Source organism: Amycolatopsis sp. NPDC003865 (assembly GCF_053605345.1).
Genome location: NZ_JBSGJA010000003.1, coordinates 497,485 through 555,001, shown reverse-complemented (window position 1 = coordinate 555,001; position 57,517 = coordinate 497,485). Strand labels below are relative to the sequence as shown.

Annotated in this window: 51 protein-coding genes and 2 pseudogenes (2 of these 53 running past the window's edge); 21 read left to right on the top strand and 32 right to left on the bottom strand. The window is 72.4% G+C overall.

What is annotated here, in order from left to right:
* From ACWEVP_RS11355 to ACWEVP_RS11340, 4 genes are all read right to left on the bottom strand, one after another.
* Positions 1-3,088, bottom strand: the 5' portion of a protein-coding gene (locus ACWEVP_RS11355) for an error-prone DNA polymerase (RefSeq protein ID WP_452062426.1). The gene continues 218 nt to the left of window position 1, outside the view; the window shows 3,088 of its 3,306 coding nt (coding positions 1-3,088); the start codon lies at positions 3,086-3,088; its stop codon lies beyond the left edge, outside the window.
* Complete coding sequence (locus tag ACWEVP_RS11350) at positions 3,089-3,751, bottom strand: hypothetical protein (protein ID WP_452062425.1); 663 nt, start codon at positions 3,749-3,751, stop codon at positions 3,089-3,091.
* A gap of 2 nt (positions 3,752-3,753) precedes the next feature.
* Positions 3,754-5,316: a DNA polymerase Y family protein gene (locus tag ACWEVP_RS11345; protein ID WP_452062483.1), complete on the bottom strand. Its 1,563-nt coding sequence runs from the start codon at positions 5,314-5,316 to the stop codon at positions 3,754-3,756.
* A gap of 88 nt (positions 5,317-5,404) precedes the next feature.
* A complete protein-coding gene (locus ACWEVP_RS11340) occupies positions 5,405-6,109 on the bottom strand; it encodes a hypothetical protein (RefSeq protein WP_452062424.1) in 705 nt (234 codons plus the stop codon).
* 230 nt (positions 6,110-6,339) lie between these two features.
* On the opposite strand from ACWEVP_RS11340, the gene ACWEVP_RS11335 reads away from it, so the two are divergent.
* Together ACWEVP_RS11335 and ACWEVP_RS11330 are read left to right on the top strand one after the other, a co-directional pair.
* Entirely contained in the window at positions 6,340-6,810 is a 471-nt protein-coding gene (locus ACWEVP_RS11335; RefSeq protein ID WP_452062423.1) for a GNAT family N-acetyltransferase, read from the top strand.
* A 167-nt stretch (positions 6,811-6,977) separates the two neighbouring features.
* Entirely contained in the window at positions 6,978-7,727 is a 750-nt protein-coding gene (locus tag ACWEVP_RS11330) for a hypothetical protein (protein ID WP_452062422.1), read from the top strand.
* Here the strand turns inward: ACWEVP_RS11330 and ACWEVP_RS11325 are convergent.
* From ACWEVP_RS11325 to ACWEVP_RS11285, 9 genes are all read right to left on the bottom strand, one after another.
* Entirely contained in the window at positions 7,724-8,488 is a 765-nt protein-coding gene (locus ACWEVP_RS11325; protein ID WP_452062421.1) for a hypothetical protein, read from the bottom strand. The genes ACWEVP_RS11330 and ACWEVP_RS11325 overlap by 4 nt on opposite strands.
* 28 nt (positions 8,489-8,516) lie before the next feature.
* On the bottom strand, positions 8,517-10,088 hold the full coding sequence (purH, locus tag ACWEVP_RS11320) for a bifunctional phosphoribosylaminoimidazolecarboxamide formyltransferase/IMP cyclohydrolase (RefSeq protein ID WP_452062420.1): 1,572 nt from the start codon (positions 10,086-10,088) through the stop codon (positions 8,517-8,519).
* On the bottom strand, positions 10,078-10,695 hold the full coding sequence (gene purN, locus ACWEVP_RS11315; RefSeq protein ID WP_452062419.1) for a phosphoribosylglycinamide formyltransferase: 618 nt from the start codon (positions 10,693-10,695) through the stop codon (positions 10,078-10,080). Before purN ends, purH begins: the two co-directional genes overlap by 11 nt.
* Before the next feature lie 77 nt (positions 10,696-10,772).
* Entirely contained in the window at positions 10,773-12,221 is a 1,449-nt protein-coding gene (locus ACWEVP_RS11310; protein ID WP_452062418.1) for a cell division protein PerM, read from the bottom strand.
* A 143-nt stretch (positions 12,222-12,364) separates the two neighbouring features.
* Complete coding sequence (locus ACWEVP_RS11305) at positions 12,365-13,147, bottom strand: DUF5336 domain-containing protein (protein ID WP_452062417.1); 783 nt, start codon at positions 13,145-13,147, stop codon at positions 12,365-12,367.
* 207 nt (positions 13,148-13,354) lie between these two features.
* On the bottom strand, positions 13,355-14,245 hold the full coding sequence (gene sucD, locus ACWEVP_RS11300; protein ID WP_400864167.1) for a succinate--CoA ligase subunit alpha: 891 nt from the start codon (positions 14,243-14,245) through the stop codon (positions 13,355-13,357).
* A gap of 1 nt (position 14,246) precedes the next feature.
* The gene (gene sucC, locus ACWEVP_RS11295; RefSeq protein WP_452062416.1) at positions 14,247-15,416 is read right to left on the bottom strand and encodes an ADP-forming succinate--CoA ligase subunit beta; all 1,170 of its coding nucleotides are present in this window, start codon (positions 15,414-15,416) and stop codon (positions 14,247-14,249) included.
* Between the two features lie 117 nt (positions 15,417-15,533).
* Positions 15,534-15,857: a hypothetical protein gene (locus ACWEVP_RS11290; RefSeq protein WP_452062415.1), complete on the bottom strand. Its 324-nt coding sequence runs from the start codon at positions 15,855-15,857 to the stop codon at positions 15,534-15,536.
* Positions 15,847-18,111, bottom strand: a complete 2,265-nt coding sequence (locus ACWEVP_RS11285) for a hypothetical protein (RefSeq protein WP_452062414.1) — start codon at positions 18,109-18,111, stop codon at positions 15,847-15,849. Before ACWEVP_RS11285 ends, ACWEVP_RS11290 begins: the two co-directional genes overlap by 11 nt.
* 1,129 nt (positions 18,112-19,240) lie before the next feature.
* Between ACWEVP_RS11285 and ACWEVP_RS11280 the strand changes: the two genes are divergently transcribed.
* Positions 19,241-19,921, top strand: coding sequence for a M23 family metallopeptidase (locus tag ACWEVP_RS11280; protein WP_452062482.1), 681 nt, complete (start codon positions 19,241-19,243; stop codon positions 19,919-19,921).
* Between the two features lie 812 nt (positions 19,922-20,733).
* On the opposite strand, the gene pcrA is transcribed toward ACWEVP_RS11280, so the two are convergent.
* Complete coding sequence (gene pcrA / locus ACWEVP_RS11275) at positions 20,734-23,151, bottom strand: DNA helicase PcrA (RefSeq protein WP_452062413.1); 2,418 nt, start codon at positions 23,149-23,151, stop codon at positions 20,734-20,736.
* Positions 23,152-23,296: 145 nt separating this feature from the next.
* Here pcrA and ACWEVP_RS11270 point away from each other — a divergent pair, with 145 nt between their 5' ends.
* The 7 genes and pseudogenes from ACWEVP_RS11270 to ACWEVP_RS11240 all read left to right on the top strand — a co-directional run bounded on the left by ACWEVP_RS11270 (position 23,297) and on the right by ACWEVP_RS11240 (position 30,296).
* Complete coding sequence (locus tag ACWEVP_RS11270; protein ID WP_452062412.1) at positions 23,297-23,713, top strand: DUF1707 SHOCT-like domain-containing protein; 417 nt, start codon at positions 23,297-23,299, stop codon at positions 23,711-23,713.
* Between the two features lie 167 nt (positions 23,714-23,880).
* Positions 23,881-24,177, top strand: coding sequence for a chorismate mutase (locus tag ACWEVP_RS11265; protein ID WP_452062411.1), 297 nt, complete (start codon positions 23,881-23,883; stop codon positions 24,175-24,177).
* 64 nt (positions 24,178-24,241) lie between these two features.
* Positions 24,242-24,556 (top strand): annotated as a pseudogene (locus ACWEVP_RS11260) (hypothetical protein).
* Between the two features lie 334 nt (positions 24,557-24,890).
* The gene (locus ACWEVP_RS11255) at positions 24,891-26,225 is read left to right on the top strand and encodes a hypothetical protein (RefSeq protein ID WP_452062410.1); all 1,335 of its coding nucleotides are present in this window, start codon (positions 24,891-24,893) and stop codon (positions 26,223-26,225) included.
* A 546-nt stretch (positions 26,226-26,771) separates the two neighbouring features.
* Positions 26,772-27,347 carry a hypothetical protein gene (locus ACWEVP_RS11250; RefSeq protein WP_452062409.1) on the top strand — a complete coding sequence of 192 codons (576 nt, stop codon included), beginning with the start codon at positions 26,772-26,774 and terminating at the stop codon, positions 27,345-27,347.
* A 215-nt stretch (positions 27,348-27,562) separates the two neighbouring features.
* Positions 27,563-29,188: a serine/threonine-protein kinase gene (locus ACWEVP_RS11245; RefSeq protein WP_452062408.1), complete on the top strand. Its 1,626-nt coding sequence runs from the start codon at positions 27,563-27,565 to the stop codon at positions 29,186-29,188.
* Between the two features lie 16 nt (positions 29,189-29,204).
* Positions 29,205-30,296, top strand: coding sequence for a serine/threonine-protein kinase (locus ACWEVP_RS11240; RefSeq protein ID WP_452062407.1), 1,092 nt, complete (start codon positions 29,205-29,207; stop codon positions 30,294-30,296).
* Positions 30,297-30,330: 34 nt separating this feature from the next.
* Here the strand turns inward: ACWEVP_RS11240 and ACWEVP_RS11235 are convergent, their stop codons facing one another.
* Complete coding sequence (locus ACWEVP_RS11235; RefSeq protein ID WP_452062406.1) at positions 30,331-31,929, bottom strand: prealbumin-like fold domain-containing protein; 1,599 nt, start codon at positions 31,927-31,929, stop codon at positions 30,331-30,333.
* A gap of 201 nt (positions 31,930-32,130) precedes the next feature.
* Complete coding sequence (locus ACWEVP_RS11230; RefSeq protein ID WP_452062405.1) at positions 32,131-33,033, bottom strand: LysR family transcriptional regulator; 903 nt, start codon at positions 33,031-33,033, stop codon at positions 32,131-32,133.
* Between the two features lie 104 nt (positions 33,034-33,137).
* Here ACWEVP_RS11230 and ACWEVP_RS11225 point away from each other — a divergent pair, with 104 nt between their 5' ends.
* Positions 33,138-34,106, top strand: a complete 969-nt coding sequence (locus tag ACWEVP_RS11225; protein ID WP_452062404.1) for a DMT family transporter — start codon at positions 33,138-33,140, stop codon at positions 34,104-34,106.
* A gap of 3 nt (positions 34,107-34,109) precedes the next feature.
* Here ACWEVP_RS11225 and ACWEVP_RS11220 read toward each other — a convergent pair whose 3' ends face one another.
* The gene (locus tag ACWEVP_RS11220) at positions 34,110-34,790 is read right to left on the bottom strand and encodes a response regulator (protein ID WP_086672798.1); all 681 of its coding nucleotides are present in this window, start codon (positions 34,788-34,790) and stop codon (positions 34,110-34,112) included.
* A gap of 7 nt (positions 34,791-34,797) precedes the next feature.
* Positions 34,798-36,093 (bottom strand): ATP-binding protein, encoded by a 1,296-nt coding sequence (locus ACWEVP_RS11215; protein ID WP_452062403.1) that lies wholly within the window; start codon positions 36,091-36,093, stop codon positions 34,798-34,800.
* Positions 36,094-36,218: 125 nt separating this feature from the next.
* Here ACWEVP_RS11215 and ACWEVP_RS11210 point away from each other — a divergent pair, with 125 nt between their 5' ends.
* Together ACWEVP_RS11210 and ACWEVP_RS11205 are read left to right on the top strand one after the other, a co-directional pair.
* The gene (locus tag ACWEVP_RS11210) at positions 36,219-37,508 is read left to right on the top strand and encodes a PspC domain-containing protein (RefSeq protein WP_452062402.1); all 1,290 of its coding nucleotides are present in this window, start codon (positions 36,219-36,221) and stop codon (positions 37,506-37,508) included.
* Positions 37,501-37,737 carry a hypothetical protein gene (locus tag ACWEVP_RS11205; protein ID WP_452062401.1) on the top strand — a complete coding sequence of 79 codons (237 nt, stop codon included), beginning with the start codon at positions 37,501-37,503 and terminating at the stop codon, positions 37,735-37,737. The genes ACWEVP_RS11210 and ACWEVP_RS11205 overlap by 8 nt, the downstream gene beginning before the upstream one ends.
* A gap of 62 nt (positions 37,738-37,799) precedes the next feature.
* Here the strand turns inward: ACWEVP_RS11205 and guaA are convergent, their stop codons facing one another.
* Positions 37,800-39,356 (bottom strand): glutamine-hydrolyzing GMP synthase, encoded by a 1,557-nt coding sequence (guaA, locus tag ACWEVP_RS11200; RefSeq protein ID WP_452062400.1) that lies wholly within the window; start codon positions 39,354-39,356, stop codon positions 37,800-37,802.
* A gap of 109 nt (positions 39,357-39,465) precedes the next feature.
* Here guaA and ACWEVP_RS11195 point away from each other — a divergent pair, with 109 nt between their 5' ends.
* Positions 39,466-40,011 (top strand): DinB family protein, encoded by a 546-nt coding sequence (locus ACWEVP_RS11195; RefSeq protein WP_452062399.1) that lies wholly within the window; start codon positions 39,466-39,468, stop codon positions 40,009-40,011.
* Between the two features lie 70 nt (positions 40,012-40,081).
* A complete protein-coding gene (locus tag ACWEVP_RS11190; RefSeq protein ID WP_452062398.1) occupies positions 40,082-40,501 on the top strand; it encodes a hypothetical protein in 420 nt (139 codons plus the stop codon).
* On the opposite strand, the gene ACWEVP_RS11185 is transcribed toward ACWEVP_RS11190, so the two are convergent.
* Positions 40,489-41,085, bottom strand: a complete 597-nt coding sequence (locus ACWEVP_RS11185) for a rhomboid family intramembrane serine protease (protein ID WP_452062397.1) — start codon at positions 41,083-41,085, stop codon at positions 40,489-40,491. The genes ACWEVP_RS11190 and ACWEVP_RS11185 overlap by 13 nt on opposite strands.
* A 75-nt stretch (positions 41,086-41,160) precedes the next feature.
* Here ACWEVP_RS11185 and ACWEVP_RS11180 point away from each other — a divergent pair.
* From ACWEVP_RS11180 to ACWEVP_RS11170, 3 genes and pseudogenes are all read left to right on the top strand, one after another.
* A pseudogene (locus tag ACWEVP_RS11180) lies at positions 41,161-41,334 on the top strand (IMP dehydrogenase); the annotation flags it as partial.
* Entirely contained in the window at positions 41,265-41,456 is a 192-nt protein-coding gene (locus tag ACWEVP_RS11175) for a hypothetical protein (protein ID WP_452062484.1), read from the top strand. The pseudogene ACWEVP_RS11180 and the gene ACWEVP_RS11175, both read left to right, overlap by 70 nt.
* 55 nt (positions 41,457-41,511) lie before the next feature.
* Positions 41,512-42,957 (top strand): aldehyde dehydrogenase family protein, encoded by a 1,446-nt coding sequence (locus tag ACWEVP_RS11170; protein WP_452062396.1) that lies wholly within the window; start codon positions 41,512-41,514, stop codon positions 42,955-42,957.
* On the opposite strand, the gene ACWEVP_RS11165 is transcribed toward ACWEVP_RS11170, so the two are convergent.
* The 3 genes from ACWEVP_RS11165 to ACWEVP_RS11155 all read right to left on the bottom strand — a co-directional run bounded on the left by ACWEVP_RS11165 (position 42,954) and on the right by ACWEVP_RS11155 (position 46,961).
* The gene (locus ACWEVP_RS11165) at positions 42,954-44,435 is read right to left on the bottom strand and encodes an FAD-binding oxidoreductase (RefSeq protein ID WP_452062395.1); all 1,482 of its coding nucleotides are present in this window, start codon (positions 44,433-44,435) and stop codon (positions 42,954-42,956) included. The genes ACWEVP_RS11170 and ACWEVP_RS11165 overlap by 4 nt on opposite strands.
* 92 nt (positions 44,436-44,527) lie before the next feature.
* Positions 44,528-45,241: a maleylpyruvate isomerase N-terminal domain-containing protein gene (locus ACWEVP_RS11160; protein WP_452062394.1), complete on the bottom strand. Its 714-nt coding sequence runs from the start codon at positions 45,239-45,241 to the stop codon at positions 44,528-44,530.
* A 10-nt stretch (positions 45,242-45,251) separates the two neighbouring features.
* Positions 45,252-46,961, bottom strand: coding sequence for an FAD-dependent oxidoreductase (locus tag ACWEVP_RS11155; protein WP_452062393.1), 1,710 nt, complete (start codon positions 46,959-46,961; stop codon positions 45,252-45,254).
* A 163-nt stretch (positions 46,962-47,124) separates the two neighbouring features.
* Here ACWEVP_RS11155 and ACWEVP_RS11150 point away from each other — a divergent pair, with 163 nt between their 5' ends.
* Positions 47,125-47,319, top strand: coding sequence for a DUF397 domain-containing protein (locus ACWEVP_RS11150; protein WP_452062392.1), 195 nt, complete (start codon positions 47,125-47,127; stop codon positions 47,317-47,319).
* On the opposite strand, the gene ACWEVP_RS11145 is transcribed toward ACWEVP_RS11150, so the two are convergent.
* The 3 genes from ACWEVP_RS11145 to guaB form a co-directional block, all read right to left on the bottom strand.
* Positions 47,303-48,436 carry a GuaB3 family IMP dehydrogenase-related protein gene (locus ACWEVP_RS11145; protein WP_191315648.1) on the bottom strand — a complete coding sequence of 378 codons (1,134 nt, stop codon included), beginning with the start codon at positions 48,434-48,436 and terminating at the stop codon, positions 47,303-47,305. The two genes, ACWEVP_RS11150 and ACWEVP_RS11145, sit on opposite strands and share 17 nt — an antisense overlap.
* 191 nt (positions 48,437-48,627) lie before the next feature.
* On the bottom strand, positions 48,628-49,155 hold the full coding sequence (locus ACWEVP_RS11140) for a hypothetical protein (RefSeq protein ID WP_452062391.1): 528 nt from the start codon (positions 49,153-49,155) through the stop codon (positions 48,628-48,630).
* Between the two features lie 141 nt (positions 49,156-49,296).
* Positions 49,297-50,808, bottom strand: a complete 1,512-nt coding sequence (gene guaB / locus ACWEVP_RS11135; protein WP_452062390.1) for an IMP dehydrogenase — start codon at positions 50,806-50,808, stop codon at positions 49,297-49,299.
* A gap of 147 nt (positions 50,809-50,955) precedes the next feature.
* On the opposite strand from guaB, the gene ACWEVP_RS11130 reads away from it, so the two are divergent.
* Entirely contained in the window at positions 50,956-51,351 is a 396-nt protein-coding gene (locus ACWEVP_RS11130; protein ID WP_003073549.1) for a DUF5319 domain-containing protein, read from the top strand.
* A 58-nt stretch (positions 51,352-51,409) separates the two neighbouring features.
* On the opposite strand, the gene ACWEVP_RS11125 is transcribed toward ACWEVP_RS11130, so the two are convergent.
* From ACWEVP_RS11125 to ACWEVP_RS11105, 5 genes are all read right to left on the bottom strand, one after another.
* Entirely contained in the window at positions 51,410-52,345 is a 936-nt protein-coding gene (locus ACWEVP_RS11125) for an anti-sigma-D factor RsdA (protein WP_452062389.1), read from the bottom strand.
* Positions 52,346-52,918: a sigma-70 family RNA polymerase sigma factor gene (locus tag ACWEVP_RS11120; RefSeq protein ID WP_072474704.1), complete on the bottom strand. Its 573-nt coding sequence runs from the start codon at positions 52,916-52,918 to the stop codon at positions 52,346-52,348.
* 387 nt (positions 52,919-53,305) lie between these two features.
* On the bottom strand, positions 53,306-53,902 hold the full coding sequence (locus ACWEVP_RS11115) for a response regulator transcription factor (RefSeq protein ID WP_003073605.1): 597 nt from the start codon (positions 53,900-53,902) through the stop codon (positions 53,306-53,308).
* A 131-nt stretch (positions 53,903-54,033) separates the two neighbouring features.
* Positions 54,034-54,888: a hypothetical protein gene (locus ACWEVP_RS11110; protein WP_452062388.1), complete on the bottom strand. Its 855-nt coding sequence runs from the start codon at positions 54,886-54,888 to the stop codon at positions 54,034-54,036.
* 285 nt (positions 54,889-55,173) lie between these two features.
* On the bottom strand, positions 55,174-56,079 hold the full coding sequence (locus ACWEVP_RS11105) for a MerR family transcriptional regulator (protein WP_452062481.1): 906 nt from the start codon (positions 56,077-56,079) through the stop codon (positions 55,174-55,176).
* A gap of 248 nt (positions 56,080-56,327) precedes the next feature.
* Between ACWEVP_RS11105 and ACWEVP_RS11100 the strand changes: the two genes are divergently transcribed.
* Positions 56,328-56,630 (top strand): WhiB family transcriptional regulator, encoded by a 303-nt coding sequence (locus ACWEVP_RS11100; RefSeq protein ID WP_043792619.1) that lies wholly within the window; start codon positions 56,328-56,330, stop codon positions 56,628-56,630.
* A gap of 110 nt (positions 56,631-56,740) precedes the next feature.
* Here ACWEVP_RS11100 and groL read toward each other — a convergent pair whose 3' ends face one another.
* Positions 56,741-57,517, bottom strand: partial view of a chaperonin GroEL gene (gene groL, locus ACWEVP_RS11095; RefSeq protein ID WP_452062387.1) — the 3' portion only. Its footprint extends 837 nt past the window's final position; only the last 777 of its 1,614 coding nucleotides appear in the window; its start codon lies off the right edge, out of view; its stop codon occupies positions 56,741-56,743.

The following is a 57,517-nucleotide window of genomic DNA, read 5'->3' as shown; positions in this document are numbered from 1 at the left end:
CCGCGGTCGCCGGGCGCTGGCGGTGGGTGACGGCGCCGCCGATCAGCACGCGCGCGCCGTCGTCGAGGTCGGCCAGGCCGCTCGCCGGGACGACGCCGAGCGCGTCGAGGCGGTCGCGGATGAACTCGGTCGGGTAGCTGTCCGGCGACACCCCGGTCGCCCAGACGTCCGCCGCCGCGAGGTCGAGGCCGTCCATCCCCGGCAGCGTCGGGGCTTGCGCGCCGACCAGGCCCGGCAGCTTCTCCGGGCGTTCCCCGGCGACGGCGCCCGCGGTCCACAGCGCCTGCCGCCGGTCACCACCGAACCCGGCGAACACGCCGGCCGTGGCGAGGGCCTCGATCTGCGGGGTCGTCAGCCGCACGCGGCGGGCGACGTCGGCCAGGTCGGTGTAGTCGCCGTTCGTGAGCCGCTCGGCCACGATCCGCATCGCGACGTCCTCGCCGATCATCCGGACGGTGCTCAGCCCGGTGCGCACGTCGTGGAACTGCCCGGTGCCGGCCTCCAGGGTGGCGTGCGGGAGGCTGCGGTTGATGTCGGGGCCGTGCACGGTGACGCCGTGGCGCCGCGCGTCGGCGACCAGCGACTGCGGCGAGTAGAAGCCCATCGGCTGGGCGCGCAGCAGGCCCGCCAGGAACGCGTCGGGGTGGTAGAGCTTGAAGTAGGCGCTGGAGAACACGAGGTGCGCGAAGCTCAGCGCGTGGCTCTCCGGGAAGCCGAAGTTGGCGAACGCCTTGAGCTTCAGGAAGATCTTCTGCGCCAGCTCGTCTTCGACGCCGTTCGCGGCCGCGCCTTCGAGGAACCGCTGCCGCAGGCGTTCCATCTTCCGGTCCGACCGCTTCGACCCCATCGCGTGCCGTAGCTGGTCGGCCTCCGCCGCGGTGAAGTTCGCGACGTCCAGCGCGATCTGCATCATCTGTTCCTGGAACAGCGGCACGCCCTTGGTCTTGTGCAGCGCCTTTTCCAGCAGGGGGTGGTCGTAGCTCCACTTCTCGCGGCCCTGCTTGCGGCGGATGTACGGGTGCACCGAGCCGCCCTGGATCGGACCCGGCCGGATCAGCGCCACTTCGACGGCCAGGTCGTAGAACTCCCGGGGTTGCAGGCGCGGCAGGGTCGCCAGCTGCGCGCGGCTTTCCACCTGGAACACGCCGATCGCGTCGGCGCGGCAGAGCATGTCGTAGACCTTCTGGTCGGTGAGGTCGAGCTCGGCTAGGTCGACCTTTTCGCCCTTGTGCTCCTCGACGAGGTCGAGCATGTAGTGCAGCGCCGAGAGCATGCCGAGGCCGAGCAGGTCGAACTTGACGAGCCCGGCGGCCGCGCAGTCTTCCTTCTCCCACTGGATGACGCTGCGGTTCTCCATCCGCGCCCACTCGACCGGCACGACCTGGCTCACCGGCTCGTGGCACATGACCATGCCGCCGGAGTGGATGCCGAGGTGGCGCGGGAAGTCCTCGAGGGCGAACGCGAGCTGCACGACCTCGTCCGGGATGTCGTGGTCATGGTCCTTTTCGGTGCTGCGCAGGGAACCCCAGCGGTCGATCTGCTTGCTCCAGGCGTCCTGCTGACCGGGCGAGTAGCCGAGAGCGCGGGCCGCGTCGCGGACCGCGGACCGGGCGCGGTAGGTGATGACGTTCGCGACCTGCGCGGTTCTGAGCCGGCCGTGCTTCTCGAAGACGTATTGGATGGCCTCCTCGCGGCGGTCGGACTCGATGTCGAGGTCGATGTCGGGGTAGCCGTCGCGGTCCGGGGCGAGGAAGCGCTCGAAGAGCAGCTCGTTGGCCACCGAGTCGACCTTGGTGATGCCGAGCGCGTAGCAGACGGCGGAGTTCGCGGCCGAGCCCCGGCCCTGGCAGAGGATGTTGTGGTCGTTGCAGAACCGGACGATGTCCCAGACGATCAGGAAGTACCCGGGGAAGCCGAGTTGTTCGATGATCGCGAGTTCGTGCTCGATCTGGTCTTGCGCTTTCTCCTCGTGGGGCTTGCCTTTGAAGCGTTCCTCCGCGCCTTTCCGGGTGAGTTCTCTGAGGTACGTCGCTTCGGTTTCGCCTTTTGGCACGTCGAAAGGCGGCAGCTTGGGGGCGATCAGCTTGAGCGGGAAGGCGCATTCCATGCCGAGCAGGGCCGAGCGGCGGACGGCGCCGGGGTAGCGCCGGAACAGGACGTCCATTTCGGCGCCGCTGCGCAGGAACGCCGTCCCGGCCGCGGGGAGCCAGCCCTCCAGCTCGTCGATGCCGCGGCGGGCGCGGATCGCGGCGAGGGCGTCGGCGAGCGGGGCGCGTTCCGGGCGGGCGTAGTGCGCGGCCGTGGTGGCGACGGTGGGGAGGCGCAGTTCTTCGGCGAGCTTCGTGAGGACGTCGTTGTGCGTGCTGTCGAGCGGCTGGCGGTGGTCGGTGAGCTCGACGTAGACGTTGTCCCGGCCGAAGCGGTCGACGAGTATTTCGAGTTGTTCGGCGGCGGCGTTCGGGCCGTGCGTGAGGAGGGCGGAGCGCACGGCCCCCTTGCGACAGCCGGTGAGCACGACGCACTGCCCGGCGACCTCTTCGGCCACGGCGCCGAGGTCGTAGACGGGCCGGCCCTTTTCGGCTTTTTCGTGGATCTGGCCGGCGGTGATGGCCCGGCAGAGGGCCCGGTAGCCCTGGTCCCCGCGGGCGAGGAGAAGGAGGTGTTCGCCTTCGGGGTCGGCGACGCCGTTCTGGGGATCGGTGAGGCCGAAGCTGAGCTCGGTGCCGAAGACGGTGTTGACGCCGAGTTCCCGCGCGGCCTCGGCGAAGCGCACGACGCCGTACATGCCGTCGTGGTCGGTGAGGGCGATGGCATCGAGTTCGAGGCGCGCGGCTTCTTCGACGAGCTCTTCGGGATGGCTGGCGCCGTCGAGGAAGCTGAAGTTGGAGTGGCAGTGCAGTTCGGCGTAGGGGACGCGGACGGTCTCGCCGCCGTCGTCGTTGCGCCGGGTGGGGAGGTTTTGCGGTCGCCGGTAGGCCTCCCGGCGGCGGCCCCAGGCGGGGCTGTCGCCGTGGTCACCGGGAGGGACCCCGCCGGCGAGGGTGCGAGCGAGGTCCTTCCAGGGGACGGGTGGGTTGTTCCAGCCCATTCAGCGACTCCCGGGCTGGTCGGAGTCGGGGTGGCGCCCGGCGGCCCGGCGGCGGCGGTGCCAGTTGCTGGGGTGGTTCCAGCGGCTGCGGGCTTCGGCTTCGCTCATGCCGGGCCGGTCGGTGGTGGGGTCGCCGGGGAGACGGCGGAGTTGCGGGCTCGGCTCGGCGGTTTCGCTCGCGCCGAACCGGTCGCCGGGCAGGCGCGGGTTTTGCGGCCGCTCATCGGCCTCGCCCGCCCCGAGCCGATCGCCGGGCAGGCGCGGGTTTTGCGGCCGCTCATCGGCCCCGCTCGTGCCGAGCCGGTCGCCGGACAAGCGCCGGTCTCGCAGCCGCTCATCGGCCTCACTCGCCCCGACCCGATCGCCGGGCAGGCGCCGGTTCCTGGAGCGCCGCTCGTCGGGGGCGCTCATCCTGCAGCCGTTCTCCTCCGAGGCTCGTGGAACCGGGAGCGCGATGACCGGGCACACCCACTCTTCCTCGAGTTCCTCGAGTTCCTCGGCCGGCTCCCGCGGCAGCCGGCCGCGGACCGTCCACCTGTCCGGGTCCTCCTGCGGGGCCGGTACCTCGCGCAGCCACTCGCGCTCTTCCTCCGTGCCGCGTGGGGTTGCCTCCGGCTCCGCCTTCAACCAGGCCCGGAGCTTGCGTGCGTAGTCCTCGTCCATGCTCAGTCGTACACTCCCTCGACCGTCCACAGTGGATTTTCCGTGCCCGTGCCGTGCAGCAGCACCGCCTCGGGCGGGTCGTCCCGCTCGCCCGCGAGCAGCAGCTGCAGCCGCGCCCGCCGCGGGCCCGGTCTTCGGCGGTCGCCTGCCAGGGGCCACGGCCCCGCCCACCCCACGACCTCCCGCGGCGGGCCGCCGGTGATGCTCAGCCCGTGCGGGACCGCCGTCAGCTGGTCGCGGGCCGAGATGCCGACCGGGCCGCCCTCGGCGTCGACCACCTGGGCCGGCACCGGGCGGTCGAGGACCGTCGCCGGGGACGGGGCCGGCAGCCGTCCGGGCCACGTCGCGTCCGGTGGCGTCGCCCGCTCGCGCGGATCGCCCCACGGCACCAGCCGGACGCGGCCCGCCGGGTCGCGGCCGCCGTCGAGCAGCGGCGTCACCACGCCCTCCGGCCCGAGCAGGCCCTGGACGCGCACGAACGCCCGCGCCGCTCGCTCGTCCTCCTCCTCGGAACCGCCGCTGCGCCACAGGTCGAGCTGCAGCGACCGCCCCTCGACGACCTCTTCGGGTTCGAGCCGCAGCCGCACCACGCCGGACGTCGGGCGCTGCCCCGGCGCCGCGCGCAGCCAGCCTTCGAACTGCCAGCGCACGCGGTCGGCGACGCCGGTGGGCGTCAGCGGTTCCGCGCACCGCCACGCGCGGCCGAGGTGTTCGCCCTCTTCGGTGACCGCGTAGATGCCGAGCCGGGTGCAGGCGAGGCCGTGGCCGGCGAGCGCGGCGCAGAACCGCGCCGCGAGGCCCTTGGCGAGGAACGCGGCGACGTCGACCCGCTCGACGACCGGGTCGAACTCCTCGGTCAGCGTCAGCTCGGGTGGCGGGCTCCGCCGCAGTGGCGGGCGTTCGGACCGGCCCCGCGCCAGCCGGTGGGCCAGCACGCCGGCCGCGCCGAACCGGTTGACGACGTCGCGTTCCGGCAGTTCCGCGAACGCGCCGAGGGTGCGCAACCCGAGGCGCCGCAACAGGTCGACGAGGTCCGCGCGGTCGGCACCGGGCTGGTCGAGCTCGGTCACGGGCAGCGGGGCGAGGAACTCGGCGACGCGCCCGGGTTCGACGAACTCCCCGCACCGGGCGGCGAGCGTCGCGGCGAAGAGCCCTTCGGCGACGCCGACCTGGCATTCGACGCCCGCCGCGGCGGACACCTCGTCGACGAGCCGTTCGACGAGGGCGTGCTCGCCGCCGAAGTACCCGGCGGCGCCGTCGACGGGGACGGCGACGAGCCCGGGCCGCACGACTTCGACTCCGACGACGAGGCCTTCGACCGCCCGCGCGACGGGTTCGAAGAGCCGGGCGTCCCTGCCGTCGTCGGCGGCGAAGACGGCCAGCTCCGGGCAGTTCGACTGGGCTTCCCGCCGCCGCATCCCCCGCCGGACGCCGTTGCGCCGGGCGCCGGCGTTGCTCGCGACGACCCGGTTGGCGCTGAAGACGGCGGCGGGCGAGGTGACGGGCACCCCGCCGACGGCCGCGGCGGCGACGACGGGCCAGTCCGGGCACCAGAGGACGAGCATTCGCGTGGCGAGCTCGGCGGACCGCCGTGGCGAGGGGACGGTCACGCGGCCTCCCCCGGCACGCGAGTCCACAGTGGACCGGCGGTCGTCATGCCGTCGCCTCGTCGTGGAGGGGAACGGCGACCGGAGCGACGGCAGGAGCGAGCGACCCGCCAGGACCGGGCAACGCCAGCGACGCCGTCACGGGACGAGCCGCGGCCCCCCGGCCGCGAACCCGCACCGTCACTTCCCGCTCGCGCAGGTGCCCGTAACCGTCCTCCAGCCCCGCCCACGCCGAGAACCGGCACGACAGCTCGACGTCGGCCCCCGGCCACGCGCCGAACGCCAGCAGCACCGCCCCTCGGTGCCTCGCCCTGGCGGACAACCGCCGCGCCACGGCCGCCTGGACCGTCTCCGCGTGGACCGCCACCAGGTCGACCCCGTCGAGCAGCGCCGCGACCACGGCCGGGAGCTCGGCCCCCGGCCGTGGGACCAGCGCCACCCGGCCGAGGTCGACGCCGTACTCGGCCGCCGCCGCCAGCCCCAGCGACGGCATGCCGACCACGGCCCCCCACGACCCGGCGGCGGTGGCTTCGGCGAGCAGCGCGAGCAGCAGGGACGTCCCCCCGTGGACCGCGACCGTGCTCCCGCGCCGGAGCCCGGCAGCGGGCAGCAGCCCGGCCAGCGCCGGGGCGACCGGGAGCACCCTTCCCGTCACCCGCGCGCGCTCGGCCTGGGCCGCGACCCCGCTCGCCGTGCTGACCCCGGGCAAGGCCGCCAGCCGGGCCACCGGCGGCTCCACCACAGCGGTCACCGCACGCACCTCCCCACCACGGACTAGGCCGGCGGTCGGGCCTCTCCCAAAAACACGACCGACGGCACTGGTTCGCCGCGGGGAAGGCGGCGGATCTATGTCGAACACTTGTTCGACGTGAACAAGTCAACCGCGAACGCCCCGAGGTGTCAAGTCACCCACAGGTGGCGTCTCGGTCCGGCGAACAAAGCAGTTGCCCGCGGCGAACCCCGCTCGCTAGACACACTCCCGTGGAGCTCACCGAAGCCCGGCCCGAAGACTGCCCGGAACTGCTCGTCCTGCAACGCTGCTGCTGGGTCCAGGAGGCCGTCCTCAACGACACCCTCGACATCCCCGCGCTGCACGAAACCCTCGAAGACGTCCGCGACTGGACGAAGACCTGGTCGGTGTGGGTGCTGCGCCAGGACCACCGGCTGGTCGGCGCGGTGCGGGCCCGGCTCGAAGGCGACCGCTGGGAGCTGGGCCGGCTGATGGTCGCGCCGGACCTCGCCGGGCGGGGGCTCGGCCGCCGGCTGCTCGAGCACGCCGAAGCGCACGCGCCCGCCGAGGCGCGCCGGTTCGCCCTGTTCACCGGGGCCCGCAGCACCCGCAACATCACGCTCTACCAGCGCGCCGGCTACCGGCTCACCGACGCGCCCGACGCAGGCGGGCACATCAGCGGCGCCGTGTACCTCGAGAAGGACGTCACACAGCGCTACTGAGCCCGTCGTCGCCGAACCGACCTCGGTCACGGCCGAATGGTTTCGTGGCAACGGTTCCGTGTCCCGGGGCGGGCGGCCTGCTCCGGGTCGGATCGGCAACGACCCGGTCCGCCCGCCTGACGCTGCGGCGTCGGCTAGATTGCCGGTGGACTTCTGGGGGGTGGGCGATGACCAAACGGCCGGTTCTGTGGGTCGCCGGAGCGCTGGTCGCGGCGGGTGCGGTGGCGGCCGTCGTGCTGACCGCGGGTGGCGGGGTACCCGGCGCCAAGGCCGCGGCGCCCGGGCCGACGACGATGGGCGCGGAGTGGCGCTCGTTCCGCGCCGACGTCACCGGGATCCGCCCCGGCCAGGACGACGTGAGCCTGTTCGTGCAGGTCGCGTTGCCCGGCAAGGACCCCGGCTGCGTCCGCGAGCCGCGCATCGAGCAGGTCGTGGAGACCAAGACCGACGTCCGCGCCGATGTCGTCTACTCGACGCGGCCCGCGGCGGGCGGCTGCCAGGACAAGGTGCCCGCGGAGCTGCGGCTGACCACGTCGGCGCCGGTCGCGGACCGCACGGTGATCCTCAACGGCGACAACGGCAACGCCTGGCACAAGCTCGGCGCCGGCTGGGGCCACTGCGCGCCCCAGGGCACCTGCGCCGCGCCCGCCGACCACTGCGACCCGGCGTGGATCGGCGCCGCGGTGTCCGCGACGGGTGCCGAGAGCGCGGGCACCACCCGCGCCTGTGACCCGGACTGGCTGGTCCTCGACCTCCTGCTGCGCCAGACCGACCCGCCCGCCCGCGCGGTCTTCCGCTGGGGCGGCACGGGCTGGACGTCGTTCGCGCAGGTCAAGACGCCAGGCTGCGCCGACATCCGCGCGGCGGAGCCGAAGTTCCCGGTCGCGCTCTGCAAGACGCTGCCGGCGCCCGCCTAGCGCCCGAGCTTCTTGACGACCTCCGCGCCGACCGCCTTCACCGCGTCGTCGGTCTCCTGCTGCGGCATCGGCGAGTTCGAGAAGAAGCCCTTGTCCCAGCCGGACACCTCGACGATGACGACCGTCGTGCCCTTCAGGATGTGCAGCTCCGACCCGCTGAACGCGCTCTGCGTCACCAGCCGGACCAGCGTGGCCTTGTCGCCGAGGCCCTTGACCTCCGTCGGCGGGACCGCCGGCGCGATCGGCTGGTACAGCTGGTTCGCCGACTCACGCGCGCCCTCCCCCGAGTACGCCGTGAGCCGGACGCTCAGCGTCGCGTCGCGGACGTTCTCGTCGGGGCCGGGCTTCCAGCTGCAGTTGACCTGCTTCAGGTCGGGCAGGTTCGCGGTGCCCGGGCCGCCCACCGCGAAGCTCGGGAAGCCCGCCTTCTCCAGCGTCTGCGCCGGGACCTGGCACTCGGCGGGCACCGGCGACGACGACGGAGCCGCGCCGGTGCTCTTGAAGTAGTCGCTCGCGAAGATCGCGCCCGGGATGCCCACGCCGAGCAGCACCACCACCACGCCGACGATCCCGAGGATCAGCCCCGTCCGCTTCTTCTTCGGCGGCGGCATCGGCGCGCCGTAGCCGGGGCCGTACCCGGGATAGCCCTGCTGCGGGTACCCGGGCGGCGGGTAGCCGGGCTGCTGGGGATACCCCGGCGGCCCCTGCTGCCCGTAGCCCGGCTGCCCCTGCCCGTACGGCGGTGGTGGTGGTTGCTGCATCGAGCCCTCCCTCTCGAAGCGCGCGGGATCAGTGCGCGAAGTGCCGCGTTCCCGTCAGGTACATCGTGACGCCCGCCTTCTCCGCGGCCGCGATCACCTCGGGGTCGCGGACCGAGCCGCCGGGCTGCACGACCGCGCGGACACCCGCGTCGATCAGCACCTCCAGGCCGTCCGGGAACGGGAAGAACGCGTCCGACGCGCCGACCGAGCCCTTCGCCCGGTCGCCCGCGCGCGAGACCGCCAGCCGCGACGAGTCGACGCGGTTGACCTGGCCCATGCCGACGCCGACGGTCGCGCCGTCCGCGGCGAGCAGGATCGCGTTCGACTTGACCGCGCGCAGCGAGCGCCACGCGAACTCGAGGTCGCGCAGGGTCTGCTCGTCCGCCGCGGTGCCGGTGGCCAGCGTCCAGCTGGCCGGGTCGTCGCCCGGGGCGTCGATCGCGTCGACGGTCTGCACGAGCACGCCGCCGGAGATCTGGCGGAACTCGATCGGGGCCGGGCGCTCGATCACCGGCAGCTTCAGCAGCCGGATGTTCTTCTTGCGCTGCAGGATCTCCAGCGCTTCGGCGTCGAAGTCCGGCGCCAGCACGACCTCGGTGAAGACCTCGGCGATCTGCTCGGCGGCCTCGCGGCTGACCGGCCGGTTCGTCGCGATGACGCCGCCGTAGGCCGAGACCGGGTCGCACGCGTGCGCCTTGCGGTGGGCCTCGGCGATGTCCGTGCCGACCGCGATGCCGCACGGGTTGGCGTGCTTGATGATCGCGACGGCGGGCTCGGCGAAGTCGAACGCGGCGCGGCGGGCGGCGTCGGTGTCGACGTAGTTGTTGTAGGACATGGCCTTGCCGTGCAGCTGCTCGGCGTGCGCCAGGCCGGCCCGGTGTCCCTTGTACAGCGCGGCCTTCTGATGCGGGTTCTCGCCGTAGCGCAGCACCTCGCCGCGCTCCCAGCTGACGCCGGAGAACTCGGGGAAGCCGGAGTCGACAGCGTCCTCATCGGGGGCGTACACGTTCGAGAACCACGAGGCGACCGCGATGTCGTACGACGCCGTGTGCGCGTACGCCTGAGCCGCGAGGCGCTTGCGGTCGTTCAGGTCGAAGCCGCCGTCGGCGACGCGCTCGAGCACCCAGCCGTAGCGGGCCGGGTCGACGACGACCGCGACGCTGCCGTGGTTCTTCGCCGCCGCGCGGACCATGGCCGGGCCGCCGATGTCGATGTTCTCGACGCAGTCCTCGGGGCTCGCACCGGAGGCGACGGTCTGCTCGAACGGGTACAGGTTCACGACCAGCAGGTCGAACGCCGCGATCTCCAGCGTGCGCAGCTGCTCGACGTGGTCGGGGTTGCCCTGGTCGGCGAGCAGCCCGGCGTGCACGCGCGGGTGCAGCGTCTTGACGCGGCCGTCGAGCGACTCGGGGAAGCCGGTGACGTCTTCGACCGGCGTGACCGGGACACCGGCGTCGGCGATGACCTTCGCCGTGCCGCCCGTGGAGACGATCTCGACGCCGGCCGCGTGCAGGCCGGTCGCGAGGTCCAGCAGGCCCGCCTTGTCCGAGACGCCGATCAGCGCCCGGCGGACCGGGCGCCGTCCCAGGTCAGTGCTCACGAAATGTCACCTTTCGTCCGTCCACGGTGCAGCCACCGCGGCCGAGTCGCTCGATCGTTTCCACCAGCAGCCTGCGCTCGACGGCCTTGATCCGTTCGTGCAGGACGTCTTCGGTGTCGTCGTGCTCCACGACGACCGCCTCCTGGGCGATGATCGGCCCGGTGTCGACCCCGGCGTCCGCGAAGTGCACGGTCGAGCCGGTGACCTTGACGCCGGCTTCGAGGGCGTCGCGCACCGCGTGCATCCCGGGGAACGACGGGAGCAGCGCCGGGTGCGTGTTGACCACCGTGAAGCGGCTCAGGAACTGCTCGCCGAGGATCTTCATGAACCCCGCGGAGACCACCAGGTCGGGCTCGTAGGCCGCGACGGCTTCGGTCAGCGCCTTGTCCCAGGCGGCGCGGTCGGGGTGGTCGGCGACGCGGACCGTGAACGACGGGATGCTCACGCGTTCGGCGCGGGTCAGCGCCTCGATGCCGGTGCGGTCGGCGCCGACGGCGGCGACCTTGGCCGGGAAGCCGGACCGCGCGGTGGCGTCCAGCACCGCCTGCAGGAGGGTGCCGGAGCCCGACGCGAGCACGACGAGCTTCACCGGGGTGGGCAGCTCCAACCGTTGAGACAGAGCGGGCTCCTTGCCGCGGGCGGTGCGCAGCCGGGCGCACGGCGCTTCACCAGGTCACGTCAACCCTAACGGTCGGTCTCGTCCGGCTCGACGTCGCCGCAGGTCTCGGTGCCTCCGGTCACAGCTTCGTCCTCGGCCGGCTCGTCCCCGAGGCCGAGTTCGGCCTCGGCCTCGGCTTCGAACTCCGCGTCCTCGCCGGGCTCTTCGGGCTCCTCTGCGTCCTCTTCGTCCTCTTCGGACGCTTCGAGTTCCTCGACGGCTTCAGCCGCTTCTTCGGCGTCGACCTCGTCGGCGTCCTCGAAGGCTTCGTTGTCCTCGAGGGCCTCCGGCGGCGCCGGCGGCTCGTGCTCGCCGGTGAAGAACGCGACGAACGAGCCCGGGATGACGATCCAGCAGAACGCGACGACCGACGCGACGCCGACGGGCACGCTGACCGGGTCGAACGGGCCGTCGCCGAGCCGTCCGCCGGACAGGGTGCCCAGCAGGACGCAGCCGAGCGCGACCACCGCGCCCGCCACCGCGACCGTGCGGATGCGCTGCGCCGGATCGGCGTCCACCTTGCGCAGCGACCAGCCGACCAGCGCACCGGTCGCCGCGGGCAGCACCAGCAGCGCGGGCCACCATGACGCGTGGTGCTCGGGCAGGCCGCCGAGCAGCGGGACGCCGGGCACGGCGCCACCGCCGTAGCCGAACATCCCCACGGACAGGCCGCCGATCGAGAACCCCGGCCCGGTGACGAACGACAGCGTCGCCGCCACGGCGTTGGGCAGGTAGAGGACCGACAGCAGGAACATGCCGAAGCTGCTGCCGAACGCGGGTTCGTACATGTCGGCGACCGTCCGCCAGGACAGCGCGGTCGCGACCGTGAACACGGCGCCACCGCAGGTCACCAGCACCGCGAGCCCGAGCGCGCCGGCCCGGACCCCGCGCAGGGCGAGCGGGTCGAGGCGCTCGGCGACGACGTCCGGCAGCCCGCAGCTCCAGACGATGCCCGTGCCCGCGGCCGCCGCGGCCAGCGAGCCGGGCACGGCGAACGCGACCAGCGGGTTGGCCGTCACCGGCGAGCCCTGCGCGCAGAGCGCGATGACCAGCCCGAACAGGCCGTGCGCGGCGGCGATCGTGGCGAACACCGGCAGCGCTTCGCGGGGCGAGCGGCAGCCGAGGCGCGTGGTGGCGCCGGACGCCGTCCGCGCCGCCAGCGCGAGCGCGCCCAGCGTCGGCAGCAGCGGCAGCACGCCGATCGGGTGACCGCCGAGGTCGAGCCGCACCTGGTGCGCGGCCAGCCAGCCGGGGCCGGCGGCCAGCAGCACGCCGGTGCCGGAGAAGACGGTGCGTTCGGCGGTGAGGGTGACCAGCGTCAGCACGGTCGCGACGGCGGCGTAGCCGGTGACCAGCGGGCCGAGGGCGGCGGCGAGCAACACCCGCACCCGCGCCGCCCGGGAGAGTTCGACGTCGGGTCCGAGGTCGCCCACCGGCTCTTCGCGGGAGTCGGTGAGCAGATCCATGATCCGCACCCTGACATCCGGGCTGGTCCGACCGGGTGAGCCACGCCGCCGCCGGCGGGAGTGGGGAAGTTAACCCACCCGGTCGAGTAACCCCCGGAGTGCAAAACACCCGCCGTGACACTCTGTGTCACAGCGGGTGTTCCGGGACCGCGTCAGTTCGACTTGCCGAACCCTCCGGGCGGCGTGCCCGGGTTGTCCGACGGCGGCTGCTGGAAGAACGAGCCCTGCTGCGGGGCGTACGTCGTGGCCTGCTGCCCCGGCGGGGGCGTGGTCGACGGCGGGTTCGGCGAGCCGTACTGGCCCTGCCCGAACGGGGCGTCCCCGCCCGGGGTGACCGGCCCGTGGCCCGGCTGGCCGAACTGCTGCCCCTGCTGGGGCTGCTGACCCTGCTGGCCGTACTGCTGCTGGCCGGGCTGGCCGAACTGGCCGCTGTAGGGCGCGGCGGCGGGCTTCGGCGTCGGCGGCTTGAGCACGTCCTGGTCGATCAGCAGCGCGGCGACCGCGGCGGCCATCTGCAGGATGCCCAGGATCAGGATGACGGTGACGATGCCGGGCGAGGTCTGCATCCCGATCAGCGAGTCCAGGACGTAGAGCGCGCCGAGGACGCTCAGCAGCGCCGCGAACGGGAGCGTCTTCGGGCCCTTCGGCAGCGCGTGCATCGCGGCGAGCAGGCCGCCGGCCAGCAGGAACACGCCGCCGAGGCCGACGTCGCCGGAGTCGGAGAAGCCGAGGAAGTACTGGACGATGCCGAAGACCGCGACGCCGAGCGCGAGCATCAGCGGCAGGTTGTGCGTCAGGTTCGCGACACCCCCCGACGGCGCCTGGTGCGAGTGGGGCGGCTGCTGCTGCGCCGGGAAGCCACTGGACGGCGGTCCGGGGGGCTGCTGGCCGCCACCCTGCTGGGGGTAGCCAGGCCCGCCGCTGGGGAAGGTCATCGGATGCACTCCTGTCGGTTCGACCGGCACTCCGGGGTACCAGGACACCCGGGGAAGACGAGGCGGCTTGCGTGCGCAGAACGCTAGCGCACTCCGGAGCCGCCGACCCATCAGACGCGTGAATACCTCGGGAGGTTTCGTCCCCGAACCGAGTGAGGCCGGGCACCCGTGTGGGTACCCGGCCTCACCAGGAGTTACTTCTCGGACTCAGCCGAGGTTGTTGTACAGCTCACGCGCGAGGACGGCGGTCTCGCTCGGGGTCTTGCCGACCTTGACGCCGGCGGCCTCGAGGGCCTCCTTCTTCGCGGCGGCCGTGCCGGAGGAGCCCGACACGATGGCGCCCGCGTGGCCCATGGTCTTGCCCTCGGGCGCGGTGAAGCCCGCGACGTAGCCGACGACCGGCTTCGTCACGTTTTCCTTGATGTACGCCGCGGCGCGCTCTTCGGCGTCGCCGCCGATCTCGCCGATCATGACGATGACCTTGGTCTCGGGGTCCTGCTCGAACGCCGCGAGGGCGTCGATGTGGGTGGTCCCGATGATGGGGTCACCGCCGATGCCGACGGCGGTGGAGAAGCCGATGTCGCGCAGCTCGTACATCATCTGGTAGGTCAGCGTGCCCGACTTCGACACGAGGCCGATGGCGCCGGCCTCGGTGATGTCGGCCGGGATGATGCCGGCGTTCGACTTGCCCGGGCTGATCACGCCGGGGCAGTTCGGGCCGATGATCCGGGTCTTGTTGCCCTTCGCGACGGCGTGCGCCCAGAAGTAGGCCGAGTCGTGCACCGGGATGCCCTCGGTGATGACGACGGCCAGCGGGATCTCGGCGTCGATCGCCTCGAGGACCGCGTCCTTGGCGAACTTCGGCGGCACGAAGATGACCGACACGTCGGCGCCGGTCTCCTTGATCGCCTCTTCGACGGTGCCGAAGACCTTGAGGTCCTTGCCCTCGATGGTGACGGTCTGGCCGGCCTTGCGGGCGTTGACGCCGCCCACGATGTTCGTGCCGGACTTCAGCATCTTGGTCGCGTGCTTCGTGCCCTCGGAGCCGGTGAGCCCCTGGACGATGACCTTGCTGTTCTCGTTGATGAAGATCGACATCTCACGCACCTGCCGCGGCGAGCTCGGCAGCCTTGTCGGCCGCGTTGTCCATTGTGTCCACCACGGTGACCAGCGGGTGGTTCGCGTCCGCCAGGATCTTGCGACCCTCCACGACGTTGTTGCCGTCCAGGCGGACGACCAGCGGCTTGGTGGCCTCGTCGCCCAGGATCTTCAGGGCCTCGACGATGCCGTTCGCCACCGCGTCGCAGGCGGTGATGCCGCCGAAGACGTTGACGAAGACGCTCTTCACGTCGGTGTCGTTGAGGATGACGTCCAGCCCGGCCGCCATGACCTCGGCCGACGCGCCGCCGCCGATGTCGAGGAAGTTCGCCGGCTTCACGCCACCGTGCTTCTCGCCCGCGTACGCCACGACGTCCAAAGTGGACATGACCAGGCCCGCGCCGTTGCCGATGATGCCGACCTGGCCGTCGAGCTTGACGTAGTTGAGGTTCTTGGCCTTGGCCTTCGCCTCGAGCGGGTTCTCCGCGTCCTTGTCCACCAGGGCCTCGTGGCCCGGCTGGCGGAAGTCCGCGTTCTCGTCGAGGGTGACCTTGCCGTCGAGGGCGATGATCTTGTCCTGCGGGTCGCGGACCAGCGGGTTGACCTCGACGAGGGTGGCGTCCTCGGAGACGAAGGTCTCCCAGAGCTTCACGACGACGTCGGCGGCCTCGTCGATGATCTCGGCCGGGAAGTTGCCGGCCTTCAGGATCTCGAGCGCCTTCGCCTTGTCGACCCCGGCGATCGCGTCGACCGGGATCTTCGCGAGCGCGTCGGGGCGCTCGACCGCGAGCTGCTCGATCTCCATGCCGCCCTCGGAGGACGCCATCGCCAGGAACGTGCGGTTCGCGCGGTCCAGCAGGAAGGAGAAGTAGTACTCGGACGCGATGTCCGAAGCTTCGGCCACGAGCACGCGACGCGTGATGTGGCCCTTGATGTCGAGGCCGAGGATGGCTTCCGCCTTCTCCTTCGCCTCGTCGGGCGTCTGGGCCAGCTTGACGCCGCCCGCCTTCCCGCGGCCGCCGACCTTCACCTGCGCCTTGACGACGACCTGGTTGCCGATCTGCTCCGCGGCGGTCTTGGCTTCTTCGGGGGTGCTAGCCACCGAGCCCGGCAGAACCGGTACTCCGTGGGCGGCGAAGAGATCCCTCGCCTGGTACTCGTAGAGGTCCACTACTCCAGTCTCCTGACGACACGCCACTGTGGTGGTCCGTTGCCGGACCGCGCTGTCGGACCAGTCGAGGTTAGCGACCTGCGCAGACGCAGGGGACTCCGCACCTGGTGAAGTCGGTCACCGTGCGCGGTCAGACGGTGCGTCCGCGGTGTGAGACCGCCCACCGCGCAACAGTTCCACCGCCTTTTCGGGGTCTTCGCCGGGGAAGACGCGAACGCCGTTCAACGCTTCGGCGAGCCCGGGCGGCGGGCCGTCGCCGAGCACGCCGACGGCGTCCGGGTCCTCCTGCTCGGTGGTGGCGACGATCTGCTCGACGGTGTCCAGCGGCCCGGCGTGGACGACCTCCATGCCTTCGTCGCGCAGGACGCGGCCGAGCGCGACGGCGGCCGCGTCGGGCTTCCCGAACTCGACGAGCAGCACCCGGAGGCGCTCACGCCCCACGGCGGCCCCCGGCGGCGGACATGCCGGCCGCGACGAGCAGCGCGACGGCGGCGGCGAGGGTGACCCAGAAGCCGGTCGACGGGCTCGCCCCGCCGAGGGCGCCGCCGACGAGCGGCAGTTCCGCGGCGTGCAGCGCGGCGAGCAGGGCGGCGCCGGTCAGCAGGGCGGCGGCTTGCTTCGGTCGCGACCGCACGGCGAGCACGGCCGCGCCGACGACGACCACGACGGTCGTCCACAGGCCCCACGAGGGGGTGTCGAGGTTCGACCAGAGCCCGGGCGCGACGTAGCCGGGCACGCTGAAGACGGGCAGCCCGAACCCGGCGACGGCCAGCACCGCCCCGGCGACGACCGGGGTGAGCACGCCCGCGTTCGCGGTGCCGTCGCCGGCGTCTTCGCGTTCGACGACCCCGGTCCCGACGGCGGCGAGCGCGGTGAGGGCGGCGAGCACGAGCGCGGCGAAGGTCCAGGCGGCGCCGGCGCCGAGGTCGTAGGTGAAGACGGGGGTGGCGCCGACGTCCGCGCCGCCGAAGCCGGCGAGGTTGCCGGCCTGGGTGGCGGTGAGCGCGGTGTTCAGGACGGCGGTGCCGGCCAGGACGATCCCGGCCCAGGCGACGCCGAGCACGGGCCGGGCCTTCGCGGCGGTCACCGGGACGAGCGTGAGGGCGGCGGCCACGGCGACGAGGAGGGCGGCAGTGAGCAGGAACCACCGAGCGGGGCTTTCGGCGGCGGCGGTGCTGGGAGCGGCGGCGCCGGGGTTGAGGGCACTGACGGCGACCTGCGGAGCGAAGGTCCCGACCAGGGCGGCGACGGCTGTGGCAAGGCCGAGCAGCCCGGTCGTCAGGCGCCACCAGAAGACGCCGGGGATGCGGACGTCCCGGTCAGCTTGCGGTTTTTCGCTCAGCCGGGTGAAGGCGAGACCGGCGACGAGGGCGGTCGCGACGAGCGCGAGGACGGGTCCCCAGGTGACGTGCAGGTCAGTGCGGAGCAGCCCGGCCAAGACCGGCGGAATGGCGACGCTTCCGGCGCCGGCGGCGAGGCCGAGAAGCATGCCGCGCGCGGTGCTTTCGGAGGGGGCGGCGAGCGCGAGGGCGGCGGCGAGCGGCAGGGCGGCGGCGAGGAGGAGGTAGCCGCCGAGGGCGGGCCAGGGCCCTTCGAAGGCGGCGCGGGCGAGAAGGAAGCCGTTGTCGGACCGGACGGGCGCGGTGAGGAGCCCGACCGACGCGGTGACGGCGAGCAGGGGGGCGAGCAGGCGCCAGCGGCGTCGTTCGGGTTCTTCGTAGCTCCGGTTCGCCCTCGCGGCCGCGACACCGGCGGCTGCGGTGAGCAGGTGTCCGGCGACGAGGAGCCAGAACCCGACGCCGACGGCCGAGCCGCCGACGAAGCGGTCGGGGAAGTAGAGCTCCGGGCGGATGGTGAGGGGCCCGTTGACGGCGAATTGCAGATCGAGGACGAGCCGCCCGGGGGCGAGGGCGGCGAGGCCGAGGATCAGGCCGTTGGCGAGGCCGGGTCTGGTGCGGGCAAGGGCGGCGGCGGTGACAACGGGGGCGAGCGCGAGGACGCCGAGCCACGGCCAGCTGGTGAACCCGGGGGCGGCGGCCGGGGAGATGTGGACGATGGCCGCGGCGGTGAGGGCTATGGCGCCCAGGGCGGTGAGGGCGAGGGGGGTGGTCGGTTTGGGGGTGTTGTCTTCGAGCCAGGTGGGGTCGGTGTCTGGGGGACGGGTGCTCGATGGGGCGGCGGGTGCCGAGCGGGTGGCGGCGGAGGCCGGTTTGGTGCCGGTGGGGCGGGCGGCGGTTGTCGAGTCGGCGCCGGCCGGGCGGGCTGCGGCGGAGGCCGGGCCGGCGCCTCCGGGGCGAGCGGCGGCGGTCGCCGGGTCGTTGCCCGCGGGGCTGGCTTCGGCGGCCGCCGGGCCGGGGCGGCCCCCGGTTGTCGAGTCGGCGCTTGCGGGGCGAGCGGCGGCGGTCGCCGGGTCGGTGCGCGCGGGGCGGGCTTCGGCGGCCGCCGGGTCGGTGTCTGCCTGGCGGCTTTCCGCGGAACGTGGCTCGCTGCCTGCGGCGCGGGCGGTGGTTGCCGGGTCGGCGACTTCGGGGGCGGCCTGCGCCTTGGGCGGATCGGGGGTTTCGGCGGGGGCCTGCCGGGAAGTCTGTGCGCGAGGAGGCTTCCGCTTGCCGGTGGGACGGGTGGCCGCGGGGTCCTGCGGGGAGGCCGGGGCGCCGGGGGTGTCCCCGGCCGGGGGCTCTGAGCGTGGGGGCATTGCCCGCGACGCTAGCAAGCCCGGGCGGCGAGGGAGGTCCCCGCCGGGCGCGAGTCGCCGAGCGGGCGGGGCCGGCGGCGGATGTGGGTCCTGGAGGGGTGGGACCTCGGGGCGCCGAAGGTGCGCGGGCCACGAGCGCCCCGACCGCGAACGCGACGCCAGGCGAGCGGGAAGTGCGGGTTGCGCCGAAGGTGCGCGCAGGCCGCAAGCACCCCGACCGCAGACGCGACGCTGCGCGCACGACAAATGCGGGTCGCGCCGAAGGAGCGCGCGGGCCACGAGCGCGGACGCGACGCCAGGCGAGCGGGAGGTGCGGGTTGCGCCGAAGGCGCGCGCAGGCCGCGAGCGCCGGGACCGCAGATGCGACGCTGGGCGCGCGCCAGGTGCGGGTTGCGCCGCCCGAAGCCGGAGGCGCCGAGGGTGGGTTGCCGGGCTCCCGTGACTCTGCAGACGGGCTTGGCCGGTGACCGAGGGCGAGTCAAGCGGCGAAATTCGGGCAAACCCGGCGTCGGTGCGACTCCTATGCGCGTGAGTCGGTGAACGGTTCGCGTGCGTCGATGAACGGTCGACTTTTGCCTCGGCTCCTACCCCTGGGTCCTGCCCTCGAGAAGGGCTCCGAGGCTCGTCGAGTTCGATCTGCGCGTCGAAGATGCTTGAACATCCCCTGGCAAACGCTTATTCCGGCCCATCCGCGCCGCCGAGGGCTCAGTAGGTCCATAACCGTCCGCAAGGGCTGTAAGGCAAGTCACAACCAAAGCAGTAAACCCTCTCTAACTTTGGGTAATTTCCACAGGTGGACGCAAGATCTCGTCCACCCGATCGGCCGCCGCCGAGGGCAGATCTTGCTTACAGCGGTGCCCCTTCGTTACTGTCCCCCGGTCCCCATTACAGTCAGGTCACGAAGTAGGACGCCGAGCGAACCGCCCCCGAGGTTGGCTCACCGGGTTCCCCCGCCCGCAGTCCTCGACCCGGCTCCCCGACGATGGAAGGCCCTGTCTTGGCTTCACACCGCTCCCCCGGCGGCCAAGCTCCTTCCCCGGCACTGAAGGACGCGCTCGAAGGCGCGGTCGTCCGTGTCCGGGGTGCGCACCGCATCGCCCCGCCCTCTTCGGCCCTTCGCGGCCGTGTCGTGGTCGCCGCCGTGGCGGCCGGTGCGTTCGCCGCAGCAGCGGCGGGACAGACCCTCAAGACCGTCACCGACTCCGACACCGCCGTGACGCCCCTGGCCAACAGCCAGGACGCCAGCGCGTCGCTCACCGCGGGAGGTGCGGGCTCCGGGGGCGCCCCCGAGCTCCTGCCCACCGGCCACGTCGTCGACGCCTCCGCCGAGGCCGCGAAGATCTCCGACAGCGCCTCCGTCACCCAGGCCCGTGAGCAGCGCGAAGCCGACGCCGCCCGCAAGGCCGCCGAAGAAGCCGCTCGCCCCAAGACCTGCCTCCCGGCCCACGGGACCTTCACTTCGGGCTTCGGTGCCCGGTGGGGCACGAGCCACCTCGGCATCGACATCGCCAACGCGATCGGCACCCCGATCTACGCCGCCTCCGACGGCACCGTGATCGAGGCCGGCCCGGCCAGCGGCTTCGGCCTGTGGGTCCGGATCCAGCTCGACGACGGCACGATCCAGGTCTACGGCCACATGAACAGCTTCTCCGTCAAGGAGGGCCAGAAGGTCAAGTGCGGCCAGCAGATCGCCGAGATCGGCAACCGCGGCCAGAGCACCGGCCCGCACCTGCACTTCGAGGTGTGGCAGAACGGCACGAAGAAGATCGACCCCCGCCCGTGGCTCGCCGCGCGCGGCATCGTGCTCTGATCGTTCCGCTCCACACCCCCGAAGAGCCGCCAGGAACCGCGGAAAGCCCGCTGTAGAGCCGTGATCCGCCGCTGAGGGCCGACGACGCCCCTCACCCGGACGGACACCCGCTCCAGCCGGCCCCCCGCGAAGTACACCGGCGCGAAGCCGTGAGCCGAGAAAACTCCGGCGGCCGATGGTCCAGGCCACTGCGAAGCGAGAAGCGAGCACTGGCAGAGACGCACCAGGGCGGGCGAGCACCCTCCGGACACCCGAGACCATCCTCAACGGCGCCGAAGCCGCCAGAAACGCCCTGAGCGCCCGGAAACGGCTACCGCTGCCCGCCCGGCAACCGCCGGATGAAGTACGCGACCGCGACCTGCCACACCGTGCACAGCTCCGCGGATCTGCGCACCGGCAACCAGCCCCAGGCGACCCGCCCCCCGGCGCCCCCCGCGGAGCGGACACGCGCGGCACGACGTGTCGTCCAGCGGCGTCCCCGGCCGCAGGTGACACATCGGCCGTCCGCTCCCAGCTCGTGCTGCCTGAGCAGCGCTCGCCAGGCGGCGGCCAGCCGGCACGCCTCCGCTCCCGCACGCGAAGGATTTCCTGAAGCCCCCGAAAGGCCCGGACCCCGATCCGGAACCCTCGACCCCAGGACTCCTCGCAGGTATTTCTGTACCCCTTCGGCCAGCAGGTGAAACAGCACCGGGTCCACACCGGTCTCCCCCTCCGTCGAACTCGTGTTCGATGACGGGGTCAGTTCTACCGGCGGGGTACGACAATTCCGGGGGCGATCGGAAGGATCGCCCCCGGGTTCACTCGGACGGGTGTTACAGCTTCACCATCGGGACGCTGCCGATCAGCATCAAGCGGACCTTGCCGGCCGCGCCGAAGTCGATCGTCGCCGTGGCCCGCGGGCCGACGCCGTCGCACGAGATCACCGTGCCCAGGCCGTACTTGTCGTGGCTGACGCGGTCGCCGACGTCCAGCTTCAGCGCCACTGTGTCCTTCCAGCCCTTGCCGAACGACGGCGTGCCCGACGACGACGGCGACGAAGTCCGCCTGCCGCCCCACGTGGTCGCCGCACGCGGCGTCCCGCCGCCTCGCGAACCGGAACCGAACCCGAACCCCGCGCTGGAGGGCTCCAGCCGCCGCCAGTCGACGAGGTCGCCCGGCAGCTCGTCCAGGAACCGCGACGCCGGGTTCATCGAAGGCTGGCCCCACGCCGAGCGCGTGATCGCGCGCGAGACGTACAGCCGCTGCCGCGCCCGCGTGATCGCGACGTACGCCAGCCGCCGTTCCTCGGCCAGCTCGGTCGGGTCGCCCAGCGCGCGCATGTGCGGGAAGACGCCGTCCTCCCAACCGGTGCAGAACACCACCGGGTACTCCAGGCCCTTCGCGGTGTGCACGGTCATCAGCGTGACCACGCCCGCGCCGCCGTCGCCTTCCTCGCCGCCGTCGGGCGAAGGGACCGAGTCCGCGTCCGCCACCAGCGACACGCGCTCGAGGAACGCGGGCAGCGAGCCCGGCGCCGGCACCCCGGGTTCCACGACCAGCTCGGCGTTCTCGTCCGCGACGACCTCGGCGGTGATCTCGGTGAACTCGCGCGCGACCGTGACGAGCTCGTCGAGGTTCTCCACGCGCGTGTGGTCCTGCGGGTCGTCGGACTCTTCGAGCTCGATGCGGTAGCCGGTCTTGTCCAGCACGGCTTCGAGGACGTCGTGCACCTCGGCGCCTTCGGCGACCAGCGTGCCCAGCTCGTCCAGCATCGCGACGAACCCCTTGATCGCCTTGACCGAGCGCGGGTTCAGCAGCGGCACCTTGTCTTCGGTGGCGTCCCGCAGCGCCGCGGCGAACGAGATCCGCTCGCGCTCGGCGTGCGTCGCCACGACGGCCTCCGCGCGGTCGCCGATGCCGCGCTTGGGCACGTTCAGCACCCGCCGCAGGCTGACCGTGTCGTCCGGGTTCGCCAGCACGCGCAGGTACGCGATCATGTCGCGGACTTCGCGCCGCTCGTAGAACCGCACGCCGCCGACGACCTTGTACGGCAGGCCGAGCCGGATGAAGATCTCTTCGAAGACGCGGGACTGGTTGTTGGTGCGGTAGAAGACGGCGACGTCGGAGTAGTCGGCTTCGCCCTTCTCCGCCAGCGAATCGATTTCGCCCGCGACGAAAGCGGCTTCGTCGTGGTCGTTGTCCGCGACGTAGCCGACGATCTTCTCGCCGTCGCCCGAATCCGTCCACAGCCGCTTGGCGCGGCGGTTCGGGTTCCGCTCGATGACGGCGTTGGCCGCGGACAGGATCGTCTGCGTGGAGCGGTAGTTCTGCTCCAGCAGGATGGTGTGCGCGTTGGGGAAGTCCCGCTCGAACTCCTCGATGTTGCGGATCGTCGCGCCGCGGAAGGCGTAGATCGACTGGTCCGCGTCACCGACGACGACCAGCTCGGCCGGGTCGACACCGGCCTCGTTCGGCGCGGTCCCGGCCAGCTCGCGCACCAGGGTGTACTGCGCGTGGTTCGTGTCCTGGTACTCGTCGACCAGCACGTGGCGGAACCGCCGCCGGTAGTACTCGGCGACGGCCGGGAACGCCTGCAGCAGCGACACCGTGCGCATGATGAGGTCGTCGAAGTCGAAGGCGTTGGCCAGCGAAAGCCGCCGCTGGTACTCGACGTAGACCTCGGCGACGCGCCGCTCCAGGTCGTTGGCCGCGTTCGCCGACGCGGTCTCCGGGTCGGTCAGCTCGTTCTTCAGGTTGGAGATGTGCACGGCGAGCGTGCGCGCCGCGTACTTCTTCGGGTCGATGTCGAGGTCCCGGGCCACGAGCGTGATGAGCCGCTTGGTGTCGTCGGAGTCGTAGATCGAGAAGTTCGACGACATGTCGAGGGTTTTGGCCTCGCGGCGCAGGATCCGCACGCACATCGAGTGGAACGTCGACACCCACATGGCGTTCGCGCGCCGCCCGACGAGCGCCGCGACGCGCTCGCGCATCTCCGCGGCCGCCTTGTTGGTGAACGTGATCGCCATGATTTCGCCGGGGTGCACGCGGCGCTGGCCGAGCAGGTAGGCGATGCGGCGGGTCAGCACCCGGGTCTTGCCCGATCCCGCGCCCGCCACCACCAGCAGCGGGCCACCGGCGTGGGTGACGGCTTCGCGCTGAGCGGGGTTCAGGTCGTCGAGCAGATCGGCCTGCCCGCCGGAAGCGGGCTTGCGCGCGGGGGTCTCGGCGGGGAGATCGAAGAGGGTGTCCATCGTCTGTCCACGCTACCCCGGGCGGGCAGGAGGGTGGCAGAAGCGTGCCGGGGGCGGGCGGACGCGGCTACCGCCCCGGGCGTAGCGCGAGGTGTCGCCTGCCGTCCGACGCGCTCCGGGCCGTCCGCGCGGAGCATCGGCGGACATGGAAAACCACCGCCTCCGCGCCGCCGACGCCGACCGTGACCGCGTCGCCACCACTGTCCAGACCGCCGGCTCCGAAGGCCGGCTCACCCTCGAAGAGGTCGAAGAGCGCCTCACTCACGTCTACGCCGCCAAGTTCACCGACGAGCTGGCCGCGCTCACCGCCGACCTGCCGCGGCCCGCGCCGCCCCGGCCCGGCTTCCCGCTCACCCGCGCCGCGCTGCGGCGGCACCCCGCGCTGCGCCTGCACCTCGCCGTCGTGGTGGCGATCGCCGTGCTGGTGATAGTCCGCTGGGCGGTGCTGGGCGCCGGGTTCTTCTGGCCGGCCTTCCCGCTCTTCTGGCTGACGGTGAGCCTCTTCGTTCATGCCCGGGTGCGCTCGTTCCGGGAGCGACCCGGCGCGGCTGTGCCATACTGAGCGCATGCGGCACCACGCAGAGCGATTTTTTTACGGGACCCGGACTCCGGCTCCCGTGATCGCGTAGTGCCCGAACCGCCATCACGCCAGCCCCGGAGTCCGACGGACCCGGGGCTGTCGCCGTACCTGGGGCCGGGCGGGTCCGGGATTCGTAGGGAGAGGTCCCGATGAACGCACATGCGACGAACGCCGACGGCCAGCCCGCCGAGCACACGCCCGCCGGGGACGACATCGCGTCGCTCCGGGAGGAGATCGACTGGCTGGACAAGGAGATCCTGCGGCTGGTCAAGCGCCGGATCGACGTGTCCAAGACGATCGGGGCCGCGCGGATGGCCGCCGGTGGGACGCGGATCGTCTACAACCGCGAGATGGACGTGCTCGCGCGCTACCGCGAGCTGGGCCCGGAAGGCCGTCAGCTGGCCATGGCGCTGCTGAACCTCGGCCGGGGCAGGCTCGGCCGGTAACGGTTGGCCGAATTCGGGGACTTCCCGGAGGCACCGGTGGCCCGGGCACGGGCAGACTGGGGTCATGGACTGGCTCGTGAACCTCATCGCCGTCATCGTCGCGCTCGCGAGCGTGCTGGCCGCGCTGGGCCATGTGGGGTATCTGGCGTTGCTGAACAACGCGGCGGGTAAGCGGGCCGGCGGCGCGCCGGTCGCGCAGTAAGTCCGCAGCCGCTGGGCCGTTGCCGGCGGTACCACTGCCGCGTCGCTGTTCGCCTGGTTGCTCACGGCCGGGGGACCGACGCTCGACATCGTGGCGATCCTCGTCGCGGCCGGTAGCGGTGTGGTGGCGACGAAGGCGCTGCAGTCGACGCGTGACCGCTACCGCACGGGAGGCTGAATTCCCCGAGCTGGGCCGATGGCGCTGCGTGAAACTGCGCAGCGTCACCCTCCCCCGATCGGTCGCGCCCGACCGAGTGAAACCTGTGCAACTTGCAGGTTTGGGCGGGACTTTCTACGCCGGATGCTCCTAGGGTTGACGCCGTGAGGACCCTTGCGTTCGGGTCGGGCGGAGCCCGGAGGACGCGCGGGGGCACTGGCCCCGCGCGCCCAGTCTCGCATGCGCGTGCATCTGCGCAGGATTCCGAACGCGATTCCGCTCGTGAGGATGCTCCGATCGGGTTCCGTTGGCCCCCAATGGCATCAGACCCCGGCCGCCGGGTGGTCGAACCGACATGACCCACGGCACGGAGTTCCACGGACGCGGCGGCGCGCCCGCCCATCCCGGGCGGCACCGGCTCGGCGGCACGGAAAGCTGGACGCCCCCGCTGCCCCCGAACCGCGCGGCGCGGCGCCACGCGGCCGGCCACGCGCCGGTCGACCCGCCCGTGTCCGGGTCGCTGCCCCTCGCGCCACCGAGGGCCGGCGGGCTCCCCCTCCCGCAGCCGACGCCCGGGTCGCTCGCGCGGTCGATGTCCGGCACGCTCCCCCAGCCCGCGCCGTTCGAGCAGCCGGGGGCCGGCTCGTTCCCCGACCACGTTTCCGGGTCCCTGCCCTTCGAGCAGCCGGTGTCCGGCACGCTGCCCCCGCCGTTGCTGCCCCAGCCGCGCGACCGGCGGCCCGCGCCCCCGTTTTTCCCCGCCGCGCACGGAGATCTCCCCCTCGACGACGAGCCCGTCACCGAGTCCCGCGCCGACCAGGCCGCGCGGCGCACCCGCGTCTCGCTGGCCTCCCCGCAGCCGCGCCGTGCCGAGCCGGAGGACGACGACGTCCGCATCTACGCCGCGCCGCCGATCGACGGGCTGGGCGGCTTCACCATCGGCTCGGTGCCCGCGTCGGTGACCCCGCCCAAGACGTGGAAGAAGGCGGCCTGGTTCGCCACCGGCGCGTCCGGCGCCGTGGTCGTCGGGCTGCTCTTCGCCGGGTCCTACCTGGTCGGGAAGCCGCCGGTGGACCAGGCCGTGCAGGGCGCGTGGCCGGGCTACCAGGGCGCGCCCACCGTCATCGACCCCACCGACGGGGCCGCCCCGACGTCCCGGCAGGGCGGTTCCGCGGCGGGCCCGGACACCCCGTCCCGGCCGGACCAGCCGGCCGGGCGGACCAGCGGCGGTGGCGCCGGTCCCGTCGACGGCGCCGTCCCGCCGCCGGCCGACGACAGCAGCGCCGCACCGGGGACGACCGGCACCGCCACGCCGAGCGCGCGGCCGCAGAAGCCCCCGGTCACGCCCGCCCAGCGCGAGACCCCGGTCAAGCCGCCGTGGTGGTACTCCTTCCCGCCGGACGCCCAGACCATGGGCGACAACTCGGAGAAGTTCTTCAACACCGTCACCACCGACCCCGCCGCGGCGGCCGCGGTGACCACCGGCGAGCTGCACGACCAGGGCCCGCAGGCCCTCGCGGAGCGCTACGCCGGCATCGCCTACTTCGAGGTCCGCAAGATCAGCGTCGACCAGCAGCGCGGCGTCACCGTCAACACCGTCGAGATCACCCACACCGACGGTTCCAAGACGATCGAGGAGCGCACGCTGACGTTCGGGGACGGCGACAAGATCGCGGCTGACGGCCAGTAACGAACCCTGCACGTGCGGTTCGCCCGTTCCGATGCACGTGCGGTGCGCCGAACGGTTACCCCTGGTCCGGGTGGGTGACATATGCTGCCGCTCGTCGTATCGCGACGGCATTCCGGCGACAGAGCCTGGTGGTGCCCGTCCGCACAGGGTTACCTGACGACAGCGGATCCGGAACCGGCCACGAGTCGGCCGACCGGACCAACGGAAGCCCGGCCGAACGGCCGAGCCGCCGTCCCCGGAACCCCAGAGCGAGGACATTCGTGCTTGATCGGCAGCGCACACGGCGTGAGGCACCCAACGCCGTCCGCGTCGAGGACGTGATCCCGGCCGAGATACTCGACGGCGTCGGCGACGCCGACCGCGACTATCTCGAGCAGGTCTTCCGCGATCCGCAGAAGTTCCTGCCGCCGCGCCCGGAACCCCGTCCGCGAGCCGGAGCGGGACGAGGACGACGGCGATCCGGAGAGCCGGTTCGTCCGCCGCGCCAAGCTGGCCGGGCTCGTCGCCGCCGGTGCGCTCGTCGCCGGCGCGGTGGTCGCCGCGCCGATGCTGACCAGCGCGCACCGCGCGGTCTCCGAAGGCGGCCAGTCCACGCCCGCCGGCTTCAGCGGCGCCGCCGAGCTCGGCGGCCTCGCCGTCCCGCAGCACCAGGCCGGTGGCGGCGCGCCGGAGCAGCCCAGCGTCCCCGCGCCGGGCACGCACTCCGGTGGCGCGCCGTCGGCGTCGGAGTCGACCGGCGGGAGCCCGCGCACCGAAGCCGCGCCGCCCACCGCGCAGGCGGTGCCGGACGCGGCCGCCGACGCGCGCAGCGCCACCCAGAAGATCCAGGCCGTCAAGAACTTCTACGCCGCGATCGCCCGGGACTCGACGGGCGCGCTCGCGCTGCTGAGCCCGTCGCTGGCCGACGGCGCGGCCGGCGAGCTGGTCCGCACCTGGAGCTCGATGGACGCGATCGACGTCCAGGAGGCCGACACGCAGATCAAGCCGGACGGCTCGATCCTCGCGGTCGCGACGCTGCACCGGCCGGACGGCGCCCTGGTCCGCGTGACCCAGCTGTTCCGGGTGGCCGACAGCGGCGGGCTGATCACCGAAGCCGAGCTCGTCTCGGCCCAGTACATGTAGCCCTCGGCGATCATCCCTTCACCCGTGGTTCAAGTGCCTGTACCGGATTCGTGTGCGCAGAGTGAGCGCCTAGCCTTGTCACGGGCCGGTCTCAGTGAAGCCGGCACACAGCCCACGACATGTGCATACGCTCCAGCGAAGCGGCGTGCGCGTGGCCGCGTCACCAGGCACCGATCCTCACGCCCTGGTGAAGTCGGAGCCCAAAGGGAGGTCGCGTGAGCGACGAGGGTCGTCTGGTCGCCGGTCGGTACCGCATCGTCGGCCGGATCGGCACGGGCGCGATGGGGGCCGTCTGGCAGGCGCACGACGAAGTCCTGGGCCGCACGGTCGCCATCAAGCAGCTGCTCCTCCAGCCGCACCTGGACGAGCACGACGCCGAAGACGCGCGCCAGCGGACGATGCGCGAGGGCCGGATCGCCGCCCGCCTGCACCACCCGAACGCGATCTCGGTGTTCGACGTCGTCACCGACGACAACGGGCAGCCGTGCCTGATCATGGAGTACCTCAACTCCACGAGCCTGGCCGCCGTGCTGCAGGAACGCCGCACGCTGCCGCCGACCGAGGTGGCGCGCATCGGCGCCCAGGTCGCCGCGGCGCTGCGCGAGGCGCACGCGGTCGGCATCGTGCACCGCGACATCAAGCCGGGCAACATCCTGCTCGCCGGCAACGGCACCGTGAAGATCACCGACTTCGGCATCTCGCGCGCCAAGGACGACGTCACGGTCACCAAGACCGGGATGATCGCCGGCACCCCCGCCTACCTGGCCCCCGAGGTCGCCATCGGCGGCGACCCCGGGCCGGAGTCCGACGTCTTCTCGCTGGGCTCGACGCTCTACGCAGCCTGCGAGGGCCAGCCGCCGTTCGGGCTGTCGGAGAACACGCTGAGCCTGCTGCACGCGGTCGCGGCCGGGCAGATCATCCCGCCGCGCCAGTCCGGGCCGCTGGCGAGCGTGCTGGCCGTGCTGCTGCACCCGGACGTCCAGCACCGGCCGACCGCCGAGGAGTGCGAGGAGCTGCTCGCCGCCGTCGCCCGCGGCGAGACGCCGCTCGGCGCCCCGGCGGAAGAGACGATGATGGCGCCGGCCGCGGGCGTGCTCGGCGCGGCCGCCGTCGCCGACCCGAACGCCACCCAGATGTTCGACGAGGTCCCGGCGGGCCACTCCGGCAGCCTCCTCGACGGCGGCCAAGCGCCGACCCAAGCCGTGCCGTACTACGACGAGGACGACTACCCGGAGGCCACCGGCTACCCGGAGGACGACTACGACGGGTACGACCGCTACCCCGACGAGCGCCAGCAGTACGCCGGCGGGGTCCCGCCCGGCCTGGCCGCGACCCGCGCGGTGCCGGTGCCCCCGCACGAGCAGGGCCCGTACGCGGACGACCCGTACGACGACTACGAAGACGAGCCGGCCCCGCCGCCCCCGCCGCGGCGTCCGCAGGCCAGCCCGGTCGATGACGACGACGAGAAGCCTGGCGCGTGGAAGCGCCCGGCGATCATCGGCGGCGTCGTGGTCGTGGGCCTGGTCGCGCTCGCCGTCTGGCTGCTGAGCCCGAACAACCCGGAGGCGCCCGCCGCGCCGGTGTCGAGCAGCAAGCCCGCGCCGGTCGCGACGTCGGAGTCGCTGCCGTCGACGACGGAGGAGCCGATCAGCACGGCGGACGTGCCGCCGCCGGTTTCGGAGACCTCCTCGTCGAAGCGTGCGACCACGTCGCGGGCGACCGAGCCGGAGAAGACCACGACCCCGTCCAAGACGACGACTCCGAAGACGACGACTCCGACGTCCAGTTCCGTGCCCGAGACCACACCGGACCCGCCGACTTCCTCCCCGGCTGGTACCTGATCACCCGAGGTTTGTGTTGAGTTCCGAAGGCACCATCGTCGGCGGCCGGTTCCGGCTGGACCAGCCGATCGGCCGTGGCCGCGCGGGCATCGTGTGGCTGGCGTTCGACACGCGGCTGTTCCGCACCGTCGCGATGAAGCGGATGTACCTCCCGGTCGGGGCGGGTGATCGCGCCGAGCAGGCGCGCGCCGCCGCCATGCAGGAGGGCAAGGACGCCGCCCGGATCGAGCACCCGTGCGCGATCAAGGTGTTCGACGTGCTGCCCGACGGCCAGGACGTCTGGCTGGTGATGGAGTACATCCCGTCGCGCAGCATGGCGACGTTCCTCGCCGAGCACGGCAGGCTCACCCCCGACCAGGCCGCCCACCTGGGCATCCAGCTCGGCAACGCGCTCACCGCGATCCACGCGGCCGGGTTCGTGCACCGCACGCTCGAGCCGGGCACGGTGCTGCTGGCCGACGACGGCGGCGTCAAGCTCACCGACATCGGCATCAGCGGCGGCGGGCCGCACGCCGCGTACGTGGCTCCCGAGGTCGCGCGCGGGCTCCCCCCGACGCCGGCGGCCGACGTCTTCTCGCTGGGCGCGACGCTGTACACGTCCGTGGAGGGCGTGCCGCCGTTCGGCGAGGACGGGCAGTCGTCCGAGCGGCCGGCGCAGAACGCGGGCGTGCTGACCGCGGCGCTGCGCAAGATGCTGCGCGCCGACCCGACGACCCGGCCGACGATGGCCGACACCGTCCGTTCGCTGAGCGCCATCACCGAGGGTCGCGAGACGGCGTTCATCCCACCGACCGCGCCGGGGCTCCAGCCTCCGCCGGCCCCGCCGTTCAATCCGGCGGCAGCGCCCGCGGGACCGCCGATGCCGCCGTCGGGACCGCAGTTCCAGCAGCAGATCCCGGTCGCGGCGCCCGGCTATTCCGCGGCGGAGGCGACCCAGCGGATGCAGCCGGTCCCGCAGGCGACGCAGTACGCGCCGGCACCGGCTCCCGCCCCGCGGCCGCAGGGCGGGTGGAACCTGCCGGTGTCGAAGAAGACGCTGATCACCGTGGCCGCGATCCTCGCGGCGGTGCTGGTCGGCATCCTCGTCTCCGAGCTGTTCTTCGTGTGAGGCGTGCCGGGGGCGGACCCGGCACGCCCCCAGCTCACGGATCGACCACGATCACACAGGTGTAGGTGCCCGGCTCCAGGTTCTGCGCGGTGACGGAACCGTCGCCGCCGGCGCCGGTGGAGCCGCTCGCGACCGTGCAGTCGATCGTCGACGCAGTCCCGCCGTCGACCTGCGAGTTCACTCCGACCGTGAGGTCGGTGAGCGGCGTGTTGTGGAAGGACACGTTCTCACCGGCGTACGGGGTGGCGGCGCAGGTGGCGGTGTTGTCGACCGTCACGGACTTGTCGTTGCCGTCGACGTGGTAGCCCGCGGGCACGGTCTCGTGGACGGTGTAGCTGCCGAAGGTCAGGCCGTCGAAGCAGGCCACACCGGTGCTGTCGGTGGCCTTGGTGACGCCGTTGACGGTGAAGTTCACCCCGGCGTGCGGGTGGTCGCCCGCGCCGTCGGCGGCGTGCTTGCGCGTCTTGGTCACCTTGATCGCCCCGAGCTGCAGGGTGTTGGTGAAGGTGCAGGTGACCGTTTCGTCGGCGCTGACGTCGATGTTGGTCACCGGGCTCCCGTCGTCGCACGTGGCGCTCGTCAGGGTCCAGTTCGCGGGCACCGTCTCGGCGGCGTTGTAGCCGGAGCCGGCCAGGACGTTGCTCGTCGTGTCGGACTCGCCGTTCTTGAGGGAGAACGACTTGTTCAGCGCGGACGGTCCGCCGGTCAGGGTGAAGGCGAACGACGTGTTCGTCGGGTCCGGCGACGGCACGGTCACCTTCCGGACGACGATCTTGCCGCAGTTGGAGATGTTCACCGGGATCGGCGCGATGAAGTCCTTCACCGCCGCGGTGAACGAGTCCGACGCCCGGCTCTTGAGGTAGGCCGCGCCGAAGCTCTTGCACGTGCCCGGGGGCAGGATGCCGGAGTCGGTGAGGTTGACCGCGGCTTCGCCGAAGGTGCGCGGGGACAGCGTCCGCGGCGCGTTCGGCGCGATCGGGTCGGTGACGGACGGTGTGTTGATCGAGCCTTCGAAGTTCCCGCTCAGCGACTGCACCTTGCCCCAGCACGGAACGGAATTGCTGGCTTCGCAGACCGTCGCGGCGTTGCCCGAGGTGACCCACAGGTGGTACCCGAGCACCGGGTTGACGCCACCCTGCGACAGGTCGTACTTGATCAGGACGTCACCCGCGGTGCGCACCGGCGTCACACCGTTCGCACTCGGCGTCGAGGACTGGTTGAACTCGAAGTCCATGTTGGTCGTGCCGGTCGGCTCCTGGACCCGCTCCCACGCCAGGTACAGGAACTCCTTGCCGGACACGCGCTGGTTCGCGACGTACAGGCGGGTGAGGTCGCTCTTGTTGTTCGGGATCGAGCCGTCGACGACGGTCGGGACCGTCGTGTCCTCCTTGGTGCCCTGACCGAAGGAGTCGTCGGTCTGGCCGGTCGGCTTGTCGAGGCCCTTCGCGAGGTTGGGTGCGTTGACCCAGTCCTGCGTCTCGTCGTTGAGGACGAGATTGCCGTCGGCGGCGTCGAACGGGCTGCCGGAGAGGTTCGCTTCGGCGGACGTCAGCACGCCGAAGGTGAGGCCGATGGCGCCCAGCAGTGCGATGCCGGCACGGCGCCGTACGCGTCTTGTCGCTCTTTTGCTCATGGTGGTTTCTCTCTGCCGAAAAGGGAATAACGAAACGCCCTTCCGCGGCTGCGCCGAAAGCCGCGGAGTCCACTGATCGCGCACCCACCGTACGCGTCGATCAGGTCGCTGAGCAGGGCCGATTGGCCCTGTTTCGACACCGGGAACGCATTCTTTTTACCAAGGGAAAACCTTGAAAAGAATGGTGTGGAACTTTTTCAGTCAGGCGACTTTCACGGTCGCCGCGCGCATGGCTTCGAGGAACGTGCGGACGGCGGGCTGCCCCCACGCGCGGGAGGCGACCGCGGCGTGGATCGCGCGGACCGGCTCCGGGTTGCGGATCTTGCGGACGACCACGCCGGGGTGCTGGGCGCCGAGCCCCAGCTCGGGGATGAGCCCGACGCCGATGCCGGCGGCGACGAACCCCTGCGCCGTCTGGTAGTCCTCGGACTCGACCACGACGTTCGGCGCGAAGCCCGCGGACGCGCAGGCGCCGTCGAGGATGTCGCGGCAGATGCCGGGCAGGCCGTCGACGCCGACCCACGGCTCTTCGGCGAACTCCGTCAGGTCGAGCACGCGCTTGCGGGCCAGCGGGTGGGTCTTCGGCAGCACCGCGCGGTAGGGGTCGTCGAGCAGGTGCACCAGCTCGACGCCCTTGCCCGGCGGTTCCTTGCGCGGGAAGACGGTGATCGCGACGTCGGCGTTGCCCGCTTCGACGTCGGCCATCGGGTCGTCCGGCTCGACCAGCTTGAGGTCGAGGCGGACGCCGGGGTGCTCGCGGCGGACGGCGGCGATGGCGGGCGGGACCAGGGACGCGCCGGCCGTCGCGAAGTAGCGGATGGCGACGCGGCCGGTGCGGCCCTCCTTGAGCTCGGTCAGCGCCGCCTCGGCCTTCGCGAGCTCGGTGCTCAGCTTCTCGGCGTGCTCGGAGAGCAGCGCCCCCGCCGGCGTCGCGCGGACGCCGCGGCCGACGCGTTCGAGCAGCTCGGTGCCGGCTTCGCGCTCCAGGGCGGACAGCTGCTGGCTGATCGCGGACGGCGTGTAGCCGAGGTTGCGGGCCGCCGCGGTGATCGACCCGCTGGTGATGACGGCGCGGAGGACCTGCATGCGGCGGACGTCGAGCATGCCCCGATCGTACAGCTCAGCTTAAGCGTCCCTGCAGTTATTTTCGCTTGTCCTTACGTCTCGGCGGCGCGAAGCTGGCGCTTGATCGAAGAAGGAGGACTGGGGTGGGCGAGACGAAGACCCTGCTGAGGATCGGCGCGCTGGCGTTGATGTGGGGTTCGAGCTTCTTCTGGATCAAGCTGGGGCTGGGGATGTTCTCGCCGGTGCAGCTGGTGCTGGCGCGGCTCGTGCTCGGCGCGGCGATGCTGCTGGTGCTGTGCCGGCTGCAGCGCGCCCGGCTGCCGCGCGACCGGCGGGTGTGGGGTCACCTGGCCGTCGCGGCGTTCTTCCACAACGCGCTGCCGTTCCTGCTGTTCGCGATCGGCGAGACGACGGTCGACTCGGGGATCACCGGGGTGCTGAACTCGACGACGCCGCTGTGGGTGCTGCTGGCGGCGCCGCTGATGGGGACGTCGTCGCGGATGACGGGGACCCGGCTGGCGGGGCTGCTGGTGGGCCTCGGCGGGATCCTGCTGATCTTCGCGCCGTGGCAGGCGTCGGGCCTGCTCAGCTGGGGCGCGCTGGCGTGCCTCGCGGCGGCGGCGAGCTACGGCTTCGCGTTCGTCTACGAAGGCAGGTACCTGTCGGATCCGACGTCTTCGCCGTACGCGGTCTCCGCCGGGCAGATGCTGCTGGCCAGCGGGATGCTGGTGCTGGCGCTGCCGGTGGGCGGGTTGACGCCGGTGCACGTCTCGACCGGGCCGCTGCTGGCCGTGCTCGTGCTGGGGATCGGGTCGACGGGGATCGCGTTCGCGCTGAACTACCAGCTGCTGGCGAGCGAAGGCGCGGTGGCGGCGTCGGTGGTCGGGTACCTGCTGCCGGTGGTTTCGGTCCTGCTGGGTGCGGTGTTCCTGGGCGAGCAGCTGAACCTGAGGGTGATCGCGGGGATGGTCGTCGTCCTCGGCGGGGTCGCGCTGACCCGCCTCCAGAAGCCGGAGCGAGTGGCCGCGGGAGTACCCGGTGACCAGGCGGATGGGCTTGGTGACGACACCGCCGGGCGCGCACCGCGGCCGCTTGCTCCGCTGGCGGACTGAGTCTCAGACGAGGCGGCGGTCGGAGGCCCAGCGCGAGAGCTCGTAGCGGTTCGAGAGCTGAGTCTTCCGCAGCACGCTCGACACGTGCGTCTCGACCGTCTTGACGGAGATGAACAGCTCCGACGCGATCTCCTTGTACGCGTAGCCCCGCGCGAGCAGCCGCAGGACGTCACGCTCCCGCGGCGTCAGCAGGTCCAGTTCCGGGTCGTTGATCGGCGCCGAACCGGGGCGGTCGGCGAACGCGTCCAGGACGAACCCGGCCAGCCGCGGCGAGAACACCGCGTCGCCGTCGGACACGCGGACCACCGCGCGGACCAGCTCCTTCGACGAGATCGTCTTCGTCACGTAGCCGCGCGCGCCCGCTCGGATGACCGCGATGACGTCCTCCGCCGCGTCGGACACCGACAGCGCCAGGAACACCACGTCCGGCAGCTCCGGGCGCACCCGGCGCAGGACCTCCGCGCCGCCGCCGTCGGGCATGTGGACGTCGAGCAGCACCACCTGGGGCTTGGTCCGGGCGATCCCGGCCACCGCCTCGGCCACCGAGCCGGCCTCGCCGACCACGCGGACCTCGTCGGTGATCGAGTCGAGCTCGGTGCGGACGCCCGCGCGGAACAGGGCGTGGTCGTCGACGAGGAACACCTTGACCGGTTCGCGCTGGGTGTCAGTCACGTCGTCGAGCATAGCCGCCTCACGCTGCCCCCTTGCCCGCTTTCACCGGCATGGCGAGCTGCACTTCGGTGCCCTCCCCCGGCGCGGTGCGCACCTTGCACGTGCCGCCGTGGCGGGTCATCCGGCCGCGGATCGAGTCGGCGAGGCCGTGGCGGTCGTCCGGGACGAGGTCGGGGTCGAAGCCCTTGCCGCGGTCGCGGACGAACACCGTCACCGACGTCGGCTCGACTTCGGCGAAGACGCTGACCTCCTCGACACCCGCGTGCTTGGCGGCGTTGACGATCGCTTCCCGCGCGGCCTGGACCAGGGCGACGAGTGAGTCGTCCAGTTCCGCGTCGCCGACGACGACCTGGCCGACGGAGATCGCGAAGGTGTCCTCGACCTCGCCGCACGCCGTCGCGAGCGCTTCGGACAGCTGGCCCGTCGCTTCTTCGGCGGTCTCGACGGGCTTGCCGTAGCCGTTCGGGCCGTAGAGCCAGCCGCGCAGTTCGCGTTCCTGGCTGCGCGCCAGCCGGGCGACCTCGCGGGGCTGCTCGCTCTGCTTCTGGATCAGCGCCAGCGTCTGCAGGACGGAGTCGTGCAGATGGGCGGCGATCTCGGCGCGTTCGTCGGTGCGGATGCGGGCCTTGCGCTCGTCCGACAGGTCGCGGACCAGCCGCAGCCAGAACGGGATGGTCAGCACGGCGACGCCGATCAGCGTCGCGAGGACCGCGATCAGGGCGAACTGGACCTGGTCGAGGGTGCCGCTGCGCAGCACGACGACGGTGATGCCGGTGATGACCAGCGCGACACCGGCGACGATCCGGATCGCGGCCGACCAGCCGCCTCCGCCGAGGAACGCGCCCGCGAAGCCGTCCTTGGCCCCGACCCGCCAGCGGCGCCGCTGCGACTCGTCGGCCTCCCGCCAGACGACGGCGAGGCCGATCATGGCGACGGCGAGCGGCACGGCGACCCAGCCGCTGATGAACCCGGTGAGCGTCCCGCTGGCGACGGCGAGCCCGACCCCCAGCGCGATCAGGCCGAACGCCTGCTGGCGCTCCTTCGACGTCGGCGCCTTCGCGGTTTCTTCGGTCTGCTGCTGGACGAACACCCAGAGGAGCCCGTAGGCGAGCAGGCCGGCCCCGTTGAGGGCGGCGAGCAGCGCGAAGGCGGTCCGGACCCAGACGACCGGGACGCCGAGGTGGTCGGCGAGCCCGCCGGCGACCCCGGCGATGGCCCGCCCGGACCGGCGCCGGAACATCTTGGGCTTGTCCGGGACGGTCACCTGGTCGGTGGTGACGTGGTCGAGGGCTTCCTGCACGTCGTCCATGGTCACACGCGGGAACGCCGGCTTCCATCAGGGAAGCCCCTGATCCGCTCCCGGAGCCCGCGCCCCTCTCCGGGAAACCTCAGGGACCATCCCGGATGTCCGCCGCCCGCCGATCGCGCATGCTCTTCGGTATGAGTGGTGCGAGTGAGACACGGGCACCGAAGCCGAGTCCGTTGAACGGCTTCGAGGAGACCGTGAAGGACTTCTGGGTCAGCCGGCCCCGGCGGCCGCACGCCGGGCGGAAGGTCGCCGGCGTCGCCGCGGCCATCGGGTACCGGTACGGGATCGACCCCGTCGTCGTGCGGGTCGCCCTGGTGGTCGCCACGATCTTCGGGGGCTTCGGCGTTCCCTTCTACCTGCTGGGGTGGCTGTTCCTGCCGGGGGAAAGCGACGAGGTCTCCGGCTTCGAGAGCCTGATCGGGCGCGGCCGGTCGTCGGTGTCGCCCGCCTTCGCCGTCGTGCTCTGCGTGCTCACCGTCATCAGCGTCGGGGGCGCTTTCAGCGGCTCGTGGTTCGACGGTGGAGCCCTCATCTCCTTCGCGCTCATCGCCATCGCGCTCTACCTGCTGCACCGCAACCGCGGCCAGGAGAACCGGCCCGCGCCGGTCACCCCGCGGACCCAGGCCTTCACCGGGAACGGAGCCTTCACCATGACCGACACCGCGACCGCCGGCGCGGAGGCGAAGCCGGGGTGGGACCCGCTCGCCGCCGATCCGGCGGGCTGGGACCTGCCCGACCCGCCGTCGGCGCAGCCGCCGCCCCCGCCGCCGTCGTCGTACCACCACCGTGACCGCCGGCCCGAGCGGCGCCGCAACTCCAAGGTCGGCTCCGCGACCTTCGGGCTCGCCGTGCTGACCGCCGGGGGTGGCGTGCTCGCCAACCTCAACGGCGCGACCTGGTTCTCCGCGCAGCACATCATCGGCCTGGTGCTCGGCGTCGTCGGGATCGGCCTGGTCACCGGTGCCTTCGCCCGCGGCGGGCGCGGCCTGATCGGGCTCGCCGTGCCGCTGGCGATCGCCGGCATGGTGCTGACGACCGTGCCGTTCGAGAACTTCGACTTCCGCGGCGGTGCGGGCGACCTCCGGGAGACCCCGCACGCGGTGACCGACCTGAAGCCGCTCTACCAGCACGCCGCGGGCAACATCAACCTCGACCTGACCGAGCTGCCCGCCGGCTCGCCGATCACCACCAACGTGGTCAACGGCGCCGGCGACACCACCGTCGTCGTGCCGGACACCGCGGACGTCACCTACGACTGCCGCACCGGGGCCGGCAACGCCGAGTGCTTCGGCCACGAGACCGACGGCATCAGCCAGGACCCGCTGACCGGCGTCGACTACGGCACCGACGGCCCGGGTGGCCAGCAGATCACCCTGCACGTCAAGAACAGCGTGGGCAACGTGGAGGTGCGCCGTGGCTGACCAGAACCCCTACGCCTACGACAACCCGGCGGAGACCCAGCCCGCGAAGCGCGGCGTGGACGTCTTCACCCTGATCGTCGGGATCGCGACGCTGCTGGTCTCCGCCTACGTCCTTTCGGACGGCGCGAGCTGGCTGCCGCAGTTCGACTTCCGCTGGGTCGTCGCCGGCGGCGCGGTGCTCGTGGGGCTGCTGCTCCTCGGCGCGTCCTTCGGGAAACGCCGCCGCTAGCCCCGAAATCCCTCGAGGCCCCGGATCCCACGCCGGGGCCTCGAGCCTTGTCTACAGTGGACTCATTCCCACTCGATGGTGCCCGGCGGCTTGGACGTCACGTCCAGCACCACCCGGTTGACCTCCGCGACCTCGTTGGTGATGCGCGTGGAGATCCGCTCCAGGACGTCGTAGGGCAGGCGTGTCCAGTCCGCGGTCATCGCGTCCTCCGACGACACCGGCCGCAGCACCACCGGGTGCCCGTACGTCCGGCCGTCACCCTGCACGCCGACGCTGCGGACGTCGGCGAGCAGCACCACCGGGCACTGCCAGATGTCGCGGTCCAGCCCGGCCGCCGTCAGCTCCTCGCGGGCGATCAGATCGGCCGCCCGCAGCGTCTCGAGGCGCTCGGCGTCGACCGCGCCGATGATCCGGATGCCCAGGCCGGGGCCGGGGAACGGCTGGCGGTGCACGATCGTCTCGGGCAGCCCCAGCTCCAGGCCGACGCGGCGGACCTCGTCCTTGAACAGCAGCCGCAGCGGCTCGACCAGCTCGAACTGCAGGTCGTCCGGCAGGCCGCCGACGTTGTGGTGGCTCTTGATGTTGGCCGTGCCCTCGCCGCCACCGGACTCGACGACGTCCGGGTAGAGCGTGCCCTGGACCAGGAACTTGTAGTCGCCCTGCGCCTTGAGGTCGCGCTCGGCCTGCTCGAAGACGCGGATGAATTCGCGCCCGATGATCTTGCGCTTCTCTTCGGGGTCGGTGACCCCGGCCAGCGCGTCGAGGAACCGCTCGCGCGCGTCCACGGTCACCAGGTTGACGCCGGTCGCGGCGACGTAGTCCCGCTCGACCTGGGTGCGCTCGCCCGCCCGCAGCAGGCCGTGGTCGACGAACACGCACGTCAGCCGGTCACCGATGGCGCGCTGCACCAGCGCGGCCGCGACCGCGGAGTCGACACCGCCGGAGAGGCCGCAGATCGCGCGGCCGTCCCCGATCTGGTCGCTGATCCGCTGGATCTGCTCCTCGACGATCGACGACGTCGTCCACTGCGGTTTGATGCCCGCGATCTCGTGCAGGAACCGGCGCAGCACCTCCTGGCCGTGCGGCGAGTGCGCGACCTCCGGGTGGTACTGGACGCCGGCGAAGCGGCGCTCGACGTCCTCGAAGCCGGCGACCTCGGCGCCGTCCGACGACGCCGTGACGACCGAGCCCTCCGGGGCCTTCGTGACGCTGTCGTTGTGGCTCATCCACGCGGGCTGGTGCGCGGGCAGGCCGGCGTGCAGGACGCCGCCGTCGCCGGTGACGCGGACCTCGGTGCGGCCGAACTCGCGCACACCGGTCGGCTCGACGACGCCGCCGAGCGCGCTGGCCAGCAGCTGGTGGCCGTAGCAGATGCCGAAGATCGGGACGCCCGCTTCGGTGAGCTTCGGGTCCATGCCGGGGGCGCCTTCGGCGTACACGCTCGACGGGCCGCCCGAAAGGATGATGGCCGCGGGGTTCTTCGCGAGGATCTCTTCGGTCGACGCGCTGTGCGGGACGACCTCGGAGTAGATCTGCGCCTCGCGGACGCGCCGGGCGATCAGCTGCGCGTACTGCGCCCCGAAGTCCACGACGAGAACCGGACCGGTGGGGTTGGGCACCTGGCGACCTCCTGGCGAGAAGCGGGATTCCCCTCCATCGTCCCAGGTGGGCCCGGTCACCCCCGATTCAGGGCCGCCCCTGTCCGCGATCGGGCCTACGGTCCCCGGTATGGCTGTGAACTGGACCAAGGAACTGACCGACCAGCTCGACTTCCACTGGAACGTCCACACGCGCCCGAAGCTCGAGGGCCTCACCGACGACGAGTACTTCTGGGAGCCCGTGCCGTCCTGCTGGACCGTGCGGCCGCGGAAGTCGGACGACGAGCCCGGCACGGGCCCGTTCACCATCGACTTCGCCTTCCCCGAGCCGGTTCCGCCGCCGGTCACGACGATCGCGTGGCGGCTCAACCACCTCCTCGTCGGGGTGCTGGGGATGCGGGCGGCGTCGCACTTCGGCGGCCCGGCGATGACCTACGACGACTACCCCTACCCGGGCACGGCCGCCGAGGCGATGTCCCGGCTCGACGAGTACTGCGCCCGGTGGGTCGAGGGGGTGAAGTCCCTCGACGAAGATGCGCTGGCGCGACCGTGCGGCCCGGCCGAGGGCCCCTACGCGAAGTACCCGATGGCGACGCTGGTGCTGCACATCCACCGCGAGATGATCCACCACTGCGCCGAAGTCCTGCTGCTGCGCGATCTCTACCGCAACCGGTGATCTGTAACGCGGAGTCACCACCGGCGCGATTCACCGGGTGTCGAGGACGGCTTCCGAGGGGGACCCGCGCATGCTCTACCGACTTCGTCCGCAAGGCGCCCTGACCTGGTGCGACGTGCCCGGGTACGTGGTCACTCGCGCCGACGACCAGCCACCGCCCGACTGGGAGCGGCTGTCGTGGGTGCCGGCCGAAACGCGGGCGTTCAGCAACGACCTCCTGCGGATCGCCGTCCGCTACGGTGCGCAGTCGGGCAGCGGGATCCTCCTGGACGCCCGGCACACCGAGGACCTGGGCAAGGCCGACGAGCTGCGCTGTGACCTGATCGCCGCCGCGGAACAGCGTGACGGCGACGCCGGAGACGGCGAGTGGGAACGCACCGAGGCGGCGGCTTGCCAGGCCGAAGCGGACCTCGCCGCCCTCCTGGCGGTGCCGCCGCAGCCGCACCTGGTCGCGCACTGGTGCCGGCTCGGCGGCCACTACCCCGACTGACGTCGCGGCAGACCGCAGAACCCGAGCGCGATGCCCAGCAGCAGCGGCAGGCCGTGGTTGTCGTGGACGACCGTGTCGACCACGGCCAGCACCGGCAGCGCGAACGCCAGCACGCGGAACTGGACCGGCAGCACCACGCCGTAGCGGCGCGAGGCCACCATCACCACCGCCGCCAGACCGCCGATCAGGCCCACCACGCACATCGAGTTGCCCGCCCCGACCGGGTTGAGCCACAGGTAGCTCACGACCTGCCCGAAGAGGCCGCAGCCGAAGTACAGGACGAGCCAGCGGGCGCGGCCGAAGACGCGCTCGGCGAGCGTGCCGAACACCGCCAGCCAGACCAGGTTCGACGTCAGCCCGAACGCCCAGCCGTCCTGGAAGAACATCCCGGTCACCAGGCGGTACCACTCGCCGGCGTCGATGCGGGCGGCGTCGCGGTGCATCGCCTCGTACAGCGGCGGGTGCGCCAGCTGCGCGATCCCGCACGCCAGCGTGACCGCGAAGACCGCCGCGGTGAGGTACGGCCGGCGGCGCACCGGGGCGAGGGCCGCGAACGGGTTGCGGGATGCGGTGCGCGTGGTCATGGCCGAAAATCTAGGCGCGCCACCGCCGTCGCACCCCCGACGTTTGTCACGTTCCGCCCGGGGAAAGGCCCCAGCATGCGAGCGACTGTCAGCTACGGCGCCGGCGACGTGCGGGTCGAGACCGTCCCGGACCCGAAGCCGGCCGAGCCAACCGACGTAGTCCTGCGGGTCGTGCGGTCGTGCATCTGCGGCAGCGACCTCTGGCCGTACGCCGACATGCCGCCGCGCGAGCACGGCCGCCGGATCGGGCGGTCAGCCGGGTCGGCCTGCCGCAGTACGAGGAAGGCCCGATCATCGACGTCGAGGGCGTGCCGGACGGCTACCGCGCGATGGCGGGCCGCGAAGCGCTGAAGGTGCTCATCAAGCCGTGACCCGTCCGGGTGGGGGTCCACCGGTGTGCTTCCCACCCGGATTACGTTGGTACGCATGGACATGATCACCCCCGAGCCGCGCCCCGCCTGGATCGCCGGCCGCCCGGAGCCGGGCGCCACCACCCTCGTCGTGCACCACCCGTACGACGGCAGCGAGGTCGCCACGGTCGCCGTGCCGGGGCCGGAGCAGGTCGAGCGCGCGGTCACCGCCGCCATGTCGGTCGCGAAGGAGCTGCGCGCCACCCCCGCGCACGTCCGCGCCGGCGCGCTCGACCACGTCTCGCGCGTGCTCGCCGGCCGCGCCGACGAGATCGCCGAGGTCATCACCGCCGAGAACGGCAAGCCGCTCAAGTGGGCCGAAGCCGAGGTCAAGCGCGCGGTGTCGGTGTTCCGCATCGCCGCCGAGGAGGCCCGCCGGTTCAGCGGCGAAATCCAGCGCCTCGACACCGACCCGGCGGGCGAGGCACGGCTGGCCCTGACCCGCCGCGTCCCGCGCGGGCCGGTACTCGGCATCGCGCCGTTCAACTTCCCGCTCAACCTGGTGGCGCACAAGGTCGCCCCGTCGCTGGCGATCGGCGCGCCGATCATCGTCAAGCCCGCGCCGCGGACGCCGCTGTCGGCGCTGGTCCTCGGCGAGATCCTGGCCGAGACGGACCTGCCGGAGGGCGCGTTTTCCGTGCTGCCGCTCGGAAACGAGGAGACGAAGGCGCTCGTCGCCGACCCGCGGCTGCCCGTCGTGTCGTTCACCGGCTCGGGCCCGGTCGGCTGGTCGCTCAAGGACGCGGCGCCACGCAAGCACGTCGTGCTGGAGCTCGGCGGCAACGCGGCGGCCGTCGTGCTGCGCGACTGGCCCGACCCCGAAGGCGCCGCGCACCGCATCGCCACCTTCGGCAACTACCAGGCCGGGCAGTCCTGCATCGCCGTGCAGCGGGTGATCGTCGACGCCGCCGTCGCGGACGAGTTCGTTCCCGCGCTCGTGGAAGCCGTCGAGGCGCAGCGGACGGGCGACCCGTACGACCGCAACACCGATGTCGGCCCGGTGGTCGACGAGGCCGCGGCCGAGCGGATCGTCGCGTGGATCGACGAGGCCGTCGCGGCGGGCGCGAAGGTGCTGGCCGGCGGCACGCGCGACGGCGCGACCGTCGCCCCGACGCTGCTCACCGACGTCCCGCCGGACACCAGGGCGTGGGCCGAGGAGATCTTCGGGCCGGTGCTCGCGGTGTCCGTTGTGGACGGTGTGGACGACGCCTTCCGCGCGGTCAACGATTCCGCGTACGGCCTGCAGGCCGGCGTCTTCACCACCGACGTCCAGCTGGCGTTCCACGCGTCGGCCGAGCTGGAGGTGGGCGGGGTGATCATCGGCGACGTCCCGTCCTACCGCGCCGACCAGATGCCCTACGGCGGCGTCAAGGGCTCCGGCGTCGGCCGCGAAGGCGTCCTCGCGGCGATGCACGACCTGACCGAGGAGCGTGTCACGGTCTTCACCGGCATCGACCTCTAAGCGACCACGCCCTGCCCGAACCGGAAGACGTTGTAGGGGTCGTACTTCTTCGCGATGTCCGACAGCCGCTTCGCGTTGTCGCCGTAGTAGGCGGCCTTCCAGTCGGGCAGGGTGGGGTCGATGTAGTTGACGTACCCGCCGCCCGCGCCGGCCGCCGCGAGGCCCGCGACGACCTCGCCCACCGACTCCGCCACCTTCGCCTGGGTCTTGGTCGTCGCCGGCGCGTAGATCTGGACGCTCGCCAGCGCGTCGCGGTGCCAGAACGCCGTCGCGTCCTTGGCCGGCTCGGCGACCTTGCCGCCGAGGCCGTCGATGAGCAGGTCCATGCCCGCGCGGCCGTCGGCGAGGGCGACGACTTTCGCCGGGTCGACCGGGCTCGTGATGATCCGCGACGACGCGACGAACGACTGCCGGGCCGAGCTGCCGGAGAAGTAGTTCATCGCGCCGAGGTAGTCGAGGGCCTTCACCGTGCGCTGGGTCGGCCGCGCGCCGGCGTTGGCGGTGAGGTTGTTGATCAGGGTGTTGAGCCCGGCCGGGGCGCCGACGTAGCAGCCGCCGACGCGGCACTGGACCGGCGAGCCACCGGAGACGACGATGTTGGCCCACAGCTCCGGCGGCATCGCGGCGATCCACTGCTGCCACGCGCCGAGCACGCCGGTCGCGGACCCGGCCGGGAAGCGCAGGGAGAACACCGTCAGGTTCGGCGCGGGATCGGTCTCGAAGGTGAACTCGGTGACGATGCCGAAGTTGCCGCCGCCCCCGCCGCGCAGCGCCCAGAACAGGTCGGGCTCGGAGCTCGCGGACGCCGTGAGCAGCTTGCCGTCGGCCGTGACGACCTGCGCGGAGCTCAGGTGGTCGCAGGTCAGGCCGTACTTGCGGGACAGCACACCGATGCCGCCGCCGAGGGTCAGCCCGGCGACCCCGACCGTCGGGCAGGAGCCGGCGGGCAGCGCGCGGCCGGCCTGCGCGAGGCCGGCGTAGACGTCCTTCAGCTTGGCGCCGGCGCCGATCACGGCCTGGCTGCCCCGGACCTCCACCTTGTTCAGCGCGGAGACGTCGATGACCAGGCCGCTCTCGGGGACGGAGTAGCCGGCGTAGCTGTGGCCGCCGCTGCGCGCGGCGAGCGTGAGGCGCCCGGCGGCGGACTGGACGCAGGTCTGCACGTCCTTGGCGTTCCCGGCCATCGCCACGGCGACCGGGTTGTTGCCGTCGAAGAGCGGGTTGAAGGCGCGCTTGGCGGTGGCGTAGCCGTCGGCGCCCGGGCGCAGGAGGCTGCCGGTCAGCTTGCCGCGCAGGTCGTCCCAGTTGGGCGGGCCGGTGGGCAGCCGCGTGGTGGGCGGCGCGGACGAGGCCGGCGGCTGAGCGCTCGTCGAAGCGGCGGGCTCGGTGGGACTGCCCGGCCCGCAGGCGGCGGCGACGGCGCCGGCCGCCGAGACACCGGTGATCCGGAGGAACGCCCTGCGGTTCACGCTGTCCACATCGGACTCCTCGCTGCCGGGGACGCTCAGTTTAGGGCCGGAGACCGTCCTCCGCGCTCCTGATCGGTACACGGAGGACGGTCGAGGTCAGTTCAGCCCCAGGCGGGGATGCGCGGGACGGCTCCGTCGAGGTCCGCGCCGTCGGAACGGCCGCTGAGCCAGGCCAGCAGCTGCCCGCTCGTGCCGCGGACCGTGGCGCCCGGAGCGGCCCCCATCGTCCACTCCCCGGTGCCCTCGGCGACCAGGCGCAACGCCGGCAGGTGCGCGGCCCGCGAGGTGATCGCGTGCTGGACGACGTCGCCGGCGAGCGGCCCGAGCAGGCCGAGCACGCGGTCGAGGTCGTAGCCCCGGTCGAGGTCGGCGAGGTGGATGGTGAGCTCGGACAGCCGCATCCGCGCGACGACGGCCCCGGTGACGGGGTCGCCCTGCCGGTTGCGGGCTTCGCGTGCCCAGGCGTCGTCCGGCATGGCGGCGGCGTACTGCTCGAAGCGCCCGGCGGACGCGACGAAGTCGGCGAGCAGGTCGGCGGCCGGGCGCCGGGACCCGGCTTCGATGTCGGCGTCACGGGCTTCGGCGCTGGCGTACATCGGCGTCGCGACCCCGGTGTTCGCCCAGGTCAGCAGGTTCTGCAGCCCATCGGCGTTGCGGGCGAGGTGCGCGAGCACGTGGGCCCGCGACCAGCCGGGCAGCGCGCTGGCGGCGCGCAGTTCGGGCTCCCCGAGCCCGCCGATGACCTTGGCCCATTCGTCGTCGAGCCTGCGCACCCCGTCGAGCAGCGCGTGCGCCTTTTCCGATGCCGTCGTCACGGCCCCGAGTCTAGGACCGGCGCAAGGCCGCCGGGGCGTCCGCGGGCACCGCGGGGTTCTTCGGCGCCACCGGCTCCAGCCGGACGTACGCCGCGTCCTGGGACGGCCGCTGGTCCGCCTCGCCCTTGTTCGGCCAGAACGAGAACGCCCGCTCGGCCTGGGCCGTGATCGTCAGTGACGGGTTCACGCCCAGGTTGGCCGTGATCGCCGCGCCGTCCACCACCGACAGGCCCGGGTAGCCGAACACGCGGTGGTACGGGTCGATGACACCCTCGTCCGCCGTGGCACCGATCGGGACGCCGCCGATGAAGTGGGCCGTCAGCGGGATGTCGAAGATCTCGCCCCACGTGCCGCCCGCGATGCCGCCGATGCGCTCGGCCGTGCGCTCGTTGGCCTCGTGGCCGGCCGGGATGAAGCTCGGGTTCGGCTCGCCGTGGCCCTGCTTCGACGTGTACTTGCGGCGGCCGAACAGCCCGGGCCGCGTGTAGGTCGTGATCGAGTTGTCCAGGCTCTGCATCACCAGCAGGATCACCGTGCGCTCGCTCCAGCGGTAGCCGTTGAGCAGCTTCGCCGCCTGGACCGGGTGCTTGAGCATGAACGTGACCGCCTGCCGCCACCGCGGGACCGGGGAAGCGCCGTCGGTCGCGATCGTCTGCAGCAGGCTCATCGCGTTGCTGCCCTTGCCGTAGCGCACCGGCTCGATGTGGGTGTTCTCGTCCGGGTGGATCGACGACGTGATCGCGACCCCGCGGCTGAAGTTGCGGCTCTCGTCGACCTCGGTGCGGGCCGCGCCGATGATCGCCTCGGAGTTCGTCCGGGTCAGCTCGCCCAGCCGGCGCGACAGCTTGGGCAGCGTGCCGGTGTCCTTCAGCTTGTGCAGCAGGTTCTGCGTGCCCCAGGTGCCCGCGGCGAAGACGACCTTCTCGGCCGTGATCGTCGTCCGGAACTTCTTCGACGTCGTCCCGGTCTTCTTCAGGTCGACTTCGTAGCCGCCGTCGACCGGCCGCACGGACGTCACCGTCGTCAGCGGGATGACCTTCGCGCCGTCCTGCTCGGCCAGGTACAGGTAGTTCTTGACCAGCGTGTTCTTCGCCCCGACGCGGCAGCCGGTCATGCACGAGCCGCACTCGGTGCAGCCGACGCGCTCGGGGCCGGCGCCGCCGAAGTACGGGTCCTTCGCCCGCTCCCCCGGTTTGCCGAAGTACACGCCGACCGGCGTCGGGTGGAACGAATCGGCGACACCCATGTCCTTGGCGACGTCGCGCATCACGACGTCCGACGGCGTGATCGTCGGGTTCGTGACGACGCCCAGCATCCGGCTCGCCTGGTCGTAGTGCGGCGCGAGCTCGGCTTCCCAGTCGGTGATGTGGGACCACTGCCGGTCGCGGTAGAACGGCTTGAGCGGCCGGTACAGCGTGTTCGCGTAGACGAGCGAACCGCCGCCGACACCGGCCCCGGCCAGCACCATGACGTCGTTGAGCATGTGGATGCGCTGGATCCCGTAGCAGCCGACCTGCGGTGCCCACAGGTAGCGCTTGAGGTCCCACGACGTCTTGGCGAACTCGTCGTCGGCGAACCTCCGCCCGGCCTCGACGACGGCTACCCGGTAGCCCTTCTCGGTGAGCCGCAGCGCCGCGACGCTGCCGCCGAACCCCGACCCCACCACGACGACGTCGTAGTCGGGGCCACCCGCACTGGTGGTGGTGTTACTGGCAGTCACACCTTGAGCGTAACCCGGGGTCCAGGTTCTGACCAGAGGTAAGTTACCGGCCAGTCACCCGTTTTGGCGCATCGCCGGAGATGATCGTGGGTAATTATCGAAGTGCTCGATGTCCACGTCGGCGAGACCCGTCGACGGGACACGATTTCCGGGAGGGACCACGATGATCCCCCAGCAGCTCACCGGTTGGCGCAAGTCGAGCCACAGCCACTTCGAGGAGAACGCCTGCGTGGAGGTCGGCGCCGGGCCCGGCGTCGTCGGGGTGCGGGACACCAAACAGCCGGTGCCCCGCCCGGTGCTCGTCTACTCCGCGACCGCGTTCGCCGCGTTCCTCGACCACCTCACCGCCGGACGGTGAGGCCCACCCGCTGGAACTCCTTGAGGTCCGAGTAGCCCGTCTTCGCCATCGCCCGGCGAAGCGCCCCGAAGAGGTTCACCACGCCCTCCGCGTCGGACGACGGCCCGAACAGCAGGGTCTTGAGGTCGACGGCGTAGTCCGGCCCGGCCGCCACGCGCGAGCGCGGCAGCGACGGGTGCGCGGCCGCCGCCGTCCAGTACAGGCCCTGCCCGGGCGCGTCCGACGCGGCGGCCAGCGGTGAGCCGAGCATGACGGCGTCCGCGCCGCACGCGATGGCCTTGGCGATGTCGCCCGACACCGTCATGCCGCCGTCGGCGAGGACGTGCACGTACCGGCCGCCCGTCTCGTCGAGGTAGTCGCGGCGGGCGGCCGCGGCGTCGATGATCGCCGTGGCCATCGGGACACCGATGCCGAGCACGCGGTCGGTGCTCGTCACGCCCGGCGTGTAGCCGTGGCCGACGATGACGCCGGCGGCGCCGGTGCGCATGAGGTGCATCGCCGTGCGGTAGTCGCTGACGCCGCCGGCGATCACCGGGACGTCGAGGCGGCCGATGAACTCCTTGAGGTTCAGCGGCTCGGCGTCGCGCTGGACGTGCTCGGCGGAGATGATCGTGCCCTGCACGACCAGGATCTCGACGCCGGCCGCGATCAGGTCCGGGGTCAGCTCGGCGGCGTGCTGCGGGCTCACGCGCGCGGCGACCGTGACGCCGGACTCGCGGACGGTCTTGATGGCTTCGGTCAGCAGGTCGAGCCGGATCGGCGCGCTGTGCAGCTCCTGCAGCACGCGGCCGACCGCGGTCGGGTCCTCGAGGTCTTCGGCCGCGCGGACCAGCTGGAAGATGGCGTCCTCGACGTTGGCGTGCCGCGCCCACAGTCCCTCGGCGTTGAGCACGCCCAGGCCACCCAGCTCGCCGACGGCGACCGCGGTGCCGGGCGAGACGATCGCGTCCGTCGGGTGCGTGACGAGCGGCAGGTCGAAGCGGTAGGCGTCGATCTGCCACGAGGTGGACACCACCGAAGACGACCGGGTCCGCCGCGACGGCACGATCTCGACGTCGTCGAGGTCATACGCCCGCCGCGCGGTGCGGCCCATCCCGATCTCGACCAGGTCCCGCACGTGAAGCCTCCTCCGACGACGACAATCTGCCGTGCCCCATTGTCGCTAGTCCGCGTGGGTGACCCGCGCACGGGGGTTGGAACAGCAGCGGCACCGGCACGGCGCCGGCGGCGGTGCGCAGGACCAGGCGGTGGTCGGTGGTCCCGGTTTCCGACCGGTAGGTGTCCCGCGCCTCGGCGCTCCCGGGCACGTCACACCCGCACGAAGACGGCGACCGGCGCCAGCAGCGCGCCCAGGGCCAGGGCCAGCCAGGTCGCCACCGGCGGGTAGACGTGCAGGCGGACCGCGCCGAAGTACACCGCGCCCAGCGCGAGCAGGGCCGCGCAGATCAGCAGCACCGGCCGCACCACGCCGGGCCGCAGGTCGATCACGGCACCGCCCGCCAGCAGGTAGGCGATGCTGCCGTCCGCCGTCGAGACGTCGAGCGCGACCGGCTGCCCGGCGGGCAGGTCGAGGCCGGGGCCGACGGCGGTGATCCGGTAGAGCCGGTTCCCGGCGTCGACCGCGATGGTGTGGCTGACGGCGTCCTCGTCACCGCCGACCGGGAGCGCCCCCTGCTCGTGGGACACGACGTGTCCTTCGGCGCGGTAGGTGGGTGCGTCCCGGCCGGCCAGCACCTGGCACATGAGGCAGACGACACCGCCGAGGAACAGCGACACGAGCGCGACGGCCGTGAAGAAGACCTTGCGCAGCACTTGCGTGAAGCGGCCGACCGTCATGCCCTTCAGTGCACACCACGACGGGTACGCAAGGCGATAGACCGATTACCGTAAGCACGCTAGGTCACGGTGACTCAGCGGGAAACCCGCACTACGAAGGCGTTCGCAGTGCGGGTTGCGCGCTTTCGGTAGCCCGACGGACTAGCGGGTGGTGTAGTTCGGGGCTTCGACGGTCATCGTGATGTCGTGCGGGTGGCTCTCCTTGAGCCCCGCCGCCGTGATCCGCACGAGCTGGGCCTCCTGCAGCTCGGGGATGGTCTGCGCCCCGGTGAAGCCCATGCCCGAGCGGAGGCCGCCGACCAGCTGGTGCACGACGTTGGCGAGCGGGCCGCGGAACGGGATCCGCCCCTCGATGCCCTCCGGCACCAGCTTGTCGTCCGACAGCACGTCGTCCTGGGCGTAACGGTCCTTCGAGTACGACTTGGCCTCGCCCCGCGACTGCATCGCGCCCAGCGAGCCCATGCCGCGGTAGGTCTTGAACTGCTTGCCGTTGACCAGGATGAGGTCGCCGGGAGCCTCCGCCGTGCCGGCCAGCAGGCTGCCCAGCATCACCGTGGAGGCGCCGGCCGCGATGGCCTTGGCGATGTCGCCCGAGTACTGGATGCCGCCGTCGCCGATGACCGGGATGCCTGCCGGCCGGCACGCCTGATCCGCCTCGTAGATCGCGGAGATCTGCGGGACGCCGACGCCGGCGACCACGCGGGTGGTGCAGATCGAGCCCGGGCCGACGCCGACCTTGACGCCGTCCGCGCCCGCGTCGACCAGTGCCTGCGCGCCCGCGCGGGTCGCGACGTTGCCGCCGACGATGTCGACCGCCTCGCCGAGCTCCTTCTTCAGCAGCGAGACCGTGTCGACGACCGCGCGGGAGTGCCCGTGCGCGGTGTCGACCATCAGCACGTCGACACCCGCGTCGGCCAGCGCCATCGCGCGCTTGTGGCCATCCGCGCCGACGCCGACCGCGGCACCGACGATGAGGCGGCCGTCCGGGTCCTTCGTCGCGCGGGGGTACTGCTCGGTCTTCACGAAGTCCTTGACCGTGATGAGGCCGCGGAGCTTGCCGGCGCCGTCCACGATCGGCAGCTTCTCGATCTTGTGCCGGCGCAGCAGGCCCAGCGCGGCGTCCGCGGAGACGCCCACCTGGGCGGTGATCAGCGGCGCCTTCGTCATGACCTCGGACACCGGGCGGCTGTGGTCGACCTCGAACCGCATGTCGCGGTTGGTGATGATGCCCACCAGCGCGCCGGACGCGTCGGTCACCGGGACACCGGAGATGCGGAACTTGGCGCACAGGGCGTCGACCTCGGCCAGCGTGGCGTCGGGCGAGCAGGTGACCGGGTCGGTGACCATGCCGGCCTCGGACCGCTTGACCACCTCGACCGCGGCGGCCTGCTCGTCGATCGGCAGGTTGCGCTGGAGCACGCCGATGCCGCCCTGGCGGGCCATGGCGATCGCCATGCGCGCCTCGGTGACCGTGTCCATGGCCGCCGACACCAGCGGGATGCCGAGGGTGATGTTCCGGGTCAGCCGGGCGCTGGTGTCGACGCCGCTGGGCACGACGTCCGATTCCGCCGGCAGCAGCAGCACGTCGTCGAAGGTCAGGCCGAGCATGGCGAACTTGGCCGGAACGGGGGCGGTGATGCCGTCGCTGGTCATAGCGGGTGAAGGGCCTTCCTGGCGCGGGATGAGCGGAGTCGCCGTGTTCGATCAAGATCAACTGGCGACTCGGAGCCTTCCCCTCATGATATCCGGCTCGCGCCCCCGCCCCGGGTGGTGGGCGAGCCGCCGGGGGCGCCCGGTACCGTGCAGGCCGTGGCGCACGATGTCCTGCCTCCAGACCCGTTCGCGGACGACCCGGACGACCCGGCCCGCGCATTCGGAGACCCCGAGGACCGGCTGGACGAGCCGATCAGTGACTCCGAACGCACCGAGCTGCTGGCCGACCTCTCCGATCTGGCCGTCTACCAGGCGCTCCTCGAGCCCCGGGGGGTCCGCGGAATCGTCGTCGACTGCGGCGAATGCGACGAACCCCACTACCACGACTGGCACCTGCTGCGGGCCAGCCTGGAGCAGCTGCTGGCCGACGGGCGGATGCGCCCGCACGAGCCGGCCTACGACCCGAACCCCGGCGACTACGTGAGCTGGGACTACTGCCGGGGCTTCGCCGACGGCGTGACGGCCAACGAAAGCGCCTACTGACCGACTGAAAAAGGCCCCTGGTGAGTTTCCTCACCGGGGGCCTTTCCCGTGTGCTCGATTACTGCCCTTCGCCGCCCTGAGCGCCGACGGACGACTCGCTGCGCCCGGTGTTCGTGCCGGGGTCGTTGCCGCTCGCGGCCGTCGTGGTCGGCGGGATCTCGGTGGTCGGCGGCGGCGGGGTGGTAGTCGGCGGCGGGGGCGTCGGGGTCGGCGTCCCGGTGCCCGGCAGGCTCGTGGTGCCGCTGCCGCTGCCCGGGATCGAAGTCGCCGAACCGGCCGGCGGCACCTGCACCGACGAGACGCCGGGCGGCACCTGCGTCGAGGTGGTCTGCGTCGGGCCCTGCACCGGCGCGTCCGGGTTCTGGAGCTGGGCGGCGAGCTGCCGGTGCTGCTCCATCAGCTGGTCGCGGTTGTCTTCGTCGCTGACCTGCGACAGCGCGGCCTGCGCCGCGTCGAGGGCCTCGCGCGCGGCGTCGAGGTTGCCGCCGGCGATGGCCAGGTTCGCCTTCTCGAGGTCGAGCTTCGCGTTCGCGGCGGCCTCGACCGAGCGGGTGTGGTCGGAGTACAGGACCTTCGCGAGGCCCCAGAGGGTGTCGCCCGGTTGCGCGGAGCGCGCGGCCAGCCCGGTACCGGTGAACGCGATCGCCAGCACGGCGGCGGCGACGGCGACCGGGACGAGCAGCCTGCGGCGGCGTCCGCTCGAGGCGTGCTGCTTCGCGAGACTCGCGGTGGTGACGGTCCGCACTGCGGTGTCGACGTCGACCAGCTCGGCGAGTGGCTCGCTGTCGATGTCTCTTCGCCACGCCACCAGCAACGCGTTGAGCTCCTGGTCGCCGAGACCGTCGGCCAGCGCCGGGTCGGACCCGCCGAGGGCGTCGAGCAGCGCGTCGTCCGCTTGGACGGCCGACAGGTCGGCGGCGAACTCCGCCTCCGATGCCGACAATCCGCTCGCGAAGACGTCGTCCGGCTCGTAACCCTTCTCGTGACCGGTCACTCAGATCACCTCCTCCGCGGCCAGGACCTTTCTCAGCCGCGCGAGGGCGCGGTGCTGGGCGACGCGGACGGCGCCGGGCGTGGAGCCGACCGCGTCCGCGGTCTCCTCCGCCGACAGGCCGACGACCACGCGCAGCACCACGATCTCCCGCTGCTTGTCCGGCAGCACCTGCAACAACTGGGACATCCGCTCGTTCAGCTCACCTTGCAGCGCCCGCTGCTCGGGACCGACGCCGCCCTCGATCTCGTCGGGGATCTCGGCCACCGGTTCGGCTCGGTTGCGCGCCGCCGCGCGGTGCGCGTCGGCCACCTTGTGCTGGGCGATCCCGTAGACGAACGCCAGGAACGGGCGGCCTTGATCGCGGTACGAGGGCAATGCCGTTAGCACCGCGAGACACACCTCCTGCGCAACGTCGTCCGCCGAAGCGAACGATCGCTCCTGCCTGCCAACCCGAGCGCGGCAATACCGCACTACCAGTGGACGGATAGCAGCCAGCAGCCGCTCCACTGCCTGGGGATCTCCCTCGACAGCAGCGGCGACCGGTTCATCCAGTCCATCCCCCACATTGGCCATCGCAGACAACAGTCCCAGTGTTACGTGTAGGTGTGCAAAGAACCCGGCCCGTGGTCGCCTCCACCGCGTACCGGAGACCGCTACCGTACCTGCGGCCCCCGGCGGGGCGGCGCGCGCGGTGCTCCCGGGCGTGCCGCGTCCCCGTGAGGCGCGGAAATACGGATTATCGTGCAGACCCGCGGTCTTCCTCGCCGATTCAACGAGCGAGCGGCGTCACGGGTACGAGATCCGTCGGAGGGACGGTGGCCGGAGCGGGGATCCGCCCCGGGGGCTGCCCGAAGGGGCGCCGGAGTGTGATGGGGACCACACAGGTACGGGCCAGGGCGGTGCGCCCTGGCCCGTCGTCACCTGTAAACCGGCCGTGTCAGGAACGGGGAGAGCGACGGGTCAGCTGACCAGGCCGCGGCGGAAGCCGTGGGCCACGGCCTGCGCGCGGTCGCGCACGCCGAGCTTGCGGAACAGCCGCCGGGCGTGGGTCTTCACCGTGTCCTCGGACAGGTAGAGCTCGCGGCCGATCTGGCCGTTGCTCTTGCCCTGGCTCATCCCGCGGAGCACCTGAAGCTCGCGCTCGGTCAGCTGGACGCCCGGGTCGGACGGCTGACGGGGCGCGGGCACCGAGGTGCTCGCCAGGGTGTGGGCCAGCGCGGCGACCAGCTCCGGCCGGGACGCGTCCCAGCGGAGGTAGCCGCGGGCACCGCCGGCGATCGCGGCGGCGATGCTGCCCGCGTCGTCCGGGGCGCCGAAGACGATGACGTTCGCCTGGGGGTTGGCCGAGACGAGCCGCCGGGTGGCTTCGACACCCGTCGGGACCGCGCGTTGCGTCCCGACCAGCACGACGTCGACGGGCTGACGGGAGTACCGGGCCAGCAGCTCGTCACCGTGCGCTACGCAGTCGATGCGACTGACCCCAGGGACCGCGGACATCACTCGGGTGAGCCCTTCACGGACACTGCGTCGGTCGTCGCAGATCAAGACCGTCGTCACGGGGTTTCCTTCCTGCAGCCGGGTGACATTCCACTTCCCCTATCGGACGCTTTAGCCCGAACCTTGACACGATCCGGTGGCTTTTTTTGAAGTTTCTTAGCCCGGATGCCGGAACAGCCCATTCCGACGGCTCAACCACCCGGGGCGGGCACCCATGGCGATTCCCCCGCGATCCTCCTCCCGCAAGGATCTGCGCTTCGTAACACTGCGTGCAACACCTCTGCCACTCTGAATCGATACTCCTCGGCGTGTCCTGGGCGCAGATCGGCCATGACGAGCGCCGCCGGCCACAAAAGTGAAAGCAGTTCGCATTCCTCGGCGGTCGCCATTGCATTTCCGACAAGACCGTCCGAAATCTTCCGGTGATCGGGGCCTCCGGCGGCCCCCACCGCGACGGCCAGCACAATCCCGGATTTCACCGCGTGCCGCCGCGCACCCCGCGCGACGGCGGTTTCGAAAGCCCGCTCGGCGGGCGCCACGGCGGCGGCGCCCTGACCTGCGGCGAGTTCGATCTCCGCGCCGACCCAGCCCCCGCGGACGCAGGCCCGCCACCCGGCGTGCTGGGCCGCGGCGTTCTCGGCGAGCCTTCGCGCGGCGGTGAGCCGGCCCAGGGCGAGGTTGTCGGCGGCCAGGCCGAGCAGGGCGTCGGCCCGGGCACCGGCGGCGTCGAGGCCGTCGGGATCCTGGCCGGTTTCGAGGCCGGCGGCTTTGGCGAGGGCTTCGCCGTCGAGCGCGCGGGCCTGGCGGTGGCCGCCCAGCTGCCGCCGGTGGGCGGCGAGGGTGCTGGCGGCGAGGGAGGCCGTCACCGGGTCGCTTTCGCGCCGGAGGGCACCGAGGAGGGCGGCGGCGGCCGCGTACCGGCCCTGGGCGCCGAGCACGATGGCGGAGAGCAGCCGTTCCCGCGGCGTGCCGGAGCCGCGCGTGACCGCGGGATCGGGCAGCGGATCGCTCCCGAACGCGGCGGCCCTCAGGGCGGGTTCGTGCACGGGTCCTTTCTAGCGGGTCCCACCGACAAAAACATGATCGAAGTGGCCGGAGTCGCGCGCGCCGCCCGGACGACCACGCCCCACCCATCCCTGGGGGCTGACCCCGGTCCAGGCTATCGGCCGATCCCGACAGAACCAGCAGACCGCAGCCCGACAGCCCGGCGTTGTCCACATCGGGGCCAGGCTGTGGACAACTTCGCCCGCGAGCCGGGAGCGCCACTTGGCCAGGGCCATCGACGGGGCCGGCCATCCGCGGGTGACGGACCGGTCCGGCAGCACGCCCAGCTACGGCCGCGCGCCGACCAGCACGTGCTCGATACGGTCGGCCGCGCCCGGCAGGTCCGTCAGCAGCTCCACCTTGTCCGGCAGCCCCGCCGGGTCCCAGCCCGGCCCGCACGCGAACAACCGGCTCCGCTGCCGCCCCCGCGAGACCCGCGCGAACAACCGCGTGTCCGCGACCCCGCGCCGGTGCGCCCACAGCACCACCGCCGCCGGCGCGCTCCGCCGCACCGCCACCGCCAGCACCTCCGCCGGCAGCGGGACCCCGAACAGCTGCGCCCCGATGCGGCGGCCGGCCAGCGAGGCCGCCAGCGCGTACATCGGCATCGTGTCCCGCTCCTCCGGGACGCAGCCCAGCAGCACCGGGCGCGTGTTGCGCGGCTCGTCGAGCACCGGCGTCGCACGCACCAGCGCCGCGAACACGCACTCGGCCAGCAGGTACTCGACCTCCGCTCCCGCGCTCGCGCCGCGCCAGCGCGCCCCGAGCGCCGACAGGACCGGCTCGATCACGCCCGTCCACGCCGGCAGCACCCCCAGCTCGGCGATCGTGTCCGCGAGCATGCGCTGGACGGCGCCGACGTCCATGGCCAGCGCCGCCGTGCTCAGCCGGCGGGCGAGGCGGGAGCGGACCTCGAGGCCGTCATCGGCCGCCGAGGCGTCCGTAGGCGCCGACGGCTCCGATGGCTGCGGCGGCCCCGAGCGCGGCATCTGCTCCAGCGCGTAGCGGGCCGCCTCGGCCGTCGACGCGCCGCTCAGCAACGCGCGCTGCATCAGTTCGAGGCGGCCGATGTCGGAGGTGCCGTAGCGGCGGTGGCGGCCGTCGGTGTGCCTGCTCGGGCCGAGCCCGTAGCGGCGGTCCCAGGTTCGGAGGGTGGACGGCGCGACCCCGAGCCGGCGGGCGACCGAGGCCACCGGCAGGGTGGGTTCTTCGGTGCCCGACCCAGCTCCCACGAGCCTCAATATCCAGGCAGACCGCGGGGTCGGCAACCGGAGGCGAAATCCCTGCTCACACATCCGGGGGATGCCTAACGGCTGAATCGGGCCGGATCGCTTGAACAACTATTGGCGCGCTTCTAACGTTACCGCCGTTGCACCGAATGGAGTATCGGCACCACAGCAGAGCAGCTAGCGGCATCGACCGATTGACGGAGGCGGTCAGGATGGCAGACACGCGCAGGCTCCCAGGACCCAACGCCGACATGTGGGACTGGCAGCTCGAAGGGTCGTGCCGGGGGATGGACAGCGCGTCCTTCTTTCACCCGGACGGCGAGCGCGGCCCGGCGCGGGCACGGCGGGAGGCCAGGGCGAAGGCGGTCTGCCTGAGCTGTCCCGTCCTCGAGATGTGCCGCAGCCACGCGCTGGCGGTGCACGAGCCCTACGGCATCTGGGGCGGGCTCTCGGAATCGGAACGCGAGCACCTCATCAAGTCCGACAAACGCGCGCTCAGCATGTCCGGCGGCTGAGCGCCCCACCGACATCGAAGGGCGGCACCGGGTGGGGTGCCGCCCTTCGTGCTCTTCCGGGCACGAAGAAGGGGCGGCACGGGTGTGCCGCCCCTTCTCGGTGTCCTGCGTCAGTGCGAGTGGCCGTGGCCCGCCGCAGCGGGCTCTTCCTCGGCCGGCTTCTCGACGACCGACGACTCCGTCGTCAGCACGAGCCGCGCGATCGAGGCGGCGTTCGCCACCGCGGACCGGGTCACCTTGACCGGGTCGACGATGCCGGCGGCCAGCAGGTCGGTGAGCTCGCCGGTGGCGGCGTTGAAGCCCTGCCCCCAGCCCTGCTCCTGCACCTTGTTGACGATGACCGCGCCCTCGTGGCCCGCGTTGGTCGCGATCCAGAACAGCGGGGCCGTCAGCGCGTCCTTGACGATGCGCACGCCGGTGGCCTCGTCGCCCTCCAGGCCCAGGCCGCCCTCGAGCTCCTTGACCGCGTGGACCAGCGCCGAACCGCCGCCGGGCAGGATGCCCTCCTCGACGGCCGCCTTGGTCGAAGCCACGGCGTCCTCGATGCGGTGCTTGCGCTCGTTCAGCTCGGTCTCGGTGGCCGCGCCGACCTTGATGACCGCGACGCCGCCGCCGAGCTTCGCGAGCCGCTCCTGCAGCTTCTCGCGGTCCCAGTCGGAGTCGGTCGTCTCGATCTCCTTGCGGATCTGCGCGACCCGCCCGGCGATGGCGTCCTTGGAGCCGTCACCGTCGACGATCGTGGTGTCGTCCTTGGTGACGACGATCCGGCGGGCCTTGCCCAGCGCGCCGAGGTCGACGTCGGACAGCTTGCGGCCGATCTCCGCGGAGATGACCTCGCCGCCGGTGACGACCGCGAGGTCGTCCAGGAACGCCTTGCGGCGGTCGCC

Coding starts and splice junctions, on each gene's coding strand:
- ACWEVP_RS11350 (WP_452062425.1), bottom strand. CDS start 3,751: ATGGACGAGGACTACGCACGCAAGCTCCGGGCCTGGTTGAAGGCGGAG.
- ACWEVP_RS11345 (WP_452062483.1), bottom strand. CDS start 5,316: ATGCTCGTCCTCTGGTGCCCGGACTGGCCCGTCGTCGCCGCCGCGGCC.
- ACWEVP_RS11330 (WP_452062422.1), top strand. CDS start 6,978: ATGACCAAACGGCCGGTTCTGTGGGTCGCCGGAGCGCTGGTCGCGGCG.
- ACWEVP_RS11325 (WP_452062421.1), bottom strand. CDS start 8,488: ATGCAGCAACCACCACCACCGCCGTACGGGCAGGGGCAGCCGGGCTAC.
- ACWEVP_RS11305 (WP_452062417.1), bottom strand. CDS start 13,147: ATGACCTTCCCCAGCGGCGGGCCTGGCTACCCCCAGCAGGGTGGCGGC.
- sucD (WP_400864167.1), bottom strand. CDS start 14,245: ATGTCGATCTTCATCAACGAGAACAGCAAGGTCATCGTCCAGGGGCTC.
- ACWEVP_RS11285 (WP_452062414.1), bottom strand. CDS start 18,111: ATGCCCCCACGCTCAGAGCCCCCGGCCGGGGACACCCCCGGCGCCCCG.
- pcrA (WP_452062413.1), bottom strand. CDS start 23,151: ATGGACACCCTCTTCGATCTCCCCGCCGAGACCCCCGCGCGCAAGCCC.
- ACWEVP_RS11270 (WP_452062412.1), top strand. CDS start 23,297: ATGGAAAACCACCGCCTCCGCGCCGCCGACGCCGACCGTGACCGCGTC.
- ACWEVP_RS11265 (WP_452062411.1), top strand. CDS start 23,881: ATGAACGCACATGCGACGAACGCCGACGGCCAGCCCGCCGAGCACACG.
- ACWEVP_RS11255 (WP_452062410.1), top strand. CDS start 24,891: ATGACCCACGGCACGGAGTTCCACGGACGCGGCGGCGCGCCCGCCCAT.
- ACWEVP_RS11250 (WP_452062409.1), top strand. CDS start 26,772: ATGCTGACCAGCGCGCACCGCGCGGTCTCCGAAGGCGGCCAGTCCACG.
- ACWEVP_RS11235 (WP_452062406.1), bottom strand. CDS start 31,929: ATGAGCAAAAGAGCGACAAGACGCGTACGGCGCCGTGCCGGCATCGCA.
- ACWEVP_RS11230 (WP_452062405.1), bottom strand. CDS start 33,033: ATGCTCGACGTCCGCCGCATGCAGGTCCTCCGCGCCGTCATCACCAGC.
- ACWEVP_RS11220 (WP_086672798.1), bottom strand. CDS start 34,790: ATGCTCGACGACGTGACTGACACCCAGCGCGAACCGGTCAAGGTGTTC.
- ACWEVP_RS11210 (WP_452062402.1), top strand. CDS start 36,219: ATGAGTGGTGCGAGTGAGACACGGGCACCGAAGCCGAGTCCGTTGAAC.
- ACWEVP_RS11195 (WP_452062399.1), top strand. CDS start 39,466: ATGGCTGTGAACTGGACCAAGGAACTGACCGACCAGCTCGACTTCCAC.
- ACWEVP_RS11190 (WP_452062398.1), top strand. CDS start 40,082: ATGCTCTACCGACTTCGTCCGCAAGGCGCCCTGACCTGGTGCGACGTG.
- ACWEVP_RS11185 (WP_452062397.1), bottom strand. CDS start 41,085: ATGACCACGCGCACCGCATCCCGCAACCCGTTCGCGGCCCTCGCCCCG.
- ACWEVP_RS11170 (WP_452062396.1), top strand. CDS start 41,512: ATGGACATGATCACCCCCGAGCCGCGCCCCGCCTGGATCGCCGGCCGC.
- ACWEVP_RS11150 (WP_452062392.1), top strand. CDS start 47,125: ATGATCCCCCAGCAGCTCACCGGTTGGCGCAAGTCGAGCCACAGCCAC.
- ACWEVP_RS11140 (WP_452062391.1), bottom strand. CDS start 49,155: ATGACGGTCGGCCGCTTCACGCAAGTGCTGCGCAAGGTCTTCTTCACG.
- guaB (WP_452062390.1), bottom strand. CDS start 50,808: ATGACCAGCGACGGCATCACCGCCCCCGTTCCGGCCAAGTTCGCCATG.
- ACWEVP_RS11120 (WP_072474704.1), bottom strand. CDS start 52,918: ATGGCCAATGTGGGGGATGGACTGGATGAACCGGTCGCCGCTGCTGTC.
- ACWEVP_RS11100 (WP_043792619.1), top strand. CDS start 56,328: ATGGCAGACACGCGCAGGCTCCCAGGACCCAACGCCGACATGTGGGAC.